Genomic DNA, 40,649 nt, shown 5'->3' on the forward strand with positions numbered 1-40,649 from the left:
GCCAGCGCCGAGACGCCCTCCTGGATCCGGGCGCCCGCGCCGTCGTTGAGCGACACCAGCGGGGCACCGGCCGCGATGGCCATGTCCATGATCTTATGGATCTTGGTGGCGTGGGCCTCGCCCAGCGCACCGCCGAAGATCCGGAAGTCGTGGGCGTAGACGAAGACCGTACGGCCCTCCACCGTGCCCCAGCCGGTGATGACACCGTCGGTGTACGGCTTCTTCGCCTCCAGGCCGAAACCCTGCGCGCGGTGCCGGCGCAGCTGCTCGACCTCCTGGAAGGACCCCGGGTCCAGGAGCAGCTCGATCCGCTCCCGCGCCGTCAGCTTGCCCTTGGCGTGCTGCGCCTCGGTCGCCTTCTCGCTCGGTCCCGCCACCGCCCGCGCACGGATCTCGTGCAACTCGGCGACCCGCCCGCGGATGTCGGCGGGACCGGCCTCGGCCTCGGCCTCAGCAGCGGCAATCGTCATCGACATGTCGTCAGATCCCTTCCTGAAGGGGCGGAGCATCCATCACTGCCAGCTGCGCGATCCCTGGTAGTCCCCTGGCCGCCGCCACCAGCGCGAACCGTTGACCGGCCGCCGCTGTGCGTCCTCGTCCGCCGGCCGGCCGCGCAGGGCCAGCAGCACGACGGTCAGTGCGGCCAGTTCCTCTTCGGTCGCCGTGCCGCGCTCCACGCGCAGAGCCGGTTCCCCGCGGTCCGTATCGCCCATGCCGCCTCCTCTTTCCGGCCACGGTCCGCCATGGCGCTCAAGAGGAGATCTCGGCCCGCTAGAAAACCGGTCGGCCGCCGGCACCGGTCAGGTGCTGCGCGTCCGCACCGCCCGCAGGGCCTGGGACAGCGCCTGCGCGCTCTCCGTGGCACCGCCGACCCCGGTCATGACCACCGCCGGAGCCTCACCGGTCTGCTCCGCCGTGCGGCGAGCGATCTCATGGGCGACCCGGCCGGCCGGACCGGCACCGCACAGGACCAACTGCCGCCCGGGGCCGAGGAGTTCCTGGAGGGTGCCGGGCGACACGGCCTGGCCGGCCACGCTGAGCAGCACGATGCGCTCCGGCCCCTCGTGCTCGCGCACGAGCGTGTCGTACACACCGGGCGTGACTCCGGGGACGGTGACCAGGCACACCACGTCCGCCTGGGGTTCCCCGGCCCGGAGGACCGCCAGCCCGAGCCGGCTGCCGCCCGGGCCCGGTGGTGTCATACGGGGCACCTCGGAGGTGCGCAGCAACCGCAGCGCGTCGGCGACGGTGAACGTCTCGTCCGGGTGCTCGGGCAGGCTGCGCAGCAGGTGCAGGCACTGCGAGAGGGTGCCGGAGGCGTCGGTGTCCGTGAACCTGGCCCGGTCGTACAGGGCGGTCAGCACGAGGGCGCCCTCGGCGTCGTAGTGTGCGACGAGGGTGACCGGCAGGGTCGTGTCACCGCCCGCGCTCTGCGGCACGCCCACCCGGACGCCCTGCGCCGCCAGTTCGGCGCGCAGGTTGTCCGGCATGTCGGGATGGCTGTCGAAGCGGACGGTGGTCTCGGTGAGGTCGGGGCCTGGGGCGCGCCCGCTCCACTCGTGGATCCGGTCGGTGCAGACCCAGGCGTAGGGGTTGAGGTCGAGCGCGGCGTCCCGCACCTGCAGCAGCAGGTCCACCAGCGGCGCGGCGGGGTCCACGGTGACGGTCATCGGCAGCGGGTTGCCCAGCAGTCCGGGGATGTCGGCCGCGGCCCGCAGCGACATGTCCCGCCCGGACAGGTGCACGCCGAACGCCACCGGCAGCGGCCCGTCGGCCCCGGCCGCCCGGTACAGCAACAGGGCCCACACCACGTGCAGGGCGCTGCTCTCCCCCGCGCCCCGGCCCGCGGCCCAGGAGCGCAGCCGGGAGGTCTGGGGCGGCCTGAGCCGGCGCTGGATCCGGCCGGGGCCCTCGGTGTGCCGGGGCGGTCCGCCGGGGCGGCCGGGGCTGACGGCGGCGTCGGCGGGCGGTGCGGCCGCCGCCCAGAACTCCCGGGCGCCGGCCGGGTTCTGGCGGGCCAGCCACTCGGAGTGGTCGCGGATGTCGGGCCGCCGGTCCCCGCCGGGCAGCACCCCGCCGGCGAGATAGGAACGGTAGAACTGCCGCAGGAGCAGACGTGCGCCTCGTTCGTCGAGGAGTGCCCGGTGATAGGTCACCAGCACGCGGGTGGGCGACCGCCCGGCGCCGGTGGTGTCCGGCGGCCCGTCGAGCAGGGACACCCGCAGCAGGCCCGGCCGGAACAGCTCGAAGCCGCGGGCCCGGTCCTGCCGGAGCAGTTCGCTCCAGCCGACGGCGGTGTGGACGTGGCGTACGACCTCCACCACCGCGCGCTCGTGCAGCACCAGTCGGGCGGCGCCCGACCAGTCGAAGGACGCCCGCAAGACCGCCTCCCGCTCGGCGACGGACTGCCAGGCGGCGATGAACCGGGTGAGGTCCAGGGGCCCCGCCCAGTCCCAGAACAACTGCTCCACGTGTCGGCCGGCGCCGCCCTGACCGTCCACCGCGGCGGTGAGCAGCTCACGCTGATGCCCCGTCACGGCGATCGTGCCCGCCGCGAGCGGTGCCAGCAGGTCGGCCAGCAGGTCGTCGCCGAGCGGCCCGCCGGGGCCGGCCGGGTCGCGCGGGGTGAGCCGCAGGAGATGCCGGCCGGGGCGCCCGGCGTCCAGTACGCCGTCCAGGTCGACGTCGTACTCGGGATGGCGCTCGGCCACACGGGCGGCGACCGCCTCGGCCTCCGTGCCGACGAGTCCGCACAGCTCGAAGACGAGCGGTGACCAGGTCCGGGCGCCGAGCGGCTCGTGCACGACGGCGAGGACGGCGCCCGCGTGCGAGTGATGACTCCTCATCCGCTCCCCGGGGGACCGGACACCTGTGCCGCCGCAGAGGTGTCCAGCGCCCCGACCTCCTTTTCGAATCGTTTCTGCACAGCGTCTTCGGCCATGGCCGGGCAGTCCCGCCCGGCCCGGCCGACGCCTTTGGTCACCGCGGCCCGGGGCCCTGCGGCCCCAGGAAGCCGACGACGCGGGGCTCCGACGACTCCGCCGCAGGAAGCCTCCCCGGCTCGGCCCCGGACAAGGGTGCCCGGGCCCCGCCCGGTGACACCGGCGCGGCGTCGCGGCGGTGTGCCTCGCTCACCAGGAAGCGCTCCTCGACGAGATGGGTGGCGAAGGCCCACTGCCCGGCCGTGTCCCCGGTCAGCCGGGCGCCTCCCGACGCGTCCCACTCGAAGCCGACCCCCGAGAACCGGCGCCGCAGGCCGTGCCCGAGTGCCTTCGTGTACGCCTCCTTGAGCGTCCACAGGCGCAGGAACCGGTCGATGCGCTCCTCCTCTGGCAGGGCCGCGAGCATTGCGTCCTCCTCGGCGGTGCACACATGCCCCCGCAGCAGCTCGAGGGAGATCCGGCGCCCGGCGGGCTCGGCGTCCACGCCGACCGGACCGACGCGGCTGACACCGACCACGATCAGCTCGTCGGTGTGGGAGAGGCTCACCTGCAGCTCCGCCCCGAGTCCGCGCAGCACGGGCCGCCCGCCCGGCAGGTAGGCGAGGTCGAGCCGGCCCGCGGGCACCTGGAGGGCCGCCGCGGCCGCGTGCTTGACCACCACCCGGGAGACGGCGAAGCTCAGCCGCCCGGCCGGGGCCGGGCGCTGCCGGTAGCGGGGCCAGTCGCGGCCGAGCAGCGTACGCAGCGCGGGATCGAGCAGGGCGGGTGTCAGCCACTGGCCCCACGTGGTGTGCACCATCGCCCGGCCGGTCTCCTCGATCCGCTCCTGCACCTCCTCCCAGGGCCCGTCCGGCCCGGGAACGTGACAGGGCGGCGGAAACGGCCCCGCCGGGATGCGGCCCTGCGCGCTCACCACCGCAGCCTCGTCGCATACAGGTCGCAGTCCGCGCCGAGCGCCCCGCGCCGGGCCAGCTCGGCCCAGACGCCCGGCTGCGGATCGGGCGTACGGTCGGGCAGCGGCAGCCCGAGCCGCTCGGTGATCCGTCCGAGCGCCAGCAGCGCCCAGCCGGCTCCGCCGAGGAAGGGCAGCCGCGCCCCGGCCGCGGCTTCCCGCACGCCCAGCGCGGCGGCGGCCAGCATCAGCAGGGCCTGACGGTCCGCCAGCGCCCGCGCCCCCGGATCGGCCGGGTCGTGCACGGCGGTGGCCGCGCAGGCGGCGGTCAACGCCCGCTGCTCGATGACCAGTCTGCGGCCGACCCGGGCGAGCGCCGCGCTGTCGGGGCCGTCCGCACCGGCCAGCCGGGCGGTGGCACCGGCCAGCGTCGCCGCGACGGCCTGCACGCGGTCCGTGCCGGGCGCCCCGACGGGGGCGGCCTCGGTGATCCGGAACAACGCGGCACACTCCGTACCGTCACCGGCACCGTCACCGGCACCCGGCCACGAGCCGCCCGCTCCGCTCAGCCCCCGCACGATCCGTGCCTGCGCGGCACTGGCGGCCGTCCAGTCGACCCCGGCGAACGCCCGGTCCCCGACGAGCTTGGCCAGCGTGCGTCGCTCCGGGGTGTCACCGTCGAAACCGCACTCGTCCAGCACCAGTTCGAGATCGTCCAGCAGCTCACCGACCAGCTGGGGCACCAGATACCCCACGAGGGCGACGAGCCCCTCCCCCGGCTCCCGCGCCGGCTCCGGGCCGGCCGCGAGCGGCGCCGGCCGCGGACGGGACCGCAGGGCCACGACCGTCAAGCTCTCGCAGGCCAGCAGATCCGCCCAGGCCGAGGCCAGGACCGGCTGCCACTGCCGGGCGCCGGGTTCGTACCTGCCGAGGCCGTCCACGATGCGGGCCGCACCGCGCAGGACGCCGCCGCCCGCCGCGATCAGCGCCGCCGGCCCGAGCAGCGCCGCCGCCGGGTGCGGAACCGGTGCGCCCAGCAGCGGACGGATGCTCCAGGCATGGGCGAGAGCGAGATCACGGCGGAAGAGCGGTCGCAGGGCACGGGCGAGCCGGTCGGCGGCCGGCGGCGGCCCCTCGGCGCCGGGCAGGCCGGCGGGAGGGGCGGGCAGACCGACGTGCCCCGCGGCCCGAAGGGCGGCCCGGCCGTAGGGGTTGCCGGGGTCCCGGGGGTCGCCGAGGAGTGTTTCGAGGCGCGCCGCGTCGGCCGGTGGCTCTGCGGGGTCAGGCGGTGTCCGGGGTGTCGGGGGCCGTCCGACAAGCGGGACGGGCCGGGTCAGAGCCATCGGCGATCTCCTCGTCGTCGTGGTGCCGGTCGCCGTACGGTCGTCTCCGGCGGGCTCATCGCAGTCGGCGTACGGCGCTCTCGGCGTGCCACCGCGCCAGGCTCAGGGCCTCGGTGCTGGAGCGGCCCAGCCACTCGCGCACGTACCGGCGGGCGTCCACGAGGAGGGCGCCGCCGCCCAGGACGGCCTCCACGGCGCTTTCCCTGAGCATCACGTGGTGGGCGGAGACGACCCGCACCCCGGTCTCGTCGGGCTCCAGGTACCACTCCCCGTAGTGCGCGGCGACGGGGTCGGGTGTCACGGTCTCCTTGTGCACGATCCGTCCGGCGGCCGGGAAGCACAGCCGTACGGCCTCGGAGAGGATCGTCTCCCCGGTCTCCGGGGCACAGGTGTGCAGGACCGTCGCCTGCACACCCGGCTGGTCCTCGGTGACCTGGGCCCACTCGACGTCCGGCACCAGGTCGACCCAGTCCTCGATGCGGTAGAGGAAGTCGTAGACGAGTTCGGCGGAGCCGGAGACGTACACGCTGTCCTCGAAGGACAGCAGCAGTTCGTCCAGCCGGTCCCAGTGCCCGGCCGCCCGGCGCAGCGCCTCCAGCCCGGCCCGCACGTCCGTCTCCAGGATGCCGGGTGTCTCCCCGGGCCCGGCGGGGCGCTCATGACGCAGGGTCAGCAGGCACCGTTCGTCGCCGTCGGGTGTCACGCTCCAGGCACCGGACGTCGGTGCTCCGGGCAGCAGGGCATCGCGCCACTCGAACTCGATACGGCGCTCGCGGGGGTGCAGCACGCGGCGGGCGAGGGCGGAGCGCACGTGGCCGTCCCGCAGGCGCCACAGCCGCAGGTTCTCCACGGTGCCGTCGAAGTCGACGCGTTCGACGTGAACGTAGGGGGCCAGCAGGACCGGCCAGCGGGGGGCGTCGACGAGCAGGCCGTAGACGACACCGGCGGGCGCCGCGACCAGGACCGTGTGCTGGGCGGAGTGCACTCGCTGCGACGACATGCGCGACCCCCTCCTCCAGGTGCGATCAACGCTGCACCGCCGGACCTGGGCGCGACTCGATTCCTGGTGGAGGAAGCGGAGGGGGGACGAGGCGTCAGCCCACGGGGGTCACGGACACGCCCTGCGCGGGGCGGGCCGTGAGGGTGTCGGGACCGGACATCAGGATGGAGCGCTGCAGCTTGGCGAGCGCGGGGGACGGCTCGAGGCCCACGGTGCGCACCAGGGTGGCGCGCAGCCGCTGGTAGGCGTCGAGCGCCTCGCCCCGGCGCCCTGAGCGGTACAGCGCGAGCATGTACTGGCCGCACAGGCTCTCGTGGGTGGGGTACCGGTTGACGAGCACGGTCAGTTCGGCGAGCAGCTCACGGTGCCGGCCGAGCCGCAGGTCCGCCTCGACGCGCTGGTCGAGCGCGCACAGCCGGCTCTCCTCCAGCCGCTTGACCTCGGTGTGCAGATGGGGACCCGTGTGGACGTCGGCGAGTGCGGGTCCGCTCCACAGCTCGAGCGCCTGACGCAGCAGGCGGGCGGCCTGCGGGTAGTCCTCGGCGTCCATGGCCCGGTACCCGGTGCCGGCCAGCCGCTCGAACTCCCGTACGTCGCTGGTGCCGTCGCCGTCCTTGAGCAGATAGCCGCCGGGGACGGTCAGCAGCACGTCCTTGGCCTGACGGCGCTGCCCGGCGTCGCCCCCGGCGCCGTTGTCCAGGGCGGCGGTGATGAGTTCTCGCAGCTGCAGGATGTAGGTCTGCAGGGTGGCGCGGGCGCTGCGCGGGGGCTTGCTCCCCCACAGCTCCTCGGCCAGGACACCCACCGGGACGACCTGCCCGGCGCGCAGCGCGAGCAGGGCGAGCACCTGGCGCGGCTTGGGCGCCGTCGGCGTGATGGAGACACCGCCCACCCGTACGGCGAGTGTGCCGAGTACCTCGATGTCCACGACGTCTCCCCCGTTGTAGGCGCCCTCTGGAGCGATCCCCCAGCACTCCTGAGTAAAAAACAGCGCGCGCGGTATGTCAATCCCGTACCGGTCGCCCAACTTGAATTCCAGGCAGACCCGAGACCCCGTCGAGAAGGCCGAATGCACGCTGCCGGCAGGGGATTTCGCATCGCCGGTGAGCCGCGGCGGGCGAGGAAGCCCCACCCCGGCTTTGTCAACTGTTTGCAACCGTATGCGCAGACTCGCGCGGGCCGTCCGTCCAGGCCACCCCCGGAGCGGTCGGCACCAGGCCGTGCTCGGGGGACGAGGCGAGCCGCGGCAGGATGAAGGTCCAGAACTGCGCCACGCGCTCCGCCGCGAGCCAGGCACGGTCCGCCGCACCGGCGGCCTGGAAACCGAGGGTGGCGGCCACGACGGCGACCGTCGCGGCCTCCGGCGAGACGTCGTGCGCCAGTTCACCCGCCCGCTCGGCCTGCATGATCAGGTCGTGCACCAGCGTGCGCCACCACTGCAGCATCTCCGCCTCACCTTTGCGCGAGGGATCACAGCTCAGCCTGAAGCCGGCCCGGACGACGGGATCGGCGGCGAGGACGAGCAGCAGGCGGCAGGTGGTGTCCACGAGCGCCTGCAAGGAGGTGCGGGCCTCGGAGCGGCAGCGGTCGGCCAGCTTGCGCACCGACTCCGCGGCCTCGGCCTCCACCTCGGCGGCCAGGGAGTCCTTGCTCGCGAAGTGGAAGTGCAAAGCGCCGGAACTGACCCCGGCCCGCTTGCTGATGGCAGGCAGAGTGGCCAGCACATAGCCCTCGTCGGCGAAGATCTCGGCCGCCGCGAGGAGGAGAGTCTGACGCGTACGAGCCGCCCGCACCTGCTTGACCACCGCGTCCTCCTCCGTACCCGTTCTCTCGCGCAGGGATCATATTAAACCGCATGACTGGTTGGTTTAGAAGCCTGCCCTCGTCATGGGCATCTACCGCAAGCTTCGACAGGAACAGTAAATCTCCCTGATCAGGCCCCCAGGGTCACAGCCAGGCCATCACAGGAGCGACAATTAGTCAATAATTAAACAGAACATTTAGTCTGTTCCATTGACCTGACGCACGGCACCCACCACCAAAAAAGGGGCAGCGTATGAAACCTTCTGCCCGGTTTCAGACGCTGCCCTTTTCAGCTCGCGGAGAGCCCGCTTGTCAGGACTCGGTTGCCACGAGCGCGTCGGCGCGCCTCGCTTCCCCGACGACCCGGGCGCCCCGGTCGGGTGCCGTGTCCAGTCTGATCAACGCCGCGGGCGTGGCGATGGCCGGCAGCATGTGGTTGAAGAGGACGGAGACCCTCTCACTCAGGTCCGACCAGTCGGTGGAGGCCTCGGAGAACATCTGCGTGCCTATCCATGCTCCGAGGAAGCACTCGGCGGTCTCGGCGGGGAGGACATGCGGCAGGACCTCGCCACGCTCCTTGGCCTCGGCCAGAAGCTTGGTGGACAGCTCGATCCAGGCGGGCCAGGCACTCCCGAACATGCGGCGGCCCTGCAGGTCCGCCGACAGGCGGATGCCCGCAAGGAGAATCACGTCCCTCGGGATCTGGTGGGCCAGCACCATGCCCACGTCCACCCACTCCTGGAGCTTCAGCTCGCGCGGAGCCCAGGCGCCGTCCGAGATCTGCGCCTCGATCACGCCGCGCGCCAGGGCCTCTTTCGAGTCGAAGTGGAAGTACAGCGCGCCCTTGGTGACACCGGCCCGGTCCAGGATCTCCGCGATGGTCGCCGCCGCGTAGCCCCGCTCGGCGAAGACCTCTGCCGCGGCCTGAATAACAGCGCGTCGGGTCCGTACCGCACGCTCTTGCCGTGCCATGGGACCCTCCCTGGCAGAGAAATTAAAACCGAACGCTACGTACCTTACCCCCTCTACACCTCGATACCTCAGCCACGCGATGACAAACATGGCGTTCGGTCCGGTGCGGGGCGTGGGTTCACCATGCGGTCCGGCCGCCGTCCACGGCCAGCGTCGCGCCGGTGACGAAGCTCGCCTTGTCACTGCCCAGCCAGGCGGCCGTCTCGGCCACCTCCACGGGATCGGCGGCCCGGCCCTGGGGCGCGGACCGGTAGGCACGTTGCTCTGCTTCCGGGCTGTGCCTGAACCACTCGTCGATCATCTCGGAACGCGTGAGTCCCGGAGCGATCGCATTGACCCGTATGCCGTGCGGGGCGTACTCCACCGCCGCCGCCTTCGTCAGTCCGATCACGGCGTGCTTGGCGGCGATGTAGGGCGCGGCCGTCGAGGAGGCGACCAGCCCGCCGACACTGCTGGTGTTGACGATCGCGCCGCCATCGCCCGCCAGCATGGCCGTGATCTCGTGGCGCATGCAGTTCCAGACACCGCGCACGTTCGTGTCCATGACCAAGTCGTAGGCGTCGTCCCCGAGACGGTGCAGGGGCTCCTTCGGGACTCCCACACCGGCATTGTTGAAAGCGATGTCCAGGCGTCCGTGGCGCTCCACGGCGTGTTCGACCGCGCGTCGGACCTCGTCGCCGCTACGTACGTCCGCAACCCAGTGGCTCGCTTCCGCCCCGGCCTGGCGCAGTTGGGCGACAAGGTCCAGCAACCGCTCCTCCCGACGGGCGGAGAGAACGACCGCGGCTCCCTGGCCGGCGAACACGCGCGCGGCGGCGGCGCCGATGCCGCTGCTGGCCCCGGTGATGAACGCGACCTTGCCGGCCAGCGGAGCCCCGTCCCTGTCGGCGGTCACGACATCTCCTCTCCGCGCCCGGGCGCACCAGCAGCCCCGATGCCCTCGGCCTGCCGCCAGACGCTGCCCTCGCCGGCCTCGTGGTCCACGGCACGGAGCAGTTGCTCATCAATGCCGGACAGGCTCGACACGATGTGCCGGACACCGGCTTCCTCCATGAGGCTCCGCTGGAATCCGTGCGCGAAGGAACTGGGGTGCCCGATGAAGGGAACATCCAGTTCCCGGGCCCGCTCGGCCACGGCCGCCACATCGTCGATGAAGACCGCCTGGGCGGGGGCCAGGCCGAAGAAGTCCTGGGTTATCTCACGGACGCCCGGGCGGAAGTCGTTGGTGCAGATGTAGCGCGGCTCGGTGAACAGAAAGGCCCACGACCCGAGGTGACGGTCGAAGTGGCTCTTGTCCAGACCGCCGTAACACACGATCTCGAGTCCCAGTGCCCGCAGCCGTTCCAGGAGCGCAACCGCCCCGTCGAGCAGCCTCAACGGGTCCGTACGCAGGTAACGCTCACGTTCCGTGAAGTAGGCCCTGAGTATCCCCTGGGGACTCGCCGTGCTCCCGGTCGCTTCCGCGAAGGCCTGGGCGGCGGTCAGTTGGTTCTGGGAGAGGAAGGCCCGCTCGAGGTCGGAGGTATAGGTGAGGCCGTGCTGGACGACCAGTCGGTGGATGACCGGGCTGAAGGTGTCGTTGAGCAGGACGCCGTCGATATTGACGGCCGCGAGCCGCAGGGTGCGCAGCGGAGGGTGTGACACAGCAGTTCCCCCTGGGGTGATGAGAAGGGTCAGTTCTCAGGCGTGAGCAGGACGGGGAGTTCGGCGTGCCCACTGGAGATGAAGGACTCCGAGCGGCGCAGCTCGTGGGCCGGCACGGCCAGCCGGAGGTGCGGGAATCGTTCGAAGAGAGCGGGCAGGGCGATGGTCGCCTCGCTCATGGCCAGCGGACGGCCCAGGCAGTGGTGCACACCGTGGCCGAAGGAGAGGTGTTCGCGGTGCGCGCGGGTCACGTCGAAGGTGCCGGCGTCCGGACCGTGGGTGTCGGGGTCGCGGCCGGCGGCGACGAGCGACAGGAGAATCGGCTCCCCGGCGGGGACCACGGTCCCGTCCAGGTCGATGTCCTTCGTGGCGAACCGCAGCGGAATGTTGGCCACCGGGGCCTGGCAGCGCAGTGTCTCGTCCACCACGGCCTCCCAGGTGACGGCGCCCTCGCGGGCGAACCGGAGCTGCTCGGGATGAGTGAGCAGTGCGCAGATGGCGTGGTCGAGAAGGTTGATGGTCGTCTCGTGTCCTGCGCCCAGGATCAGGTGGAGCGTGTCCACGAGTTCCTTCTCGGTCAGCCCTCCCCCGTCCTCGTCCCGCATGGCGATCAGGGCGCTGGTGAGATCGGCGGCCGGCTCGGTGCGTTTGCGTCGCACCAGGTTGTTCAGGAGTCTGTACAGCTCGATCTGGTTCTGCTGCGCCTTCTCGGGCGTGGTCGAGGTGGTGAACAGTGTGTTGACCACCCGGTGGAAGTCGTGCCGCTCGTCGCCGTCCAGGCCGAGCATCTCCGAGATCACCTGCAGAGGCAGTTCACAGGCGAACTCCCTGCGCAGATCCACGGGTTGACCCACCGGGTGGCGTTCCAGGCGGCTGAGCAGCTCGTCGGTGATCGCCCTGATACGGGGCTGCAGATCCGTCACGCGCCGGGTGGTGAACGCCCCGGCGATCAGCTTGCGGAGCCGGGTGTGCTCCGGGCCGTAGGCGGTGAGCATGCTGCGCACCGACACCCACATGGCGAGCGGCCACGAGTCGTCCACCTCGCGGCTGATCCACGCGGGCCAGTGCTGGTAGGCGTCCTTGGACACGGCCGGGTCCGTCATCACCTGCTTGATCAGGTCGAGCCGGTTCACCGACCAGGCCTTCACCCCGCCTGGCAGCACGACTTGGACGACCGGACCGAGCTGCCGCAGAACAGCGGCCTCGCCGTGCAGGTCCTGGCCGGACGGGTCCAGGACCAGGGGAACGGGGAGCTTGTGCACAGCTGCCTCCTATGAGAGACCAAAAGAAACCGCGAAACAGGTTTTTTAATGCAGGGGTGAAGTCCACAGCATCAACAAGTTCGAACACAAGTGTTGTCCAGTTTGCCGTGTTTACCCCGCTAACTCTATGGTGATCTGCGGGAGTTAATCAGCACAAGCGGAATCATTCCTTCACCCTCCGTCTCGACACTTGGGTAATCCTTTACCATGCCGGGTCGCCTAGAAAACCGGTAGGTCCGTATCTTATGAGACGTCGTCGAACAGTGCTTTCAAAACCGGGGGTCATAGATGGGACTGGGTTCGGCACCACAGACAGTCGGACTGTCCGCACTTCCTCGGCTGACCACGACGGTCCCGAAGGAATACGTGCACCGCGCCAGCCTGGCCGAGGTGTTCCTGACCGGCTGCACCGCTCGCCAGCAGCACAACTTCTCCCTCACGGGACAGTGGCCGCGTGCCCACACCCTGTTCAACAGCACCGACGGGAGCGCCCACGATCCGCTCCAGGTTGCAGAGACGTTTCGCCAGGCGGGGATGTTCATCGCCCACGCGGAACTGGGTGTTCCGCTCAGCCACCGGCTCGTGATGTGGAACCTCAGCTACACGACACACCCCAAGAACATGGGCATCACCCTCACACCGACGGACTTCCTCCTCTCCGCCAGGTGCCCGGAGGTCACCTGGCGGAGAGGAGCAGCCAGTTGGCTGCGGTTCGAGATGTCCATCCACCGCGACGGAGCCCTTGTCGCACACGGGGGAGGCTCCATCTCCGCCGTCCCGCAGGCGGTGTACAGCAGACTGCGCGCGAACCGCACACCGTGGTCGGGCGAGGCCTTCGCGATATCCGAGAGCCGCGCTCCGCTCGCGCCGGTGGCCGTCGGGCGCACCTCCACGGCGGACGTGGTGCTCTCCCCCACGGAGACACCCAGCCGCTGGCTGCTCACCCCTGACCTGACACATCCGATCTTCTTCGACCACGCCGACGACCACATACCCGGCATGGTCCTGCTGGAAGGCGCGCGACAGGCGGCCTCCGCCTCGCTCGCACCAAAGCGGCTGAAGCCCACGAACGCCTCCACCGAATTCTTCCGCTACGCCGAATTCGACCGGCCGTGCTGGCTGGAGATCACGCGGGTCTCGCCCGAGGGCGGGGGGAACATGACCGTGGGAGTCACCGGCCGCCAGGACGGGGAGACGGTCTTCGTCTCCACTCTCACCGGGCGGACCTTCTGAAGGCGGCCGAGTACCTCTCCGGCCCGTCCTGGCCGTCACGTGCCACCGTCTGCGCGACGCGGGCACCGCAACACGCAGACAGCGGCACCAGGCCACACCGGCCGCTCACGCGCCCGTGCGTGTGACAGCCGTACGGCACCCTCCCCCGGCTCCATGGACGTGACACCCATGAGCGGCCCTCCCCCGTTCCACTCACCGTGACAGTCGGTCCGCACAGCCCTCACGGCTGCCCGGACCGGCTGTCCCTCAGCATCTCGTCGGCGCAAGGCCGTCCGGCGTTCGCCTGCTGGAAGCGACCACACGCCGAGCCGGCTACGTCGACAGCGATGCCCCCGGCAGGGGCGACGACACCGCCCCGCCCTCCGACCGCTCCGTCTTGCGCCCCTTGCTGCCCGGCGCCAGTGTGCGCGGATCGACGGCCTCGGCGGGCGCCCCGGTGGCGTACAACCCGTCAGGAACGGTGTCCCGGTCGTGCGGCAGCAGCCAGAACACCCGTCGGCGGAAGGTCCCGGACGAACGGGACGGCTTGGCCTGCGGCCCGAGCAGCGCATAGCCGACCATACGGCCGTCGCGGTGGTAGGCGGGCTTGCCCCGGCGGCTCGGCAGCCGGTCCAGACTCTGACGGACGTAGTCCAGCCCGCTGGTGTCCTCCAGCCAGACGAGGCCGACTTCGTGGACGATCTCGTCCTCGGCTATGAGGGCACTCATGCTGTCTCCTCGTCGGCGGCCAAACCGATGCCCGGGTAGTACTTGCGCTGGTTGGACAGGATCATCTCCTTCGGAGACGCCAGTCCCACCACCTCCCGGACCCGTGCGGCGAAGGACCGGGACGAGACGGCCGGCGCTCCCTCATTCTGACACCATGTCTTGTAGGCCGCGTAGAGACCGGCCTGTTCCGCCCTCAGACCCGGCTCGCGGCGGCAGGACTCGCCGAGGAAGCGCCCGATGTGGTCCTCGGTCTCCGCGTACGCCGTGGTGGCGATGCGCACCGCCTCCGGGCCCAGCAGATCCTTCTCCCCGCTCAGGTAGCGCCGTGCCCCGGCGACGAGCCAGTTGAGGATGCCCGCCCCCTCCTCGGTGACGAGGATGTCCGCCAGGTTGTCGACCTTCCGGTGGTCCGGCACGACCCGCTCGAACGGGATCAGCCGCATCCGCCGCCAGAACGCGAAACCGCCCGTCCCCACCTCGGGCCGGTGGTTGCCCAGCAGCCACAGTTTGTGGGTCGGCTGGAAGCTGAAGAAGTCCTGCCGCATCCGCCGTGCCTTGATGCGGTCGCCGCCGGTCAGCAGCTTCACGCGGGCCTCGTCGAACCGGTCCCCCGGCTTGACCTCGCTGCACACGATGACCCGGCGCCCGTGCAGCTCGGCCAGGTCGGTGGGGTGTCCCTCGTAGGGCCGGGCCATGAGGAACCCGGGCGGCGCGGCGTCCGCGTAGTCGCCGACGAGCTTCATCACCACGTCCAGCAGCACCGACTTGCCGTTCTTGCCGGAGCCGAACAGGAAGGGCATCACCTGGGCGCCGACGTCGCCGGTGATGGAGTAGCCCAGCAGCAGGTGCAGGAAGTCGATCATCTCCGCGCCCTCGGGTCCCTGCCCGAAGGTGTCGGCGAGGAACTGGTCCCAGCGCGGCGTCGGCATCGGCTCGGGCGTCGCCGTGGTGGAGCGGGAGTGGAAGTCCTTGTTCGGGTCCGGCACGCGCTTGAGCCCGGTCCGCAGGTCGACGATGCCGCCGGGCGTGCACAGCGCGTACGGATCGGCGTCCAGCAGCGCCGCGTTGAGCACCATGCCGGGGGCGGACTTGGCCTGGGTGAGCATCGCGTTCATCCCGCTGGTGCTCAGCGCGCGCCGGCGGTGCTGCTGCAGGGCGGTCGTGCTGTGCACCCCCCGCGGGTCGTTGGTGGCGAGGGACTCCGCCAGGTCGCCTGCGGCCCACAGCACGGTGTCGTCCTCGTCGATCTGCCAGCGGGTGCTGTCCCACCGGAACCAGCCGAGCCCCGGCACGTGCCGGTAGTCGTTGGCGTACAGGCTGACGAAGAGCTTGGCGTTGCCACGGTCGCTGAGGGTGTCGGGCAGCAGCCCGTCGGCGGTGGCCTCACCGGCGGCCCTGGGGCCGCCCAGGTCCTTCGTACGGGCCTGGGAGACGCTCTGGGCCTCCGTACATGCCTCGGGGACGCTCTGGGCCTCCGTACGCGCCTGAGGGACCCTCTGGGCCAGGATCTGCGCGGCGACCGAACCGGCGTCGAAGAGGGCGTTGTCGTGGCCCGTCACAAGCGGCCTCCCGGGGCCAGCGGACGGGTACGGCCCGCGCTCAGCCCGCCGCGGATGACGGCACCGTAGCGCCGCTCCTGCCCGGGGCGGGCCTGCGCGGCCGCCTCCCGCAGGACCCGCTCGGCGGCGGCGGCGTCCAGCAGGCCGGCGGCGACGAGCCCGCCCGCGGTGTACGCCGCCCGGTTGAGCTTCTCGGTGAACCCCGCTCCCTCCGGGACGGCACCACAGGCGGCCACCTCGGCCACCAGAGACGCCAGCACCCGGTCCGCGGCTCCGCCGCCGCCTCCGGCAGCCAGGACGGCCTGCCGGGCCCGTGGCGGCACCGGCCGGGGCGCGGGCAGGTGCGCGGGCGGCAGATGGCCGGTGCGCTCCAGTTCCCGGGCGAGCCAGCCCGGCAGCGGGGCGGGCTCACGTGCCGCGCCCAGGGCCTCGTAGGTACCGGCCGCCGTCGCGGTGCCCGGGGCGACGATGTACCCGCCGTGCGCACGTACGTCGACCTGCCAGGCCAGCGCCCGGCCGCCGCCCGAACCGGAGGAGCACTGCCAGCGGTGCCCTCCTAACGCCCGGTACCACACGTGCAGCCCGCCGGAGGGCGTGCGCACCCGCAGGGTCGTCTCGTCGTCGGCGGGAGAGGTCGCACCGCGCAGCGCGGCCAGCACCCCGATGGTGTGGAACCCGTTGGCGAGCCCGGTCAGGTCCACGGTCTCGGCGATGTCGATGCCGGGCAGCAGGCGGTCGCGTCCGGGCAACTGCCGGGCGTGGGCATCGATGTCGACGACGACCAGCCCCGCGGGCCCGCAGGCGATCCCGACCCCGAACTCCGGATGAGCCCCCCACCACTGCTGGATCCGGGCGAAGTCCAGCGTGGCGGCCCGGAATCCGTGGCACCAGCGCCCGGCAGCAGGACAGCTGCATCCCCGGTAGGTGTGCCCGGGCTCACGGCAGACCGCGCAGTTGCCCGCGGGCGTCTTGCGTCCCGGGGCCAGCGGATGGACCGGCCAGCCGCGGCCGGCGCACCACCGGGCGATGGCCAAGGACTGCGAGGCGCCCGCTCCTGCAGCAGCGGGCCGCCGTGAGTCGCTGCGCAAAGCCCGCAGCTCATCGGTCATGTGTTTCCCCCGTCAGCGACCGAAGCGACTCAAGGATAGGAACACACTAGCGAAGCGCTGACAAAGGCGGGGCCAAGTGAACGAAGAAGCCATTCCGCATCCCGGGTGCGGCAGCGACCCAAGACCGGCCCACAGCGACCGAAGCTCTTCGGTCGCTGCTTCAGTCGCTGCTTCAGTCGCTGTCAAAACCGCAGGTCAAGGGCCAAATACCCCCCAATTAGCGACTCAAGCGACTCAAAATCCCTGCATATAACGCCTTCACGCGCACACGCGCACACACGCGCACACGCGAATGTCTCCATATACCCGGAACTTGAGTCGCTTCAGTCGCTTTTCGGCCCCCAACACGCCCCTGACCTGGCCTTTCACCCAGCTACCGAGCAGCGACCCAACAGCGACCCCACCCTCGTTCAGTCGCTGTTCTTCAGTCGCTGCTCCCCGGTCGCCGTTCTTGGGTCGCTGCACCCGAAGCGACCCAAGCGACTCAAGCGACTCTGGACCGAACCTGGATGACCGTTTCTTCACCGGGCTGTTCACCCGGCACCAGCGACCGAAGCGACCGGCCGAAGCGACTCAGCGGCCGGACCGCCCGCTCAGCCGTCGCGCCGCCCGCCCGGGCAGATCCTCGGGCCCTTGGCACAGCCTCCGCGACGCGGTTCAGGACGCGGCGGCTATGGCAGACGGCCCGCGCTGCGACCGGGGCGTCTTGCTCCCGGGCTTCCTGGGCTCGATGGTGCGCGGGTCCACGGCCTCGCCGGGCGCCCCTTCCCGGTACAGCCCCTCGGGAAGGCTGTCCCGGTCGTGGGGAAGCAGGAAGAACACCCGCCGCCGGTACAGCCCGCTGTCGGGATCGGCCTCCGCTCCGTCGTCGAGAACGGCGTAACCGACCATGCGCCCGTCCCGGGCGTACGGCGGCTTGGTGTTGCGGCGTTTGGTCTTGTCCAGCGCCTGGCGTACGTAGTCGAGGCCGTCCAGGGGCTCCAGCCACACCACCTCGGCTTCGTGGATGAGGTCGCTCTCGTTCAGAAGCGAGCTCATGGCTCCAGCCCCTCCTTCATCGACCGGCCCCCGGCAGCGGGCCCGGCCTGGCGTGTGTGCGTCGTGTGGTGGTCCGCGTCCCGGTGGGCGGGGCGGGAGAGAGCCGCGGGAACGGCCGTTCGCCCTCCATCGTAGGAGGGCCCCCGCTCGGGGCGGAGATGCCGCCGTACGGCCCGCGGACGGGGCTCTACGGCCTGTGGGCGGGACGGGGCGGTCATTCGGACCCCGTGAGGGCGATCCCCGGGTAGTACTTGCGGCCGTTGGACTTGATCATGGCGGCGGGAGAGGTGAGGCCGAGTTCCTGCCGGACACGTGTGGCGAAGGCACGCGGACTGGCCGGCCGGATGCCCTCGCCCGCGGTGCACCACCCCTGATAGGCGCTGAAGAGCAGGCCCTGCTCCACCCGCAGCTCGGCCGGGCTGGCGGTCTCCCGGATGCAGCATTCGCTCAGGAAACGCCCGATGTGGTCCTCGGTCTGCGCGTACTCCGTGGTCGCCACCCGCACCCGGTCGGGCCCGTCGAGCGGATCCCGGGTGGCCAGGTAGTGGCGTGCGCCCTCGACGAGCCAGTTGAGGATGCCGGGGCCCTCGTCACGGACCAGCTCGAAGGCGAGGTTGTCGATGCGCCGCTCGGCGGGCACGATCCGGGTGAACGGGATCAGCCGGATGCGCCGCCAGAATGCGAACCCGCCCGTCGACACCTCGGGCCGGTGGTTGCCCAGCAGCCACAGATGGTGGGTGGGCGTGAACGAGAAGTAGTCCTGCCGCATCCGCCTGGCCTTGATCTTGTCGCCACCGGTCAGGAGCCGCACACGGGCCTCGTCGAACTTGTCGTTGGGCTTCAGCTCGCTGCACACCACCAGGCGCCGGCCGTGCAGTTCCGTCAGTTCGGTGGAGTGCTCGGAGAAGGCACCACGGTCCATCAGAAAGCCCGGGGGCGCGGCGTCCGCGTAGTCCCCCAGGATCTGGATCATGGTGTCGAGCAGCACGGACTTGCCGTTCTTGCCCTCGCCGTGCAGGAAGGGCAGGACCTGGGCGCCGACGTCGCCGGTGATGGAGTAACCCAGCAGCAGGTGCAGGAAGCCGATCGTCTCCCGGCCCTCGGCGTCGTCGCCGAAGGTGTCGGCCAGGAAGCGTTCCCACCGGGGAGTGGGCATCCGCTGCGGCGCGACACTGGTGGCACGGGAGTGGAAGTCCCGTCGCGGATCGGGCTTGTTCAGCTGACCGGTGCGCAGATCGACCACACCGGCCGGAGTGCACAGCGTGTACGGGTCCCCGTCCAGGGTGTCGGGATCGACCGACAGATCCGGGGCGGCCTTCGCCTGGGTGAGCAGCGCTTTTATGCCCGTCGTGGACAGCGTCCGCCGTTTGTGGGTGGCCAGTTCACGGTCGCCGTACCGCCCGAGCGGGTCGGTGTCCGGCAGGTCCTCGGCCATCTCCCCCGCCGCCCACAGGGCCGCCTTCTCGCCGCCCGTGCGCTTCCAGCGGTATCCGTCCCAGGCGAACCACCCCAGCCCCTCGACATGCCGGAACCGGTCACGGTACAGCTGCACGAACAGCCGGGCGTTGCCGCGGTCGCTCAAGTGCGGCGGCAGCAGCACCGGCTCCTGCCGCGCGCTGTCCGGCGGCGAGAAGACCTGGGGCGGGGCGACCTGCGCGGGCAGGACGGCGGTGACCGGCTCGTTCTCCTGCAGCTCGAGCATCTGCTGAGCGGCAGCCTGGGGATCGAACCGCGGCGTGCTCTCGGCGCTGCTCATGTACGTCCTTCGAGGTGGAATGGGCGCGCGCCCCCTGCGGCGAGCCCGTCATCGATGATCTTCTCGTTACGGCGTTCCTGCCGGGGACGCGCCCGGTGTGCCGCGGCCAGCAACTCCTCGCGTATCTCCGCGTGCTCCAGGTGCCCGGCGGCCACGAGCCCACCGGCCGTGTAGGCGGCCCGGTTGAGTTTCTCGGTGAACCCGGTGCCCTCCGGCGCGGTTCCGCAGTGCACGACCTCCTCCACCAACGGTGCGAGCACTCGCCGGGCGGGCGCGCCGCGCCCCCTACGCCGGGCGGAAACGCCTCCGGCGGGCGGCCGCGGCGGAGCGGGAGCGATCAGATGCCCGGTGCGCACCAACTCGGCGTGCAGCCAGGCGGGCAGCGGCGCCGGCGTCCGGGCGGGACCCTCCACCTCGTACGTGCCCTGAGCGGTACGTGTGCTGGGCGCGACGATGTACCCGCCGTGCGCCCGCACGTCGACCTGCCAGGCCAGCGCCACCTTCGGACTGGACCCCGTCGAGCAGCGAAACCGCGTGCCGGGCGCGCAGGCCCGGTACCAGATGTGCAGGCCGCCCGACGGGGTCCGCACCCGCAGTGTGCCCTCGTCCCGGGCCGGGTCGGGCTGCCCGCGGAAGGCCGCCAGCAGCGCCAGCGTGTCGAAACCCGAGGCGAGACCGGCCAGATCGACGGTCTCGTGGATGGGAATGCCGGGCAGCAGCCGGCTGCGGTCCGGCACCGGGGCCGGATGGGCATCGACATCGATGACGACGAGCCCCGCGGGGCCGCAGGCGACGCCGACACCGGCCGCAGGACTCCGCCCCCACCAGGCGTCGATGCGCTCCTGATCGGTCGTCGCGGCATGAAAGCCATGGCAGGCCCGGCCCTCGGCCGGGCACGGGCACGACCGCGGGTCATGGCTCCGGTCCCTGCAGGCCGGACAGTTCGCGGCAGGCGTCTTGCGCCCCGGTGCGAGCGGATGCACCGGCCAGCCCTGCAGGGCACACCAGCGGGCCACGGCATGCGGTGTCGCCTGCCTGGCCTGCGGGGCAGGCGCGTGGGTCTCACCGGGGCACGGCACGTGGATCGTCCTCGTCGCTGTCGTTCTCGGTCCCTGCACGGGGGCAAAACACCAGGCGAGGCAGGGGCGTGAGGCGTTTTGAGGGACCGAAGGGACCGTCTTTCGCACAGAGTGTAGGGCCGCCCCGCCCCAGGGCGGCGTAGCTCCCTCCCGTGTGCCGTCGTATCGGAGTGTTCGGTCCCTTGAGTCCCTGCGGGAGGCGCGACGACCCACCGACTCCTCAGAAGAAGCCGGTTTATCGCATTTTCTGAGTGACCGAAGGGACTTTCGAGCCAAGTTCGAGCGAAGCGCCAGCGCGAGGTCGCCCCACGGACCAGGGACTGAAGACCGCCCCTTGCCAGGGTCCCTTCGGACCCTTGAGTCCCTTCCAGGAAAAACCCAGGTCAGCGCGGCCTTCTCACCCCCGGCAGGGACTGAAGGGACTGAAAGTGCCCAGTTATGAGCTGAACTAGCTTTATTGATCTTGTGGTTTTCGCGCATGCGCACGCGCGTACGAACCCCCTCTGAGTTCACGTCATAATGGCGGAGTTGAGTCCCTACAGTCCCTGAATGGCGCCACGAAACCTCTCTGACCAGGCAAAACGCTCCAGGGACCCAAGCCCCTCCGGGCCCTGCACCTTCAGTCCCTGATCCCTCGGTCCCTGCGGGTTCAGCCCCTCCCCCGCTGACAGTCGTGTGCGATCCGCAAGCGATTCGGTGGGCGATCCAGAGAGCGGCGGGGATAGGGTGTGAGCTGGAGGTGAGCTCCGTGCCCACTCAGGACGAGCTGTTCAGCGCGGTCGACGCGCTGCTCGAGGAAGTCGCCCAGAACGACCTGCCGTCGCCCGCCGAGCGCAGGCGCCTGCGCGAGGCCGCAGGGCTGAGCCAGACCCAGGTCGCGGCCGCACTGGCGACCCGCCGGGAGACGGTCGCGAGCTGGGAGTCGGGCAGGAACGAGCCCCGCCCGCCCCAACGGGCCGCCTACGCCCGCTTCCTGGAAAAGCTGGCCGAACGTTTCCCGGCCCCGGCCCTCCCGCCCCAGGAGACGTCCACCACTCCCCCGCCCCCGGCCCCTCCCCTCCCGGAGCCCGCAACCTCCGTTCCCCTCCAGCCGGAAACGCAGCCCGAGGTCGCGCCCGAGGCCCCCCGGCCGGCCGGAGCACGGCCCCCGGCCGCCCCCCGGCCGAAGACCGCACCGAGGAAGCCCCCCGGGACACCGGCCCCCTCCGGGACCACGGCCGAGGCCATGGCTCCCCGCTTCGAGAACGGCCCCCTCGCCGTCGTCGACCTCGAGGGCGAGCAGGTGGTGGCCTACTGCGTGGGCGGCCTGGTCCTCGACGTACCCGCCAAGAGCATCCCGGCCCTGGTGGACTGGACCCTGACCGAAGCCAGGCTCGGCCAGGCCCGGCTGCACCGGCACGGCCGTGACGCCGACCCCGTCCTGGTCCTCACCCCCGCCGCCCTGGAGCGCTACGGCCTGCCCGTCACCCTCTCCCCGGAGGAACGGCGCGCCGGACGGCTGAAGGACACTCACAGGGTCGTCAAGCAGGTCAAGAAGGCAGAACTGCAGCTGACCCAGCTCAGCTTCGGACCGTGGGCGCGCCTCTACCGCGACCCCGAGGGCGCCCGCCGCCGCTGCGTACAGCTGTGCATCCCGTCCTGGGGCGCGCTGCCCGTGGAGGAGTGGGACGACAAGAACGACCCCCGCCTGCCGGGCACGCCGGCCGCCGACCTCGCACGGTTCCTCGGCACCTACGCGGAACGGGTGATGACCCCGCGCGGCACCACGGCGGTCACCGGCCTGGAGCTGATGACAGCGCTGCGCCCGCCGACCCGAGCGGAGAAGGACCCGGAGACCGGAGAGTTCAAGCAGGCTTTCAACGCCGACGCCCTCACCGAGGTGTACGACGTCGTCGAGTGCGAGGTCCCGGACGAGCACCCGCTGCTCAAGGGCAGGTTCGCCCGCCACCACCAGCGGACCCCGGCCGAGATGCTGCTGGAGGAACCGTACGACTGGTGCCGGGAGCTCACCGACGACGAGTGCATGCAGCCGTACCTCGTCGCCATCGACGTCAACATGGCGTTCGCGGCGGCCGCCAACGGTCTCACCGTCGGGCTGAACGGACCGACCCACCTCACCGGCAACCCGAGCTTCGACCCCTCGCTGCCCGGCTCGTGGCTGGTGGACCTCTCCCACGTCGACCTCTCCCGGGTGGAAGTGGGCGGCCGCACCCTGGACGCCGACCGGCTCCCGTCGCCGTTCACGCCGAGGGGCGACCGGCCGGAGGGCCCGGCCTGGTACGCCACGCCGACCGTGGCGTACGCGCGGGAACTCGGCTTCGAGGTCACACCGATCGAGGCCTACGTCCGCACCCGGACCGGCCGCTATCTGGACCCCTGGTACAAGCGGCTGCGCGACGCCTACATCGCCACCATGGCCGACCTCGGGGTGAGCACCGCCATGGACGGTGAGGAGTTCCTGCACGCCATGGCCCGCTCCCGGCACGCCGATCCGACGCTGGCCCTGGTGCTCAAGGCCATCAAGGCGACGGCCAAGGGCGGCATCGGCAAACTGCGCCAGCGCAACCGGGGCCAGGTGCCGTACTACGAGCCGTGGCCGGCGCTCGCCCGCCCGACCTGGCGCCCCGACATCCGGGCGGCCGTCCTGGCGACGGTCCGGGTCAGCATGCACCGCAAGATCATGAAGACGGCGGCCGCCACCGGCCTCTATCCCGTGGCCATCGGCACCGACGCCCTCGTCTACCCCTCCCCCGGCCCCAGCCCGCTGGACTTCCTGCCGTACACCCCCGAAGGCAAGCCCGTGCCGGGCACGTTCCGGCTGGGCGTGAGCCCCGGCATGATCAAGCACCAGGGCACACAGACCGTGCTGTGGGCGGAGGAACAGTTCGAGCAGCACGGCGGTGTGTTCAACATCGCCAACCACATCAAGAACGACGGCACCGCCGCCGAAGGGGAGTAGCCGGCCATGGACTCGGTAGGGGACAGCCTGGACCGCGCGCTGGAGCAGGCGTTCACCCGCCCCATCCCCAAGAGCGCCCCGGCCCGGATGCGATACCTCGTCAAGCAGCTCAAGGGCACCAGGCGGGTTGCCGAACTGCTCGGCATCTCTCAGCGCACCGTGGAACGCTATGTGACCGGCCAGTTGAAACACCCCCGTCCGGAGCTCGCCGCCCGCCTGGAGCGCGAGGTGCGCCACCGCTGGCAGCCGCAGGTCCGGGCGCGGGCCAAGCAGAAGGCCGTCAGCACCGACGGCCTGGTCTTCGCCACCCGGGCCAGATTCGGCTTCACCGCCGCCCCGGGCACCACCGACGACGCCCGCATCCGGGACATCACCCAAGCTCTGCCGCCCCGCTGGGCCGAGCGGCTCTTCGCGGCCCGGGACGCCGGAGCCACCGAGGACCAGCTTCTGCAGATCGCGGCGGAGGGCCTGGGAGAGATGTACTTCCGGGCCGACAACACCCGAGCCCAGGGCCTGGACGTGGAGTTCACCGACGTCGATCAGATCGACATCTCCCTGTAGCGCCGCTGCGGCTCGCGGCGGTCGACCTATTACGCCGTAATAAGGGGTGGGCGGCGGGGCCGAGCTATTACGGCGTAATAGCGGTGGACGACGTCAGCGGATGGGCCGGCCCCCGAGGGAGCCGGCCCATCCGCTTGTCGACGTGGAGATCAGTCGCCCGGTACGGCGGCCTGCTCGGCAAGGGACCGCGCCAGCTCGGCCAGCCGGGCAGGATTCCGCTCCAGCCCCTTCTTGCCCAGGAACCGGAGCAGGTCGAAGAAGATGTCGTCGCTGTCGATGTTCCGGTCCAGGAGCATGGCGAGGATCCCGGGCTCGTTGTACGGCACCCGGCGCGGATGAGCGCCGGTCGAGGCATCCGCCTGCGGGCTGGTGACGGACGCCTCCGTCCGCGGCTCCGGCACGGGCTGCTGCACCTCTGCGTCACCGGCGGTCGGTGCCGACGAGACACCCGAGACCCCCGAGACATCCGAGGCCGCTGAGGCCCCCGAGGCCGCCGCATCCGGCTCGGCATCCCCTATTACGCCGTAATAGCCGTCGGCCGTCCCGGCCTGCCGGCCCGATCCGGTAGCACCGGTCCGTTCCACCTGACCGGTCACCGCAGGCGCGCTCGGCTCGCCGCCCCCTATTACGCCGTAATAGCCCTCCGGCTCCTCCGGCTGCTGCCGGGCGGTGACTGCCGGTGCCTCGCTCTCGCCCGCCGTCTTCCGGCCGCGCTTGTCCTCCTCCTTCCGGGCCCGCTCGTCCTTGAGTTCCCGGAGCGCCGCCTCCTGCTCCGCGGCCGGCTTGTTGGCCACCGCACGCAGCAGATCGATGGGCTCGTCACCGATACGGCGCTGCAGTTCGGGAGTCAGATTGAGCAGCGCCAGGCGCTGCGACACCCAGCCCTGGGAACGGTGGAGCCGCTTGGACAGCGCGGTCTGGCTGCCGTGGATGGCCAGCAGCCGCCGCAGGGCCCGGGCCTCGTCGAGCTCCCCCAGGTCGCTGCGGTGGATGTTGGCGACGAGGGCGGACTCGAGGAGTTCCTCGGAGTTGGTGCCCTGGTCGTCGCTGACCATCACCTTGACGGCGGGCAGTTTCGCCTCGCGGGCAGCGGCGAGGCGGCTGCTGCCGTCGATGACCACGTGGGTGGTGTCGGGTTCGAGGTCGGCTTCACGCTCGGGGTTGACCTTGATGTAGGCATCGCGGTTCATCACCGTGATCGCCTGCTTCTGGCCGTGCGTCTTCAGGCTGCCCGCCAGATCGGTGAGGTCACCGAGACGGGAGCGGGGGTTGTCGGGGTTGAGGCTGATGCGGTGCGGCGGAAGCTCGGTGGGCGGGGCGACGCCCTCGGTGGGGACCCCGGTGGCGGCGGCCACGGCCTGGCGGCGCGCGCTCACGGGGCGCACTCCCCCGCCGAAGCGCCCGGATCCCAGCTGGTCGGCCTTGCTCATACGATCTCCCGGGCCAGCGCGCGCATCCCGATCGCCTGCTGCGACTTGGGGGCGTAGGACAGCAGGGGCCGCTTCATCCGGACCGCTTCCTTCTGCTCTTTGAGATCGCCGATGAGCCCGACGACCCGCGGATCCTTTATGTCGACCCACCCCTGGAGCGAGGAGGTTGCGATGAAGCCGCGGCGCGAGTCGTAGAGGTTGACGACGATGCCGAGGTAGTCGATGTCGACCTGCAAGTCGCCGCGCAGGTCGTCGATCTGAGTGGTGAGCAGCTCGTAGGCGTCCGCCGAGCTGTCCTCGGCCTGCACGACGATCAGCGCGCCCGACTGACCGAGCTTCTCGCCGTCGCGCCGGCGGCCGTAGTACGCGGCGGCGTCCATGCTCAGACCGAGGCTGGGCGGGCAGTCGACGAGGATGACGTCGTAGTCGGCCTCGAGCGGGGCAAGGGCACGTTCGAGTGCCGCTTCCCTGGCGCGTACGGCGGAGAGCCGGACATCGAGCAGGAAGGCGTCGTTGCAGGCGGGCAGCAGATGGAGCCGGCCGCCGAAGGTCTCGTCGTCGACGGAGACGATGAGGTCGCGAAGGTCGCCCTTGGGGTCGCCCGCCATGTGGTTGGTCAGGCTGTCGCCGTTCATGGGCAGGGGCGCCGCCCCGAGCTGGTTGGTGAGGTGGCACTGCGGGTCGAAGTCGACCAGCAGGACCCGCAGCCCGAGCCCCGGCAGGCTCTCCACGCTCAGCGGGTCATCGCCGCCGGGCACGTCGTCGGACTCGGTGTCGCTCGCACGCAGAGCCTCGGCGAGAGCCTTGGCCACCCTGACGGCATGCAGGCTGTCGGCATCCTCGGCAAGTGCTTCGCCGAGGCCCGCCGTGATCGCCGTCTTGCCGACACCGCCCTTCTGGTTGCACACGATGATGCGACGGGTGATCTCGGGCCGCTCCACGTGCGGCGCGGGATTGGCGTCGAGCCACAGCTGGACCGACTGTGCCAGGCCCTGGATGAGCGAGACACGCCGTTCCGCGGCGACTTGGCGGAACTCGTCCCACTGGCCGGGCGGCAGGAACGTGGAGAACGAGTCGGCGCGTGAGGTGTCGATGGCCGGGGGAGTGGAGGCGAGCGTGCACCAGTCGCGGATGCCCTGCTCGACAGCCGCCTGGATCTCGATGCCGTGCTGGGCGGCTCTGACTTTGAGGTTCTGCCGGAGCCATCCCGGCAGTTTGGAGACGACCTTCTCGCGGTCGCTGGACGTGGCTGGCGAACTCATAGACGACACCTTACTAACGTCCAAGATCTTTGGAAGCATCGACACGTTAGTTGAAGCGCTCTGACGCAACGCCAGACGACACTCGCGGCCCTGAGCTATTACGCCGTAATAGCTCAGGCGCAGAACTCTCCTCCCGCTTCGCCCGCTCATGGGCGCGGGTCACCACCCTCCCACCGGCACCCGCCGTCATCACAGTCCCGGTCGTTCACGCAGGTGGGCTGGGCCGCGTGGTACCAGGGGCCTTCGCCGGCCCCTGGACCCCGCTGCCCCGCCACTTCCCGGCGCGAACCCGTTTCGTCGTGGCTCGAGCCGTGCGCGCCGGGAAGCGACGGGCTCGTGCGCGCCAGGACTCGTTGCCGGGCGAGCCTCGAGCGGGGCTCGGTCCCGTGTCGAGCCGAGGGCCGGACCGGGCGGACGTGTTCGCGGGCTGGGGTCAGTTGGGTGTGCCGCCGTTCGGCGCGAGTCGCTGCTTCCTATTACGCCGTAATAGCCCTCGGCCCCTTCGGGGGCTGCGGGGGGCTGCGCGGGCGGGCCGACCACCGATTGCCAAGGGAAGAGAGCGCAGCCGCCAATACGGCTCTGACCTGCAGAAACGCATCGAACAACCAAGATCGTGGGAACTGGCTGGCAGTTCCACGGACCGTGCAGAACGATCCACGGATCGGGGTGCCCGGATCCCTCGGACGTACCACCCGGTCCTGGCAACCTCACACCACGACCGACCGGACCGGGACAGCGACCGAGAGAACCGCCACCCCGACTGCAGGAACCGGGTACCACGATCCTCCAGCCGCACCAGATTGACGTGGCGTACATGAGCCGGTGCCCGAGGCGGCCGCGACCGCACAGCGAGGCCCTGACGGGACGGCAGGCGACACGGCCGACAGGCGGAGCTGATTGACTTCATGCTCATGTACGTTAAGTTCATCTGGTCGGCCCCAGAGCCGTCCCTCATGAACCACCAATCACCCCCCTTCCACGGAGGGCCCGTTGGGAGCAGTACGCAGACTGGTCGACGCCGACACCGGCGAGCCGGTCCCCTATGCGCCGTATGCCTTCTCCGGCCGGCACACACAGGTCGACAAGGCACGAGTCGAGGCGATCACCGAGTCCAAGGCGTTCACGCCCAGTCAGAAGTTCCTCGTTCTGTGGTGGATCGGGGTCTCTCCCGAGGGCATGGAACCGCTGCGGGCCACCGGAGCGGACATCGCCAAACGAGTGGGAATGTCCACCGACGCGGTCGGAAAGATCAATAGGAAGCTGGCCAAACACCGCATCCTGGTCATCCGTGGACGCATCGGCAACTACAACTTCTACCGGATCAGCCCGTACATCGCCTTCCACGGCACAGGGATCGAGCAGCGCGAAGCGGTGAAGACCTGCAACCCGCCGGACATCCCCGGATTCGATGACAATGTTCCTGCACGGTGGGAGGTCCAGTGATCAGCAGCGACGACAAGCAGAAGAACCTCGAACTGCTTGAGAAGACAGCGGGCATGAGCGCCAACCAGCGTCTCGTCGTCATGCTGTACGCCCTGCACCCGACCGACCGGTCCGGCGCCGTCCTCGAGACCGCGGCCAACCTGGCCAAGCTCGTGGGCATGGCCCCTCCCGTCTTCTCCCGCACCCGCAAGCAGGTCATCGAGGCCGGCTGGCTGGAGGAGACCGAGCGGATCGGGCACATCAAGTACTACCGTCTCGACCCCAAGCGACTGGGTGAGAACGTCGTCGTCCCCCTGCGTCGGGCGACCTGACGTCCCGGGGAGCGCACCTCATTGACGTGACGTACATGAGCCAAGCTCCCCGGTCCGTTTCCGCTTCACCCTGACGCAAGGACAGCGGCTACGGCCATGTACGCGTACGGCCTCGACCGCCATCACGGCGGCCGAGGCCATATTGCTGCGCTCTCGCGTTGCGGGGAGGGCAGGATCCGAACCTGCGTGGACCCTCGAGGGGTCCGACTCCGGGGCTTGACGCTGCCTGGCAACATGCCGAGGCGCGTCGGCAGCTATTACGCCGTAATAAGCCCGGCCCCTATTACGGCGTAATAGCTGCCTGCCTGGCGGGCGCACACACGGCTGACTACAGGCTGCGGGCGGTGATGTCGCCGTGGGCGGCGCCGACGGCGATGTCGCCGACCTGCAGGGCGAGGCGGGCGCTGTCGGTCTCGTCCAGCTGTCCGCGCCGACAGGTACGACGCGGCCGACCGCATCCGTTCCTGGCGGATCTGACGCCAGGAAGCCGGGCTCCCGTCCGACGTCACGCCGCTCACCGTCAGCCAGGAACTCACGGCGAACCCGCGCCACCATGGCGCCGCATGGCACCGCATGGCACCGCATGGCGTCATGCGGTGCCAGCCGGTACCATCCCGCGCTTCCATCAGCGCACGAGCGCGCATGACGCCACGCTGACTCGGGTCACCTTCTTCGCGTCTCCGCAGGTGAGACGCCTGATCCCCGAGCTCGCCCCTAAGAGGTGCCACTCGGGCTTGCATGTGGCGCCATCGTGGTGCAATCATGGTGCCATGGACCTCACCCCGTATGTCGACACCCTCCGCCGCGAACTTGCGGTGGCCGCCGAGGCCGGCGGGGAAGACGCCCGCGAGCTCGCCGAGCGGCTCACCGCTCCTCTGGAGTCGGCGACCCGGCTGACCATGCTCAATGTGCTCTCCGCCGCGATGGATGAGATCACCCGCGAGCTCGCGCCCGGTTCGGTCGACGTACGGCTGCGCGGGCTGGACCCCGACTTCGTGGTGACACCGCCGCCCACCGACACCGGTGCCATCGCGGAACCGGCCGCGCCCGTCGAGCCGTACAGGACCCCGGCCCCGGCCGACGGCGGCGAGGGCGGCACCGCCCGCGTCAATCTGCGTCTGCCGGCCCACCTCAAGGCGCGCGCCGAAGAGGCGGCGAGCCGCGAGGGCCTGTCGGTCAACACATGGCTGGTGCGGGCCGTGTCGGCTGCGGTCGAGGGCGGCACCCGGCCGCGTACGCCGGAGAGGACCCAGGCCGTCGGACAGAGCTTCACGGGCTGGGTGCGCTAGCCGCGCCCCCGCCCGCCTCACTTCACCCAGACCACGTCCCACCAGCGGGGACGACCCAAAGACTCAAGAGGACGGGACAGCCATGCCTTCTTTCGACACCCCCGAAGCGATCTCGGCCACGGCGCGCGTGGAGGCCGGTTCCATCCAGTTCCTCGCGGGCGACCGCCTCGACACGGTCGTCGAGGTGCAGCCCCGCGACCCGAAGAAGGACCTGGACGTGCGGGCGGCCGAGCAGACCGAGGTCGACTACGCGGGCGGCGCACTGACCATCAGGACGCCCAAGTCCAATCTGTTCGGCCGCACCGGCGTCGTCGACGTGACGGTCGAGCTGCCCGTGGGCTCGCGCATCGACGTGACCGGTGCCTGGGCCCAGGTGCTCGGCGAGGGCCGGTTCGGCGAGGTCCGTGTGAAGACCTCGTCCGGCGACGTCCGACTCGACACCACCGGCCCGCTGCACCTGAAGGCATCGCACGGATCGATCACCGTGGACCGCGTCGAGGGCATGGCCGAGATCACCACCAGCTCCGGCAGCCTGCGCGTCGGCCTCCTCGACGGCCCCGCCGTCCTGAAGAACTCGCACGGCACCACGACCGTCGGCGCCGCGACCGGCGAGCTGCGGGTGAGCGGTGCCAACGGCGACATCGACATCGCGCGCGCCGAGGACTCGGTCACCGCCACCACCGCCCACGGCACCCTGCGCGTGGGCGAAGTCTCCTGCGGCACCGTCCAGTTGGAGACCGCCTACGGCGCCATCGAGGTCGGCGTCCGTGAGGGCACCGCCGCCTGGCTCGACGTCAACTCGGGCTCCGGCCAGGTGCGTAACTCGCTCACCGCGTCCGAGACCCCGGAGAAGACCGAGGACACCGTCAAGATCCGCGCCCGCACCCGCCACGGCAACATCGACGTCCGCCGCGCCCGGGCCTGAGCGCCGGCCCCGCGAACTCGTCCACTCACCCCAGTCACCTCATCCCAGTCACCTCATCCCCGTCACCTCACCCCGTCACCTCACCCTTCGAACAGGAGGGCTCCATGCCCACATCTGTCATGCCCACGTCCAGGCGGGGCGGCCCGCAGGTGCCCGCCGCCGTCCTTGCCACAGGGCTGCGCAAGTCGTACGGCGACAAGACCGTGCTCGACGGCATCGACCTGGCCGTCCCGGAAGGAACGATCTTCTCCCTGCTCGGCCCGAACGGCGCCGGCAAGACCACCGCGGTGAAGATCCTGTCCACGCTCGTCACCGCCGACGGCGGGCAGGTCCAGGTCGCGGGTCACGACCTCGCCGTCGACCCGCAGGCCGTGCGTGCCGCGATCGGTGTCACCGGGCAGTTCTCCGCCGTCGACGGCTTGATCACCGGTGAGGAGAACATGCTCCTCATGGCGGACCTGCACCACCTGTCCAAGCGCGAGGGCCGGCGGGTGGCCGCCGAGCTGCTGGAGCGGTTCGACCTGGTGGAAGCGGCGAAGAAGCCCGCCTCCACCTACTCCGGTGGCATGAAGCGCCGCCTGGACATCGCCATGACCCTGGTCGGCAACCCGCGGATCATCTTCCTCGACGAGCCGACCACCGGCCTGGACCCCCGCTCCCGCCACACCATGTGGCAGATCATCCGCGAGCTGGTCACGGGCGGTGTCACCGTCTTCCTCACCACCCAGTACCTGGAAGAGGCCGACGAACTCGCCGACCGCATCGCCGTCCTGAACAACGGAAAGATCGCCGCCGAAGGCACCGCCGACGAACTGAAGCGGCTCATCCCCGGCGGACACGTACGCCTCCGCTTCACCGATCCGACCGCGTACCAGTCCGCCGCCTCCGCGCTGCGCGAGGCCACCCGCGACGACGAATCCCTCTCGCTGCGCATCCCCAGCGACGGCAGCCAGCGCGAGCTGCGCTCCATCCTCGACTGGCTGGACTCGGCCGACATCGAGGCCGACGAGCTGACCGTGCACACCCCCGACCTCGACGACGTGTTCTTCGCCCTCACCGACACCCCCGACGTGCCCGCCCAGCCGAGCCGGCCGAGCCAGCCCAAGGAGACCCAGCGATGAGCTCCCTCTCCCTCGCCGTACGCGACTCGACCACCATGCTGCGCCGCAACCTCCTGCACGCGCGCCGCTACCCGTCCCTCACCCTGAACCTGCTGCTCACCCCCGTGATACTGCTGCTGCTCTTCGTCTACATCTTCGGCAACGCGATGAGCGCGGGCCTCGGCGGCGGTGCCCACCGCTCCGACTACATCGCCTACATCGTGCCGGGCCTGCTGTTGATGACGATCGGCTCCACCACGATCGGCACCGCCGTGTCCGTCTCCACCGACATGAGCGAGGGCATCATCGCCCGCTTCCGCACCATGGCCATCCACCGCGGCTCCGTGCTCATCGGACACGTCATCGGCAGCGTCCTGCAGTCGGTCATGAGTGTGATCCTCGTCGGCGCGGTCGGCGTGGCCATCGGCTTCCGCTCCACCGACGCCACCGCCCTGGACTGGCTCGCGGCATTCGGGCTGATCGTCCTGTTCGCCCTGGCGCTCACCTGGATCGCGGTCGGGATGGGCCTGGTCAGCCCCAACGCCGAGGCCGCCAGCAACAACGCCATGCCGCTGATCCTGCTGCCCCTGCTCTCCAGCGCCTTCGTCCCCCTGCACTCCATGCCGGGCTGGTTCCAGCCGATCGCCGAGTACCAGCCGTTCACGCCCGCCATCGAGACCCTCCGCGGACTCCTCCTCGGCACCCACATCGGCAACAACGGCTGGCTCGCCGTCGCCTGGTGCGTCGGCCTCGCGGTGCTCGGCTACTTCTGGTCCGCCTCGAAGTTCAACAGCGACCCGAAGTAACCGCCGTGACAGCGCGGGCCACCCCGCCAACTCGTTCCACCCGAAGGCGGCGTACCACGACACCACGTCGGAGTACGCCGCCTCGTGCGTCGAACTCGGCGGTGAAACCATCGGCAAGGGGTCGACCGTCGTGGTCTCACTGCTGGCCGCCAACCGTGACCCCGGGCGCTTCGACAACCCCGACACCCTGGACATCCGCCGCAAGGCCCGAGGGCACCTGACCTTCGGCCACGGCGTCCACCAATGTCTCGGCCGGCAACTGGCCCGCATCGAGATGCGCGCCGGTTTCGCCGGCCTGCTGCGGCGCTTCCCGACCCTCAAGCTCGCCGTCCCCGCCGGCGAGGTGAAGCTCAGGACCGACATGAATATCTACGGTGTCCACGAACTGCCGGTCACGTGGACGGAAACGGCTCCGTAGGCAGGAGGCGCGTGACCATGGTGTCGATCAGTGTGTCGAGCCGGTGTGCCGTGAGAAGTTCGGGGACGGTCAGGTCATCGACGATCAGTCCGAGCATGGCCAGGTAGAGCAGAACCACCCCGGTGCGGTCGCCGGGCAAGCCGCGCCCCAGGTGGAAGTCGATGTTGGTGTCCAGCTCGGCGGTGAGGAACCGCGTCAGTTCCGCGTGGAGTTCGGGCCGCCGGGCGGCCTCCAGGCGCAGTTCGAGCATGGCCAGGTGGCTGCTGCGGTCGCGGCGCATGCGGTCGACGAGCTGCAGCATCAGGGTCTTGACGAGTTCGTGTGACGGCTCGGCGTTCATCGTGTCGGCGAGCTCGGCCGGATCGGGTGTCAGGCGTTCGCGGGTGCGTCCCATGACCTGGGCCAGCATGTCGGCGCGGTTGGCGAAGTAGTTGGACGCCGTGCCGGTGGGCACGGATGCCTCCTTGTCGACGGCGCGCAGGGTCAGGCCACGGGAGCCCTCGCGGGCGAGGACCTCGATGGCGGCGTCGAGCAAGGCGGTGCGGCGGGCCGGGTTCTGACGCATGGGCAGCTCCTGAGAAAACACATTGACGCCACTGCAAGTGCAGTACTACATTCAAACCACTTCAAGCACAGTACATCAATGGGCGCATAGGAAGAGAGACCGGATGCGTAAGCTCACCTACTACGTTGCTGCCAGCCTCGACGGCTACATCGCCGGCCCGGACGGCAGTTACGACTTCCTGCCCTTCGAGGGGGAGGTTCGGGAGGCGATTCTCGCCGAGTATCCCGAGACCATGCCGGTGCACGTTCGCGGGCCGCTCGGGCTGACCGCCACCCCGCACCGGCACTTCGACACCGTGATCATGGGGCGCGGCACCTACGAGCCGGCCCTGAAAGCAGGTATCAGCAGCCCCTACGCCCACCTGAGGCAGTACGTCGTCTCGCGCACTCTGGTCTCCGCCGACCCGGAGGTGGAGATCGTCGCCGACGACCCGGCCGAACTGGTGCGCAACCTGAAGCAACAGGACGGTATGGGCATCTGGCTGGCAGGCGGCGGCAAGCTGGCCGCGGCGCTCCGTGACGAGATCGACGAGCTGATCATCAAGCACAATCCGGTCGTCATCGGCTCCGGAATCCCGCTGTTCGACGGCCCGTTCGCCCCGACCGGCTTTCTGCCGACCGCACGCCGCGGCTTCGACTCCGGTGTCAGCATCGTCACCTATACGAGGAAATGACGTGAGAGCACTCCCCGCCCCGTCCGTGTAGGGGCTCCTTCACTCAGGACTCTCCCGGTCAGTCCGGGGCGCTTTTGGTTCTGGTGTAGAGGACTTCGCGGCCTTGTTCCGCGGCGCGGATGAGTGCTTCGCCGACGAAGTCGAGGAAGCGGGCGGCGTTTTCGAGGCGGTTGGCGGCCGGGGTGCCGCGGCCGAGGACGGCGACGCCCTGCCGTGCGGTCTCGATGAACTGGTCGTTGGCGCGGGCGCTGCGGATCATGGACTGGTACCAGAGGTCGTCGTCGACGACGTAGCGTTCGCGGCGGCGTTCGTCGCGTTCGCGGCGGACGAGGTCCAGGCTTTCGAGATAGGTGATCGCCTTGGAGACGGAGGCGGGGCTGACCTGGAGGCGCTGGGCGAGTTCGGAGGCGGTGAGGCTGCCGGTGTCGGTGGTGTAGAGGCAGCCCAGCACCCGGGCCATCATCCTGGGCACGCCTGAGGCCATGAGGACGCTGGTGAGGGTTTCCTGGTAGTCGCGTACGGCTTCGGGATCGCGTCCGTGGGCTTGGGGAAGCGCCTGCGGCCCCTGGGGCGCGGCGGGTTTGCGCCGGTGGGTGCGCTGCTGGGTGGCGCGGTGGGCCAGGTCGGCGCGGTAGCCGGTGGGGCCGCCGTTCCGCGTCACCTCACGCGTGATCGTGGAGGTCGGACGCTCGAGACGGCGGGCGATTTCGGCGTAGGGGAGGCCGTCGGCCAGTCCGGCAGCGATCTGCTGGCGTTCTTGCTGGGTGAGTCTGCCTCCCGGCATCGCAGCCCCTTTCGTGCTCCATGGGTGTCCTGTGGTGGCGCCCGGCGTTCCCTGGCGCTTCCACGATAGCGTTCATCGTCATTGTATTGCAACGATCACTGCCCATTTCGTTGCGTTAATCAAGAGACCGTTGCAATGATTATTGCCCATCTACCTGCACAAATACTGCTTCTAAGCAAAGAACATGTTGCACTGAACTGGAAAGCAACGTAGCGTTTCCAGTATCAGAAAACAGTGGGCCGCAAGCGTAGAGGAGAGCATCATGCAGAAGTTCGACACCCCCGCCCCCGTCTTGGCCGTCCTGGAGATCCCCGCGGGACGGGTCCAGTTCATCGCCGCGGACCGGGCCGACACCACCGTCGAGGTCCTGCCGGCGAACCCTTCGAAGAGCCGTGACGTGAAGGCGGCGGAACAGACCACGGTGAACTACGCCGACGGGGTCCTGCGGATCGAGAGCGCGGCGAAGAACGAGTACCTCGGCCCTTCCGGATCCGTCGAGGTGACGGTGAAGCTGCCCGCGGGTTCCCGTATCGAGGCCAAGACGGTCAGTGCCGAACTGCGGACCGCCGGCCGTCTCGGCGACGTCGTCTTCGACGGCGCGTACCGCCAGATCAAGCTGGACGAGGTCGCGAGCCTGCGCCTCACCGCGACCGACGGCGACGTTGAGGTCGGCCGGCTGGGCGGCCCCGCACAGATCAGCACCGCCAGGGGCGACATCCGCATCGCCGAGGCCATGGGCGGCACGGTCGTGCTGCGCACCTCCTCCGGCGACATCACGGTCACCGCAGCCGCCGGCGTCTCGGCCGCCCTGGACGCCGGCACCAGCTACGGCCGTATCAGCAACGCCCTCAAGAACGACGGCACCGCCGATCTCGACATCCGCGCCACGACCTCCCACGGCGACATCACCGCCCGCAGCCTCTGAAGAAGCAGAACGTCACACATGCTCGAGTCCAGGCCGTAGGGCCTGGACTGGGGATCTTGACTGCTCAGCGGTCACATTCCGATGAAGCTCACTGTTTCTCGCATGTCTGCCCGCCCGGTACGCAGCCGTGGTGCGTCTTCCTTCTCGAATCCCGCTGAGACGCCGCAGAACAGCACGAGCCCGTCGTCGGCACCCACTGCCCGGCTGACGGTCTTGCGGTACATGGTCCACATCACCTGGGGGCAGCTGTGCAGCCCTTCCGCCCTCAGCAACAGCATGACCGTCTGCAAGTACATGCCCGCGTCCCCCCACTGTCCGGGCCCCATGGTCCGGTCGAGGTAGCAGAACAGCACGACCGGTGCCCCGAACGCTTCCGAGTTCAAGGCGGCGATCTTCTTGGGTCTGTCGGGGTCGTCGCGCTCGATTCCCAGCGCTCTGTACCGCTGGGCGGCCGCGGCGGAAAAGCGGTCCAGATACGGCGAGTTCAGTTCGGCCGGGTACATCGGGTACTCCCGCTCGTCCCCCGGGTCTCCCGCCAGTGCCCTGGCGGTCGCGCGCCTCTTCAGTTCGGCCAAGGGCTCGCCGGTGACCACAAACACATGCCACGGCTGGAGGTTCCCGCTCGACGGAGCCCGCGTCGCAGCAGCCAGCACTCGTTCGAGTGTCTCCTTGGGTACCGGCTCATCACTGAACGCCCGCACAGCCCGGCGACTGTCCACGGCCTCATACACATCCACGTCATCGCGTCCTCTCACTCGACCGGGCCGCTCTACCGTATTCAGCGGTCAGAGCCGAGCGTCGTCAGGGGCTGGACAGCCCCCCGACGATCAGTCCAGTTGTTGATGGGACTGCGGAAGACAGAGGTGATGTGACGGACGATCAGTGGAAGCGGCTTCGGCTGCTTCTGCGGGTGAGTAACGGGCGTTGCGGCAGGTGATCAACGGGATGCTTTACCGGATCAGGACGGGTGTGCTGTGGAGTGACCTGCCGGAGTGTTGTGGGCCGTGGAAGACGGTGCACGAGCGGCATCGCCGCTGGTCGGCAGATGGCACTTGGGAACTCCTGCTCCAGCGGTTCCAGGCCGAGGCCGACGCAGTCGGTGACATCGACTGGGCCATCTCCGTGGACTTGACGTCAGTACGGGCCCACCAGCACGCGGCCGGAGCACGTGTGGCACCACCGCCGAGCCGGTCCGCGTCCTGGATCTCACCCCATGACGGGGGCTTGTGCGGAGAGGGCAGGATTCGAACCTGCTGAGTACCTGTAGGCGCCGATCAGCCTTTCTTGGTAAGTGTCCCGATATCGGGAATGCAGATCGGCGCCGGCAGGGCCGTACAGGGTGCTTCTAGGCTGCTTTGAGTTTGGCTACCTGCCGCGCACGCTCTTCCAGGTCCCGGACGGCGGCGAGTCCGCGGTGGGGAGACAGAGACTTGAGGAGTGTCTTCAGGTGTTGGTCGCCCCGGGCTGATGACAAGCCTGCGTAAGCATCGAGGAATTCGCCCCACGTCTCGCAGGCGGCCTCAACGTGGCGCATGGTCATCTGCCGTTCTGCGATCACCCCGAGGCAGTGAAGTCGTCCCTGCCGCTCCAGCGGCGACCGGGCCTGGTTCGAGCGGCGCAGCGCCGCGATGGAGCCGGCGCGGTCACCGGTTGACCACCGAACTTGTCCCTCGTGGAACAGGAGGGCGGCCCGGTCGTAGCCGCCTACGGCGTCTCGGCGGTCGTCGGCGCGGGACAGTGCGGCCTCGGCTTCGCGGAGTCGGGCAAGAGCGGTACGTCGGTCGCCGGGGACCATGGCAGAGGCGGCAGCTTGCTGCCCGCGCAGGAACGCCACCAAGCGGGGGCCGGCCGCCGGGGCGGCTTCGGCAGCGGCGTCGGCCAGGTCGAGACCCTTCTGCCCATGCCCGAGGTGTGTGGCCTGCAACGACATGCCGCGCAGGGTGCGGCAGTAGGTCACGTGGTCCTCGGCGGCGCCCGCGAGATCGAGGGCCCGCAGGTAGTACTGCTGACCGAGGCCCTGTTGGTTCTCGTACATGGCCATCCAGCCGACCAGATACACGAAGTCGGCGACGGCGGCGCGCATGTCGCGTTGGGCCCGGTCCGTGCCGCCCGCCTGCAAGTAGGGTCCGGCGGTGTTCGCCAGCCACGCTGCGGCCATCGGGCGGGCGTGCCCTGCACCGACCTGATCAAGGATGTCGGCCACCTTGTCGGTCATGAGCCTGACCGTCTCGACGTCAGCGGCGCCGATGCGCACGGTCCGTCCAGCCTTCGCTGCCTCCGTCCGTCCGGCGACGTCCTCGAACCGGGGCACGGCCAGGGCGGCGGCGTACAGCCCGGTCTGGAGCATGCCTCGGCGTGAGGGGTCCATGTCTGCTCGGCTCAGGTCGATCACTCCCGCCACCACATCGCGGCCGTCAGCTGGTTCTGCACCGGTCTCGCCCTTGGTGTCCCAGCCCAGCTCAGCGCACGTTACGGGCCGGTCGACCAGCCGCGACAGTGCCTCGGCGATCGCAGCGCGCGCCTCGGACTTTGGGGTGGACCCGGCGAGCCAGTGGGACACGGTCGTCTTGTCGTAGTGCAGTTGGAGCCCCAGTTCACGGCCGACAGCGTTCACCCGGCGCGCAAGCTGTGCGTTTCCGACGCCCTCAGCCTGCATGAGGGCGGCAAGAGCTGTGTTCGGTGTTCGCGGTCGACGTGCCATCGATGCACCCCCGAGTGCGTTCAACCAGTTCAACCGTTACTCCAGCTTCCTCCCTATTCCGTAGTCGCGCACAGGCGTTGAGTGATTACCAGCCGTTCGGGGACCGAGTCCGACCAGGCTGACGGCCCGGCTCGTTCCGCAGCCCCCGAGGGCGCGGGCCGGGCACCCATCGATGTCGAAGAGGCCCACCACCATGATCAGAGCGTCCGAGGAGACGACCGCGACACGGCGCGCCGCGCACGAACTCGTCGTCGATGACGCACAATCCGCCGCGGTTGATACCGACATGATCCGCCGCACCTGCGAAGCGGTCTTGTGGGCTCCCCGCCTGTCCGGACACGAACGGGACGTGGCTGCGTTGCTGGTCGGGCACGTGCAGCTGCTGCTTCCCGAAGTCCGCAGCCTCGTGTATCGTGCGCGCGGCGAATGGTGGCGCACCGGCCTGCACGTTCTCACCCACGCCCGCCGTACCCTCTCCGCCGTACGCACCGGCGCTCCCCACCCTGCGGACACATCCGGCCTGTTGGACCTGGCCACGCACTGCCGCGCTCTGCTGGCCATGTACCAGCAGCTCAGCGCAGGAGATGACCGGCCCGCGGACTGCGCGGACGGGGACCAGTGGTGACCCGTACAGCAGCGAGGCCCCGCAGTCACGGCTACCCCGGTTACACCCTCGTACGTGAGCGAGTCCCCCAGAGCGGCGAGGAGGCCCGGCGCCTGGTCCGGGTGGCACTGTCAGCGTGGGGCGTGGACCGCCGCGATGTCGACACGGCCGAACTCGTCGTCGCTGAACTCGTCGCGAACGCTGTGCGGCATGCGGCGGGGTCTACGCTGCGGATCAGAGTGGACCGGCCCGATGCTGGCCGCGTGTATGTCGCCGTTGTTGACCGTGCCCCGCGCCGCCTGCCCGCGCTGCGGATCCCGGGCCCGGACGAGACCGCCGGCCGAGGGCTCCTCCTGGTCGACGCGTGCGCCCTGCGCTGGGGTTGTGACGTCCTCGGTGGCATCTCTCCCTGGGGCAAGCGCGTGTGGGCCCTGCTGGAGACACGCCCGTGAGGCTGTGGCGTACCGCGACGCACCACCGCCGCGCAGAAACCGTGCTCTTTGCTCGTCTCCGCGCGGTTCCTCGGCGTTGGGATAGACCTCGTCGGCCCCGTGCTCTCCGGCCGAGCACAGCTGCATGCCGCACAGATGCGGCGGTGGTTGGGCAGGCTGTCGGGTGAGACGCGCGTTTCAGGTGATTGTTCGGTTTCGTAGTGGTACTACGACTGCTCGTCCAGTGGCTTTTTTGCCGAGGCGGAAGAACTTCACCTGGCCTTGGCTGTGTGTGTGCTCCAGCCATTCGTCTTCGGTCAGTTCTCCGCGGGCGCGTGAGAAGTGAGGGGCGGGAACCCCTATGCGTTCGGCCAGCTCAGCCGCGGTGCGTTCGACGGCGTGCTCCAGGCCGCCCAGGATCGCGTACGTCATCAGTATGTTCTGTTTCAGGTGCGGCAGTTCTCTCGTCCGTTCCTGCAGGGCGGTGAGTTCGGGGTACGGGTCTTGACGTGTCATTGGTTCGGCCCTTCGTCGCTGATCCGGAGCGTCCTGGCAGGGTCGGCAGGTGGAAGGCGGCGGCTTGCTCGGACTGTTGCCGTCCGGAGAGGGCGGAGATGATGTGAGGGCTGGCCCGGTATTTGATGGTCCGGCCGATGATCTCGGCTACGAGGAGCATCTTGTGCTCGGCGAGCTTCTTGGTGATCCTCCGGGTGGCTTGCGGGGTCAGTCCGAGGAACTCTGCGGCCTCCTTCGCGGTCGCGCCACCTTCTTCGTACGTCATGATCCCGCAGTAGAAAAAGACGCGGAAATCGTCACCGGTGATCCCGGAGTCCTTGGCCAGCATGGCCATGATGCGGGCGAAGCTGAACTGCCCGTGCCGGCCGCCGAAGGCGTAGGAGCGGCGAGGGTCGTCTTCCTCACGGATCTCCCATAACTCATGGGTTTCGCCGGTCGCGGTGTTCACCAGCTTCCGGCCGTGTCGGCCGCGTCCCTGCTCTGACACGTACGTCCCCCGACCTGCGCTGTTCTTTGGCCTGCTTTCTGACGACCTGTAGATTACCACTTACATCATGTCGTGTTTGGTAATCGAAGGAACCCCTCGGTTCCTTCGATTACCAAACA

General features: G+C 70.1%; 38 protein-coding genes and 2 pseudogenes. 15 read left to right on the plus strand and 25 right to left on the minus strand.

Annotation, left to right across the window (positions count from 1 at the left end; translation table 11 throughout):
- From ACWDEN_RS43470 to ACWDEN_RS43525, 12 genes are all read right to left on the minus strand, one after another.
- Positions 1-470, minus strand: a 470-nt coding sequence (locus ACWDEN_RS43470; protein WP_450863539.1) for a carboxyl transferase domain-containing protein, incomplete at its 3' end; no start/stop codon positions are given.
- Between the two features lie 42 nt (positions 471-512).
- Positions 513-713, minus strand: coding sequence for an acyl-CoA carboxylase subunit epsilon (locus tag ACWDEN_RS43475; protein WP_351614197.1), 201 nt, complete (start codon positions 711-713; stop codon positions 513-515).
- Positions 714-800: 87 nt separating this feature from the next.
- Positions 801-2,846: a condensation domain-containing protein gene (locus ACWDEN_RS43480; protein WP_450863507.1), complete on the minus strand. Its 2,046-nt coding sequence runs from the start codon at positions 2,844-2,846 to the stop codon at positions 801-803.
- 133 nt (positions 2,847-2,979) lie between these two features.
- Positions 2,980-3,855, minus strand: a complete 876-nt coding sequence (locus ACWDEN_RS43485; RefSeq protein ID WP_351614191.1) for a 4'-phosphopantetheinyl transferase family protein — start codon at positions 3,853-3,855, stop codon at positions 2,980-2,982.
- Complete coding sequence (locus tag ACWDEN_RS43490) at positions 3,852-5,177, minus strand: hypothetical protein (RefSeq protein ID WP_351614187.1); 1,326 nt, start codon at positions 5,175-5,177, stop codon at positions 3,852-3,854. The genes ACWDEN_RS43485 and ACWDEN_RS43490 overlap by 4 nt, the downstream gene beginning before the upstream one ends.
- A 55-nt stretch (positions 5,178-5,232) precedes the next feature.
- Entirely contained in the window at positions 5,233-6,177 is a 945-nt protein-coding gene (locus tag ACWDEN_RS43495) for an SRPBCC family protein (protein WP_450863509.1), read from the minus strand.
- Positions 6,178-6,271: 94 nt separating this feature from the next.
- Positions 6,272-7,105, minus strand: a complete 834-nt coding sequence (locus ACWDEN_RS43500) for an AfsR/SARP family transcriptional regulator (protein ID WP_450863511.1) — start codon at positions 7,103-7,105, stop codon at positions 6,272-6,274.
- Between the two features lie 214 nt (positions 7,106-7,319).
- On the minus strand, positions 7,320-7,982 hold the full coding sequence (locus tag ACWDEN_RS43505; protein ID WP_351614178.1) for a ScbR family autoregulator-binding transcription factor: 663 nt from the start codon (positions 7,980-7,982) through the stop codon (positions 7,320-7,322).
- A gap of 310 nt (positions 7,983-8,292) precedes the next feature.
- On the minus strand, positions 8,293-8,952 hold the full coding sequence (locus ACWDEN_RS43510) for a ScbR family autoregulator-binding transcription factor (RefSeq protein ID WP_351614176.1): 660 nt from the start codon (positions 8,950-8,952) through the stop codon (positions 8,293-8,295).
- A 118-nt stretch (positions 8,953-9,070) separates the two neighbouring features.
- Complete coding sequence (locus ACWDEN_RS43515) at positions 9,071-9,847, minus strand: SDR family NAD(P)-dependent oxidoreductase (protein WP_351614173.1); 777 nt, start codon at positions 9,845-9,847, stop codon at positions 9,071-9,073.
- Positions 9,844-10,596, minus strand: coding sequence for an HAD family hydrolase (locus ACWDEN_RS43520; RefSeq protein WP_351614170.1), 753 nt, complete (start codon positions 10,594-10,596; stop codon positions 9,844-9,846). Before ACWDEN_RS43520 ends, ACWDEN_RS43515 begins: the two co-directional genes overlap by 4 nt.
- Before the next feature lie 29 nt (positions 10,597-10,625).
- Positions 10,626-11,858, minus strand: a complete 1,233-nt coding sequence (locus ACWDEN_RS43525) for a cytochrome P450 family protein (protein WP_351614168.1) — start codon at positions 11,856-11,858, stop codon at positions 10,626-10,628.
- A 288-nt stretch (positions 11,859-12,146) separates the two neighbouring features.
- Here ACWDEN_RS43525 and ACWDEN_RS43530 point away from each other — a divergent pair, with 288 nt between their 5' ends.
- Positions 12,147-13,091, plus strand: coding sequence for a ScbA/BarX family gamma-butyrolactone biosynthesis protein (locus tag ACWDEN_RS43530; protein WP_351614166.1), 945 nt, complete (start codon positions 12,147-12,149; stop codon positions 13,089-13,091).
- Between the two features lie 312 nt (positions 13,092-13,403).
- Here the strand turns inward: ACWDEN_RS43530 and ACWDEN_RS43535 are convergent, their stop codons facing one another.
- From ACWDEN_RS43535 to ACWDEN_RS43560, 6 genes are all read right to left on the minus strand, one after another.
- A complete protein-coding gene (locus ACWDEN_RS43535) occupies positions 13,404-13,799 on the minus strand; it encodes a DUF6009 family protein (RefSeq protein WP_351614165.1) in 396 nt (131 codons plus the stop codon).
- On the minus strand, positions 13,796-15,358 hold the full coding sequence (locus ACWDEN_RS43540; protein WP_450863515.1) for a DNA primase family protein: 1,563 nt from the start codon (positions 15,356-15,358) through the stop codon (positions 13,796-13,798). Before ACWDEN_RS43540 ends, ACWDEN_RS43535 begins: the two co-directional genes overlap by 4 nt.
- A complete protein-coding gene (locus ACWDEN_RS43545) occupies positions 15,355-16,467 on the minus strand; it encodes a bifunctional DNA primase/polymerase (RefSeq protein WP_450863517.1) in 1,113 nt (370 codons plus the stop codon). The genes ACWDEN_RS43540 and ACWDEN_RS43545 overlap by 4 nt, the downstream gene beginning before the upstream one ends.
- A 657-nt stretch (positions 16,468-17,124) precedes the next feature.
- Positions 17,125-17,505, minus strand: a complete 381-nt coding sequence (locus ACWDEN_RS43550; protein ID WP_351614160.1) for a DUF6009 family protein — start codon at positions 17,503-17,505, stop codon at positions 17,125-17,127.
- A gap of 214 nt (positions 17,506-17,719) precedes the next feature.
- Positions 17,720-19,261: a DNA primase family protein gene (locus ACWDEN_RS43555; protein ID WP_351614158.1), complete on the minus strand. Its 1,542-nt coding sequence runs from the start codon at positions 19,259-19,261 to the stop codon at positions 17,720-17,722.
- The gene (locus ACWDEN_RS43560) at positions 19,258-20,277 is read right to left on the minus strand and encodes a bifunctional DNA primase/polymerase (RefSeq protein WP_450863541.1); all 1,020 of its coding nucleotides are present in this window, start codon (positions 20,275-20,277) and stop codon (positions 19,258-19,260) included. Before ACWDEN_RS43560 ends, ACWDEN_RS43555 begins: the two co-directional genes overlap by 4 nt.
- 811 nt (positions 20,278-21,088) lie before the next feature.
- Here ACWDEN_RS43560 and tap point away from each other — a divergent pair.
- Both tap and tpg read left to right on the plus strand, forming a co-directional pair.
- Positions 21,089-23,299, plus strand: coding sequence for a telomere-associated protein Tap (tap, locus tag ACWDEN_RS43565; RefSeq protein ID WP_450863520.1), 2,211 nt, complete (start codon positions 21,089-21,091; stop codon positions 23,297-23,299).
- Positions 23,300-23,305: 6 nt separating this feature from the next.
- Positions 23,306-23,860 (plus strand): telomere-protecting terminal protein Tpg, encoded by a 555-nt coding sequence (gene tpg, locus ACWDEN_RS43570; RefSeq protein ID WP_351614150.1) that lies wholly within the window; start codon positions 23,306-23,308, stop codon positions 23,858-23,860.
- 149 nt (positions 23,861-24,009) lie between these two features.
- Here the strand turns inward: tpg and ACWDEN_RS43575 are convergent, their stop codons facing one another.
- Both ACWDEN_RS43575 and ACWDEN_RS43580 read right to left on the minus strand, forming a co-directional pair.
- On the minus strand, positions 24,010-25,290 hold the full coding sequence (locus tag ACWDEN_RS43575) for a ParB/RepB/Spo0J family partition protein (protein ID WP_351614147.1): 1,281 nt from the start codon (positions 25,288-25,290) through the stop codon (positions 24,010-24,012).
- Positions 25,287-26,552 carry a ParA family protein gene (locus ACWDEN_RS43580; RefSeq protein WP_351614144.1) on the minus strand — a complete coding sequence of 422 codons (1,266 nt, stop codon included), beginning with the start codon at positions 26,550-26,552 and terminating at the stop codon, positions 25,287-25,289. The genes ACWDEN_RS43575 and ACWDEN_RS43580 overlap by 4 nt, the downstream gene beginning before the upstream one ends.
- 990 nt (positions 26,553-27,542) lie before the next feature.
- Between ACWDEN_RS43580 and ACWDEN_RS43585 the strand changes: the two genes are divergently transcribed.
- The 7 genes and pseudogenes from ACWDEN_RS43585 to ACWDEN_RS43615 form a co-directional block, all read left to right on the plus strand.
- Complete coding sequence (locus ACWDEN_RS43585; RefSeq protein ID WP_228626272.1) at positions 27,543-27,995, plus strand: MarR family transcriptional regulator; 453 nt, start codon at positions 27,543-27,545, stop codon at positions 27,993-27,995.
- Positions 27,995-28,306: a cyclic nucleotide-binding domain-containing protein gene (locus tag ACWDEN_RS43590; RefSeq protein WP_351614218.1), complete on the plus strand. Its 312-nt coding sequence runs from the start codon at positions 27,995-27,997 to the stop codon at positions 28,304-28,306. The genes ACWDEN_RS43585 and ACWDEN_RS43590 overlap by 1 nt, the downstream gene beginning before the upstream one ends.
- Before the next feature lie 770 nt (positions 28,307-29,076).
- Positions 29,077-29,595 carry a hypothetical protein gene (locus ACWDEN_RS43595; RefSeq protein WP_450863523.1) on the plus strand — a complete coding sequence of 173 codons (519 nt, stop codon included), beginning with the start codon at positions 29,077-29,079 and terminating at the stop codon, positions 29,593-29,595.
- Positions 29,596-29,677: 82 nt separating this feature from the next.
- The gene (locus ACWDEN_RS43600; protein ID WP_351614139.1) at positions 29,678-30,520 is read left to right on the plus strand and encodes a DUF4097 family beta strand repeat-containing protein; all 843 of its coding nucleotides are present in this window, start codon (positions 29,678-29,680) and stop codon (positions 30,518-30,520) included.
- Between the two features lie 104 nt (positions 30,521-30,624).
- Positions 30,625-31,641: an ATP-binding cassette domain-containing protein gene (locus ACWDEN_RS43605; protein WP_450863525.1), complete on the plus strand. Its 1,017-nt coding sequence runs from the start codon at positions 30,625-30,627 to the stop codon at positions 31,639-31,641.
- Positions 31,638-32,426, plus strand: coding sequence for an ABC transporter permease (locus ACWDEN_RS43610; RefSeq protein WP_450863527.1), 789 nt, complete (start codon positions 31,638-31,640; stop codon positions 32,424-32,426). Before ACWDEN_RS43605 ends, ACWDEN_RS43610 begins: the two co-directional genes overlap by 4 nt.
- An 82-nt stretch (positions 32,427-32,508) precedes the next feature.
- Positions 32,509-32,844: pseudogene (locus tag ACWDEN_RS43615) on the plus strand (cytochrome P450); the annotation flags it as partial.
- On the opposite strand, the gene ACWDEN_RS43620 reads toward ACWDEN_RS43615, so the two are convergent.
- Positions 32,819-33,409: a TetR/AcrR family transcriptional regulator gene (locus tag ACWDEN_RS43620; RefSeq protein ID WP_351614131.1), complete on the minus strand. Its 591-nt coding sequence runs from the start codon at positions 33,407-33,409 to the stop codon at positions 32,819-32,821. The pseudogene ACWDEN_RS43615 and the gene ACWDEN_RS43620 overlap by 26 nt on opposite strands.
- A 103-nt stretch (positions 33,410-33,512) precedes the next feature.
- Here ACWDEN_RS43620 and ACWDEN_RS43625 point away from each other — a divergent pair, with 103 nt between their 5' ends.
- Entirely contained in the window at positions 33,513-34,082 is a 570-nt protein-coding gene (locus ACWDEN_RS43625; protein WP_351614128.1) for a dihydrofolate reductase family protein, read from the plus strand.
- Positions 34,083-34,140: 58 nt separating this feature from the next.
- On the opposite strand, the gene ACWDEN_RS43630 is transcribed toward ACWDEN_RS43625, so the two are convergent.
- Complete coding sequence (locus ACWDEN_RS43630) at positions 34,141-34,866, minus strand: helix-turn-helix domain-containing protein (RefSeq protein WP_450863529.1); 726 nt, start codon at positions 34,864-34,866, stop codon at positions 34,141-34,143.
- A 262-nt stretch (positions 34,867-35,128) separates the two neighbouring features.
- On the opposite strand from ACWDEN_RS43630, the gene ACWDEN_RS43635 reads away from it, so the two are divergent.
- Positions 35,129-35,791, plus strand: a complete 663-nt coding sequence (locus tag ACWDEN_RS43635) for a DUF4097 family beta strand repeat-containing protein (protein ID WP_450863530.1) — start codon at positions 35,129-35,131, stop codon at positions 35,789-35,791.
- 71 nt (positions 35,792-35,862) lie between these two features.
- Here ACWDEN_RS43635 and ACWDEN_RS43640 read toward each other — a convergent pair whose 3' ends face one another.
- Entirely contained in the window at positions 35,863-36,528 is a 666-nt protein-coding gene (locus tag ACWDEN_RS43640; RefSeq protein WP_450863532.1) for a nitroreductase, read from the minus strand.
- Between the two features lie 190 nt (positions 36,529-36,718).
- Between ACWDEN_RS43640 and ACWDEN_RS43645 the strand changes: the two are divergent.
- Positions 36,719-36,973, plus strand: a pseudogene (locus ACWDEN_RS43645) (transposase); the annotation flags it as partial.
- 163 nt (positions 36,974-37,136) lie between these two features.
- On the opposite strand, the gene ACWDEN_RS43650 reads toward ACWDEN_RS43645, so the two are convergent.
- Positions 37,137-38,492: a hypothetical protein gene (locus tag ACWDEN_RS43650; protein WP_351614120.1), complete on the minus strand. Its 1,356-nt coding sequence runs from the start codon at positions 38,490-38,492 to the stop codon at positions 37,137-37,139.
- A 193-nt stretch (positions 38,493-38,685) separates the two neighbouring features.
- Here ACWDEN_RS43650 and ACWDEN_RS43655 point away from each other — a divergent pair, with 193 nt between their 5' ends.
- Positions 38,686-39,117: a DUF6415 family natural product biosynthesis protein gene (locus tag ACWDEN_RS43655; RefSeq protein WP_351614117.1), complete on the plus strand. Its 432-nt coding sequence runs from the start codon at positions 38,686-38,688 to the stop codon at positions 39,115-39,117.
- A complete protein-coding gene (locus ACWDEN_RS43660; RefSeq protein ID WP_450863535.1) occupies positions 39,114-39,548 on the plus strand; it encodes an ATP-binding protein in 435 nt (144 codons plus the stop codon). Before ACWDEN_RS43655 ends, ACWDEN_RS43660 begins: the two co-directional genes overlap by 4 nt.
- Positions 39,549-39,903: 355 nt before the next feature.
- Here ACWDEN_RS43660 and ACWDEN_RS43665 read toward each other — a convergent pair whose 3' ends face one another.
- Complete coding sequence (locus ACWDEN_RS43665; RefSeq protein WP_450863537.1) at positions 39,904-40,491, minus strand: MarR family transcriptional regulator; 588 nt, start codon at positions 40,489-40,491, stop codon at positions 39,904-39,906.
- Between the last annotated feature and the right edge of the window lie 158 nt (positions 40,492-40,649).

The organism is Streptomyces sp. NPDC001153 (genome assembly GCF_053598315.1).

Excerpts from the sequence above, each read along its gene's own strand:
- ACWDEN_RS43475 (WP_351614197.1), bottom strand. The coding sequence starts at position 713 with ATGGGCGATACGGACCGCGGGGAACCGGCTCTGCGCGTGGAGCGCGGC.
- ACWDEN_RS43480 (WP_450863507.1), bottom strand. The coding sequence starts at position 2,846 with ATGAGGAGTCATCACTCGCACGCGGGCGCCGTCCTCGCCGTCGTGCAC.
- ACWDEN_RS43490 (WP_351614187.1), bottom strand. The coding sequence starts at position 5,177 with ATGGCTCTGACCCGGCCCGTCCCGCTTGTCGGACGGCCCCCGACACCC.
- ACWDEN_RS43495 (WP_450863509.1), bottom strand. The coding sequence starts at position 6,177 with ATGTCGTCGCAGCGAGTGCACTCCGCCCAGCACACGGTCCTGGTCGCG.
- ACWDEN_RS43510 (WP_351614176.1), bottom strand. The coding sequence starts at position 8,952 with ATGGCACGGCAAGAGCGTGCGGTACGGACCCGACGCGCTGTTATTCAG.
- ACWDEN_RS43530 (WP_351614166.1), top strand. The coding sequence starts at position 12,147 with ATGGGACTGGGTTCGGCACCACAGACAGTCGGACTGTCCGCACTTCCT.
- ACWDEN_RS43535 (WP_351614165.1), bottom strand. The coding sequence starts at position 13,799 with ATGAGTGCCCTCATAGCCGAGGACGAGATCGTCCACGAAGTCGGCCTC.
- ACWDEN_RS43545 (WP_450863517.1), bottom strand. The coding sequence starts at position 16,467 with ATGACCGATGAGCTGCGGGCTTTGCGCAGCGACTCACGGCGGCCCGCT.
- ACWDEN_RS43550 (WP_351614160.1), bottom strand. The coding sequence starts at position 17,505 with ATGAGCTCGCTTCTGAACGAGAGCGACCTCATCCACGAAGCCGAGGTG.
- ACWDEN_RS43555 (WP_351614158.1), bottom strand. The coding sequence starts at position 19,261 with ATGAGCAGCGCCGAGAGCACGCCGCGGTTCGATCCCCAGGCTGCCGCT.
- tpg (WP_351614150.1), top strand. The coding sequence starts at position 23,306 with ATGGACTCGGTAGGGGACAGCCTGGACCGCGCGCTGGAGCAGGCGTTC.
- ACWDEN_RS43575 (WP_351614147.1), bottom strand. The coding sequence starts at position 25,290 with ATGAGCAAGGCCGACCAGCTGGGATCCGGGCGCTTCGGCGGGGGAGTG.
- ACWDEN_RS43580 (WP_351614144.1), bottom strand. The coding sequence starts at position 26,552 with ATGAGTTCGCCAGCCACGTCCAGCGACCGCGAGAAGGTCGTCTCCAAA.
- ACWDEN_RS43595 (WP_450863523.1), top strand. The coding sequence starts at position 29,077 with ATGGACCTCACCCCGTATGTCGACACCCTCCGCCGCGAACTTGCGGTG.
- ACWDEN_RS43600 (WP_351614139.1), top strand. The coding sequence starts at position 29,678 with ATGCCTTCTTTCGACACCCCCGAAGCGATCTCGGCCACGGCGCGCGTG.
- ACWDEN_RS43605 (WP_450863525.1), top strand. The coding sequence starts at position 30,625 with ATGCCCACATCTGTCATGCCCACGTCCAGGCGGGGCGGCCCGCAGGTG.
- ACWDEN_RS43610 (WP_450863527.1), top strand. The coding sequence starts at position 31,638 with ATGAGCTCCCTCTCCCTCGCCGTACGCGACTCGACCACCATGCTGCGC.
- ACWDEN_RS43620 (WP_351614131.1), bottom strand. The coding sequence starts at position 33,409 with ATGCGTCAGAACCCGGCCCGCCGCACCGCCTTGCTCGACGCCGCCATC.
- ACWDEN_RS43625 (WP_351614128.1), top strand. The coding sequence starts at position 33,513 with ATGCGTAAGCTCACCTACTACGTTGCTGCCAGCCTCGACGGCTACATC.
- ACWDEN_RS43630 (WP_450863529.1), bottom strand. The coding sequence starts at position 34,866 with ATGCCGGGAGGCAGACTCACCCAGCAAGAACGCCAGCAGATCGCTGCC.
- ACWDEN_RS43635 (WP_450863530.1), top strand. The coding sequence starts at position 35,129 with ATGCAGAAGTTCGACACCCCCGCCCCCGTCTTGGCCGTCCTGGAGATC.
- ACWDEN_RS43650 (WP_351614120.1), bottom strand. The coding sequence starts at position 38,492 with ATGGCACGTCGACCGCGAACACCGAACACAGCTCTTGCCGCCCTCATG.
- ACWDEN_RS43655 (WP_351614117.1), top strand. The coding sequence starts at position 38,686 with ATGATCAGAGCGTCCGAGGAGACGACCGCGACACGGCGCGCCGCGCAC.